Annotated in this window: 55 protein-coding genes (1 of these 55 running past the window's edge); 30 read left to right on the top strand and 25 right to left on the bottom strand. The window is 70.8% G+C overall.

Annotated features, from left to right (window positions below; genetic code table 11):
• Both HHX35_RS39710 and HHX35_RS45265 read left to right on the top strand, forming a co-directional pair.
• A protein-coding gene (locus HHX35_RS39710) for a PxKF domain-containing protein (protein WP_182903746.1) crosses the window boundary here: on the top strand, positions 1-3037 show its 3' portion. It extends 1913 nt beyond the left edge of the window; 3037 of the gene's 4950 nt are visible here — the last part of the coding sequence; its start codon lies beyond the left edge, outside the window; it ends in the stop codon at positions 3035-3037.
• On the top strand, positions 2959-3444 hold the full coding sequence (locus HHX35_RS45265; RefSeq protein WP_396781754.1) for a hypothetical protein: 486 nt from the start codon (positions 2959-2961) through the stop codon (positions 3442-3444). The genes HHX35_RS39710 and HHX35_RS45265 overlap by 79 nt, the downstream gene beginning before the upstream one ends.
• Positions 3445-3450: 6 nt before the next feature.
• Here the strand turns inward: HHX35_RS45265 and HHX35_RS39700 are convergent, their stop codons facing one another.
• Positions 3451-3999, bottom strand: coding sequence for a TetR/AcrR family transcriptional regulator (locus tag HHX35_RS39700; RefSeq protein WP_182903744.1), 549 nt, complete (start codon positions 3997-3999; stop codon positions 3451-3453).
• Positions 4000-4118: 119 nt separating this feature from the next.
• Here HHX35_RS39700 and HHX35_RS39695 point away from each other — a divergent pair, with 119 nt between their 5' ends.
• A complete protein-coding gene (locus tag HHX35_RS39695; protein ID WP_182903743.1) occupies positions 4119-5078 on the top strand; it encodes a cupin domain-containing protein in 960 nt (319 codons plus the stop codon).
• A gap of 90 nt (positions 5079-5168) precedes the next feature.
• Here HHX35_RS39695 and HHX35_RS39690 read toward each other — a convergent pair whose 3' ends face one another.
• Positions 5169-5342 (bottom strand): CGNR zinc finger domain-containing protein, encoded by a 174-nt coding sequence (locus HHX35_RS39690; RefSeq protein WP_220506420.1) that lies wholly within the window; start codon positions 5340-5342, stop codon positions 5169-5171.
• Between the two features lie 316 nt (positions 5343-5658).
• On the bottom strand, positions 5659-6558 hold the full coding sequence (locus tag HHX35_RS39685) for a hypothetical protein (protein ID WP_182903742.1): 900 nt from the start codon (positions 6556-6558) through the stop codon (positions 5659-5661).
• Between the two features lie 128 nt (positions 6559-6686).
• On the opposite strand from HHX35_RS39685, the gene HHX35_RS39680 reads away from it, so the two are divergent.
• The 6 genes from HHX35_RS39680 (at position 6687) to HHX35_RS39655 (ending at position 11525) form a co-directional block, all read left to right on the top strand.
• On the top strand, positions 6687-7124 hold the full coding sequence (locus HHX35_RS39680; protein ID WP_182903741.1) for a MarR family winged helix-turn-helix transcriptional regulator: 438 nt from the start codon (positions 6687-6689) through the stop codon (positions 7122-7124).
• 219 nt (positions 7125-7343) lie between these two features.
• Positions 7344-8276 carry an ABC transporter ATP-binding protein gene (locus HHX35_RS39675; RefSeq protein WP_182903740.1) on the top strand — a complete coding sequence of 311 codons (933 nt, stop codon included), beginning with the start codon at positions 7344-7346 and terminating at the stop codon, positions 8274-8276.
• The gene (locus HHX35_RS39670) at positions 8269-9021 is read left to right on the top strand and encodes an ABC transporter permease (protein WP_182903739.1); all 753 of its coding nucleotides are present in this window, start codon (positions 8269-8271) and stop codon (positions 9019-9021) included. The genes HHX35_RS39675 and HHX35_RS39670 overlap by 8 nt, the downstream gene beginning before the upstream one ends.
• Positions 9003-9776 (top strand): ABC transporter permease, encoded by a 774-nt coding sequence (locus tag HHX35_RS39665; RefSeq protein ID WP_182903738.1) that lies wholly within the window; start codon positions 9003-9005, stop codon positions 9774-9776. The genes HHX35_RS39670 and HHX35_RS39665 overlap by 19 nt, the downstream gene beginning before the upstream one ends.
• 10 nt (positions 9777-9786) lie before the next feature.
• Positions 9787-10923, top strand: coding sequence for a sensor histidine kinase (locus tag HHX35_RS39660; protein ID WP_182903737.1), 1137 nt, complete (start codon positions 9787-9789; stop codon positions 10921-10923).
• Complete coding sequence (locus tag HHX35_RS39655) at positions 10920-11525, top strand: DNA-binding response regulator (protein ID WP_182903736.1); 606 nt, start codon at positions 10920-10922, stop codon at positions 11523-11525. Before HHX35_RS39660 ends, HHX35_RS39655 begins: the two co-directional genes overlap by 4 nt.
• 274 nt (positions 11526-11799) lie before the next feature.
• On the opposite strand, the gene HHX35_RS39650 is transcribed toward HHX35_RS39655, so the two are convergent.
• Both HHX35_RS39650 and HHX35_RS39645 read right to left on the bottom strand, forming a co-directional pair.
• On the bottom strand, positions 11800-13290 hold the full coding sequence (locus HHX35_RS39650; RefSeq protein WP_182903735.1) for a non-reducing end alpha-L-arabinofuranosidase family hydrolase: 1491 nt from the start codon (positions 13288-13290) through the stop codon (positions 11800-11802).
• Positions 13291-14236: 946 nt separating this feature from the next.
• On the bottom strand, positions 14237-14692 hold the full coding sequence (locus HHX35_RS39645; RefSeq protein ID WP_182903734.1) for a MarR family winged helix-turn-helix transcriptional regulator: 456 nt from the start codon (positions 14690-14692) through the stop codon (positions 14237-14239).
• A gap of 241 nt (positions 14693-14933) precedes the next feature.
• Here HHX35_RS39645 and HHX35_RS39640 point away from each other — a divergent pair, with 241 nt between their 5' ends.
• From HHX35_RS39640 to HHX35_RS39630, 3 genes are all read left to right on the top strand, one after another.
• Positions 14934-16361, top strand: a complete 1428-nt coding sequence (locus HHX35_RS39640) for an MFS transporter (RefSeq protein WP_182903733.1) — start codon at positions 14934-14936, stop codon at positions 16359-16361.
• A 98-nt stretch (positions 16362-16459) separates the two neighbouring features.
• A complete protein-coding gene (locus HHX35_RS39635; protein ID WP_182903732.1) occupies positions 16460-17524 on the top strand; it encodes an alkene reductase in 1065 nt (354 codons plus the stop codon).
• A 57-nt stretch (positions 17525-17581) separates the two neighbouring features.
• Positions 17582-18235, top strand: a complete 654-nt coding sequence (locus HHX35_RS39630; RefSeq protein WP_182903731.1) for a class I SAM-dependent methyltransferase — start codon at positions 17582-17584, stop codon at positions 18233-18235.
• On the opposite strand, the gene HHX35_RS39625 is transcribed toward HHX35_RS39630, so the two are convergent.
• The gene (locus HHX35_RS39625) at positions 18188-19021 is read right to left on the bottom strand and encodes an AraC family transcriptional regulator (protein WP_182903730.1); all 834 of its coding nucleotides are present in this window, start codon (positions 19019-19021) and stop codon (positions 18188-18190) included. The genes HHX35_RS39630 and HHX35_RS39625 overlap by 48 nt on opposite strands.
• 21 nt (positions 19022-19042) lie before the next feature.
• Positions 19043-20017, bottom strand: a complete 975-nt coding sequence (locus HHX35_RS39620; RefSeq protein ID WP_182903729.1) for a helix-turn-helix domain-containing protein — start codon at positions 20015-20017, stop codon at positions 19043-19045.
• A gap of 142 nt (positions 20018-20159) precedes the next feature.
• Between HHX35_RS39620 and HHX35_RS39615 the strand changes: the two genes are divergently transcribed.
• Entirely contained in the window at positions 20160-20954 is a 795-nt protein-coding gene (locus HHX35_RS39615; protein ID WP_182903728.1) for an MBL fold metallo-hydrolase, read from the top strand.
• 24 nt (positions 20955-20978) lie between these two features.
• On the opposite strand, the gene HHX35_RS39610 is transcribed toward HHX35_RS39615, so the two are convergent.
• Both HHX35_RS39610 and HHX35_RS39605 read right to left on the bottom strand, forming a co-directional pair.
• On the bottom strand, positions 20979-21623 hold the full coding sequence (locus HHX35_RS39610) for a response regulator transcription factor (RefSeq protein ID WP_182903727.1): 645 nt from the start codon (positions 21621-21623) through the stop codon (positions 20979-20981).
• A 156-nt stretch (positions 21624-21779) separates the two neighbouring features.
• Entirely contained in the window at positions 21780-22397 is a 618-nt protein-coding gene (locus HHX35_RS39605) for a DedA family protein (RefSeq protein ID WP_139578894.1), read from the bottom strand.
• A 519-nt stretch (positions 22398-22916) separates the two neighbouring features.
• On the opposite strand from HHX35_RS39605, the gene HHX35_RS39600 reads away from it, so the two are divergent.
• Complete coding sequence (locus HHX35_RS39600) at positions 22917-24038, top strand: hypothetical protein (RefSeq protein WP_182903726.1); 1122 nt, start codon at positions 22917-22919, stop codon at positions 24036-24038.
• A 163-nt stretch (positions 24039-24201) separates the two neighbouring features.
• Positions 24202-25512, top strand: coding sequence for an MATE family efflux transporter (locus HHX35_RS39595; protein ID WP_182903725.1), 1311 nt, complete (start codon positions 24202-24204; stop codon positions 25510-25512).
• A gap of 36 nt (positions 25513-25548) precedes the next feature.
• Here HHX35_RS39595 and HHX35_RS39590 read toward each other — a convergent pair whose 3' ends face one another.
• Positions 25549-26178 (bottom strand): TetR/AcrR family transcriptional regulator, encoded by a 630-nt coding sequence (locus HHX35_RS39590; RefSeq protein WP_139578889.1) that lies wholly within the window; start codon positions 26176-26178, stop codon positions 25549-25551.
• A 74-nt stretch (positions 26179-26252) separates the two neighbouring features.
• Here HHX35_RS39590 and HHX35_RS39585 point away from each other — a divergent pair, with 74 nt between their 5' ends.
• The 5 genes from HHX35_RS39585 to HHX35_RS39565 are packed head-to-tail and all read left to right on the top strand — an operon-like array spanning position 26253 to position 33998.
• The gene (locus HHX35_RS39585) at positions 26253-27602 is read left to right on the top strand and encodes an MFS transporter (RefSeq protein ID WP_182903724.1); all 1350 of its coding nucleotides are present in this window, start codon (positions 26253-26255) and stop codon (positions 27600-27602) included.
• Positions 27592-29280 (top strand): glycoside hydrolase family 13 protein, encoded by a 1689-nt coding sequence (locus tag HHX35_RS39580; protein WP_182903723.1) that lies wholly within the window; start codon positions 27592-27594, stop codon positions 29278-29280. The genes HHX35_RS39585 and HHX35_RS39580 overlap by 11 nt, the downstream gene beginning before the upstream one ends.
• Entirely contained in the window at positions 29277-31316 is a 2040-nt protein-coding gene (locus HHX35_RS39575) for an alpha-galactosidase (protein ID WP_220506418.1), read from the top strand. Before HHX35_RS39580 ends, HHX35_RS39575 begins: the two co-directional genes overlap by 4 nt.
• Complete coding sequence (locus tag HHX35_RS39570; protein ID WP_182903721.1) at positions 31306-33018, top strand: glycoside hydrolase family 2 protein; 1713 nt, start codon at positions 31306-31308, stop codon at positions 33016-33018. Before HHX35_RS39575 ends, HHX35_RS39570 begins: the two co-directional genes overlap by 11 nt.
• Positions 33015-33998: a DUF2804 domain-containing protein gene (locus HHX35_RS39565; protein ID WP_182903720.1), complete on the top strand. Its 984-nt coding sequence runs from the start codon at positions 33015-33017 to the stop codon at positions 33996-33998. Before HHX35_RS39570 ends, HHX35_RS39565 begins: the two co-directional genes overlap by 4 nt.
• Before the next feature lie 285 nt (positions 33999-34283).
• On the opposite strand, the gene HHX35_RS39560 is transcribed toward HHX35_RS39565, so the two are convergent.
• The 10 genes from HHX35_RS39560 to HHX35_RS39515 all read right to left on the bottom strand — a co-directional run bounded on the left by HHX35_RS39560 (position 34284) and on the right by HHX35_RS39515 (position 44236).
• Positions 34284-34601 (bottom strand): hypothetical protein, encoded by a 318-nt coding sequence (locus HHX35_RS39560; protein ID WP_182903719.1) that lies wholly within the window; start codon positions 34599-34601, stop codon positions 34284-34286.
• Between the two features lie 196 nt (positions 34602-34797).
• On the bottom strand, positions 34798-36339 hold the full coding sequence (locus tag HHX35_RS39555; RefSeq protein ID WP_182903718.1) for an extracellular solute-binding protein: 1542 nt from the start codon (positions 36337-36339) through the stop codon (positions 34798-34800).
• Complete coding sequence (locus HHX35_RS39550) at positions 36339-38357, bottom strand: hypothetical protein (RefSeq protein ID WP_182903717.1); 2019 nt, start codon at positions 38355-38357, stop codon at positions 36339-36341. The genes HHX35_RS39555 and HHX35_RS39550 overlap by 1 nt, the downstream gene beginning before the upstream one ends.
• Positions 38358-38624: 267 nt before the next feature.
• Positions 38625-39542, bottom strand: coding sequence for a TIGR03619 family F420-dependent LLM class oxidoreductase (locus HHX35_RS39545; protein ID WP_182903716.1), 918 nt, complete (start codon positions 39540-39542; stop codon positions 38625-38627).
• 504 nt (positions 39543-40046) lie between these two features.
• Positions 40047-41228 carry a cellulose binding domain-containing protein gene (locus HHX35_RS39540; protein WP_182903715.1) on the bottom strand — a complete coding sequence of 394 codons (1182 nt, stop codon included), beginning with the start codon at positions 41226-41228 and terminating at the stop codon, positions 40047-40049.
• 550 nt (positions 41229-41778) lie between these two features.
• Positions 41779-42210 (bottom strand): Lsr2 family protein, encoded by a 432-nt coding sequence (locus HHX35_RS39535; protein WP_182903714.1) that lies wholly within the window; start codon positions 42208-42210, stop codon positions 41779-41781.
• A gap of 28 nt (positions 42211-42238) precedes the next feature.
• Positions 42239-42718, bottom strand: coding sequence for a hypothetical protein (locus tag HHX35_RS39530; RefSeq protein WP_182903713.1), 480 nt, complete (start codon positions 42716-42718; stop codon positions 42239-42241).
• Positions 42685-43050 carry a nuclear transport factor 2 family protein gene (locus tag HHX35_RS39525; RefSeq protein ID WP_182903712.1) on the bottom strand — a complete coding sequence of 122 codons (366 nt, stop codon included), beginning with the start codon at positions 43048-43050 and terminating at the stop codon, positions 42685-42687. Before HHX35_RS39525 ends, HHX35_RS39530 begins: the two co-directional genes overlap by 34 nt.
• 27 nt (positions 43051-43077) lie before the next feature.
• Positions 43078-43305, bottom strand: a complete 228-nt coding sequence (locus HHX35_RS39520) for a hypothetical protein (protein ID WP_182903711.1) — start codon at positions 43303-43305, stop codon at positions 43078-43080.
• Positions 43306-43747: 442 nt separating this feature from the next.
• The gene (locus HHX35_RS39515) at positions 43748-44236 is read right to left on the bottom strand and encodes a nucleoside deaminase (RefSeq protein ID WP_182903710.1); all 489 of its coding nucleotides are present in this window, start codon (positions 44234-44236) and stop codon (positions 43748-43750) included.
• A 43-nt stretch (positions 44237-44279) separates the two neighbouring features.
• Between HHX35_RS39515 and HHX35_RS39510 the strand changes: the two genes are divergently transcribed.
• Together HHX35_RS39510 and HHX35_RS39505 are read left to right on the top strand one after the other, a co-directional pair.
• Positions 44280-45059, top strand: coding sequence for a DNA-formamidopyrimidine glycosylase family protein (locus HHX35_RS39510; protein WP_182903709.1), 780 nt, complete (start codon positions 44280-44282; stop codon positions 45057-45059).
• A 38-nt stretch (positions 45060-45097) separates the two neighbouring features.
• Entirely contained in the window at positions 45098-46165 is a 1068-nt protein-coding gene (locus HHX35_RS39505; RefSeq protein ID WP_220506416.1) for a spore photoproduct lyase family protein, read from the top strand.
• Here HHX35_RS39505 and HHX35_RS39500 read toward each other — a convergent pair.
• A complete protein-coding gene (locus HHX35_RS39500) occupies positions 46153-46782 on the bottom strand; it encodes a TetR/AcrR family transcriptional regulator (protein ID WP_220506415.1) in 630 nt (209 codons plus the stop codon). The two genes, HHX35_RS39505 and HHX35_RS39500, sit on opposite strands and share 13 nt — an antisense overlap.
• Before the next feature lie 46 nt (positions 46783-46828).
• Between HHX35_RS39500 and HHX35_RS39495 the strand changes: the two genes are divergently transcribed.
• On the top strand, positions 46829-47722 hold the full coding sequence (locus tag HHX35_RS39495) for an oxidoreductase (RefSeq protein WP_310739627.1): 894 nt from the start codon (positions 46829-46831) through the stop codon (positions 47720-47722).
• Between the two features lie 9 nt (positions 47723-47731).
• Here HHX35_RS39495 and HHX35_RS39490 read toward each other — a convergent pair whose 3' ends face one another.
• A complete protein-coding gene (locus HHX35_RS39490) occupies positions 47732-48577 on the bottom strand; it encodes a glycerophosphodiester phosphodiesterase family protein (protein ID WP_182903706.1) in 846 nt (281 codons plus the stop codon).
• Positions 48578-48712: 135 nt separating this feature from the next.
• Positions 48713-49513: a class I SAM-dependent methyltransferase gene (locus HHX35_RS39485; RefSeq protein WP_259405825.1), complete on the bottom strand. Its 801-nt coding sequence runs from the start codon at positions 49511-49513 to the stop codon at positions 48713-48715.
• Between the two features lie 76 nt (positions 49514-49589).
• On the opposite strand from HHX35_RS39485, the gene HHX35_RS39480 reads away from it, so the two are divergent.
• The 3 genes from HHX35_RS39480 (at position 49590) to HHX35_RS39470 (ending at position 51822) form a co-directional block, all read left to right on the top strand.
• Complete coding sequence (locus HHX35_RS39480) at positions 49590-50216, top strand: TetR/AcrR family transcriptional regulator (protein WP_182903705.1); 627 nt, start codon at positions 49590-49592, stop codon at positions 50214-50216.
• A 99-nt stretch (positions 50217-50315) separates the two neighbouring features.
• Positions 50316-51095 carry a trans-aconitate 2-methyltransferase gene (locus tag HHX35_RS39475; protein WP_182903704.1) on the top strand — a complete coding sequence of 260 codons (780 nt, stop codon included), beginning with the start codon at positions 50316-50318 and terminating at the stop codon, positions 51093-51095.
• Positions 51096-51141: 46 nt separating this feature from the next.
• Positions 51142-51822 carry a hypothetical protein gene (locus HHX35_RS39470; RefSeq protein ID WP_182903703.1) on the top strand — a complete coding sequence of 227 codons (681 nt, stop codon included), beginning with the start codon at positions 51142-51144 and terminating at the stop codon, positions 51820-51822.
• Positions 51823-51856: 34 nt separating this feature from the next.
• On the opposite strand, the gene HHX35_RS39465 is transcribed toward HHX35_RS39470, so the two are convergent.
• Positions 51857-52810, bottom strand: a complete 954-nt coding sequence (locus HHX35_RS39465) for a Gfo/Idh/MocA family protein (protein WP_182903702.1) — start codon at positions 52808-52810, stop codon at positions 51857-51859.
• A gap of 185 nt (positions 52811-52995) precedes the next feature.
• On the opposite strand from HHX35_RS39465, the gene HHX35_RS39460 reads away from it, so the two are divergent.
• Positions 52996-53559, top strand: a complete 564-nt coding sequence (locus HHX35_RS39460) for an Ohr family peroxiredoxin (RefSeq protein ID WP_220506414.1) — start codon at positions 52996-52998, stop codon at positions 53557-53559.
• A gap of 180 nt (positions 53560-53739) precedes the next feature.
• On the opposite strand, the gene HHX35_RS44960 is transcribed toward HHX35_RS39460, so the two are convergent.
• Complete coding sequence (locus HHX35_RS44960) at positions 53740-54498, bottom strand: lytic polysaccharide monooxygenase (protein ID WP_182903701.1); 759 nt, start codon at positions 54496-54498, stop codon at positions 53740-53742.
• Between the two features lie 264 nt (positions 54499-54762).
• Between HHX35_RS44960 and HHX35_RS39450 the strand changes: the two genes are divergently transcribed.
• The 3 genes from HHX35_RS39450 to HHX35_RS39440 form a co-directional block, all read left to right on the top strand.
• Positions 54763-55860, top strand: coding sequence for a cell wall metabolism sensor histidine kinase WalK (locus HHX35_RS39450; RefSeq protein WP_182903700.1), 1098 nt, complete (start codon positions 54763-54765; stop codon positions 55858-55860).
• 137 nt (positions 55861-55997) lie between these two features.
• The gene (locus HHX35_RS39445) at positions 55998-56168 is read left to right on the top strand and encodes a hypothetical protein (RefSeq protein WP_259405824.1); all 171 of its coding nucleotides are present in this window, start codon (positions 55998-56000) and stop codon (positions 56166-56168) included.
• On the top strand, positions 56161-56597 hold a 437-nt coding region (locus HHX35_RS39440; protein WP_182903699.1), incomplete at its 3' end, for a cation diffusion facilitator family transporter. The genes HHX35_RS39445 and HHX35_RS39440, both read left to right, overlap by 8 nt.

Raw genomic sequence — 56597 nt, 5'->3', positions numbered from 1 at the left:
CGGCTTGACCGCGAAGCCGTACGGCTGGGGTCACAACACGCTGGGCCAGGTCGGCACCGGGACGCTGGGTGGCGAGTTCGACGCCCCGCAGCAGACCGTCCTGCCCGGCACCGCGGTCCAGGTCGCGTCGGGCTTCCGCGTCAGCTTCACCGTCCTGAGTGACGGCACGGTGCGCGCCTGGGGCATGAACGACCATGGTCAACTGGGAGACGGCTCGACCGTGTCGCAGCGGGCGACCCCGGTGTCGCCTCTCGGCGTCGGCGGGGCCGGCACGCTGGCCGGTGTCACCCGGATCTCCGCCCACGGCGACCAGGTCGCGGCGGTGCGAACCGATGGAACGGTCGCGACCTGGGGGTTCAACGGCAACGGGCAGCTCGGCGACGGCTCGACCGTCACCTCGCGCAACGTCCCGGGGCTGGTGCTCAGCGGGCCGGACACCCCGCTGCGCGGCGTCCGTGACGTCGAGGCGGGTGAGCAGTCCTTCTACGCGCTCATGGACGACGGAACCGTCACGTCCTGGGGTGTTCAGAAGTGCCTCGGCACCTCCTCCCAGAACAAGCCGTACGCGACGGCGATTCCGGGGCTGAGCGACATCCGCCAGATCGCCGCTGCCTCGGGCGTCGTGTTCTTCCTCAAGAAGGACGGCACCCTGCTCTCCTGCGGCGACACCGATCCGGCGCTGGGCCGGCCGTGGGCGCTCAACACGCCGACGTCGCCGTACCTGCCCAACACGGTGACCAACCTGGGTCGCGGCAGCGGGGTGGTCGACGTGTCCTCCTCGGGTGACTCAGCGGTCGCGTTGAAGGAGGACGGCTCGGTGTCCATGTGGGGCCAGAACACCAACCACGAGCTGGACGCCCTCGGCTTCGCCGGCGGCCAGAGCACCAGCGTGCCGACCTCGGTGGCCCTCCCCGAGGGCGCGCCGGTCGTCGCGGTGGATCACGACGACTCGATGAACACCCTCGCGATCCGCGCCGACGGCTCCATGCTGGCCTGGGGCGGAAACCTCTTCGGAGCCACCGGCACCGGCGGAAGCGCCCCGGTCGGCATGCCGGCGGTCGTCAACCTGCCCGGCCGGGTGTTCCTCCAGGTGTCGGCCTCGAAATGGAACGCCCTCGCGCTGACCCGGCCGGCGTCCGACCCGGACCTCGAGCTGCCGGCGTCGTGGGTGAACGCGACCGTCGAGGACGCCGCGTTGAGCGAGGCGGACGACGGGGCGTTCATCGTGAAGCTGGATCACGCCCTGGGTGACGACGTCGCGCTGACCTGGTCGCTGCGGCCCGGCAGCGCGGGCGAGGACGACGTGACGCTGGGCACCGGAACGGTGGTCGTATCGGCCGGTGAGACGCAGGCGTCGATTCCGGTCGACGTGGCCGACGACGCGATCGACGAGGACGACGAGACGGTGACGCTCGCGCTGACGGGGGCCCGGCTCGGGCTGACGATCACGCGCGCCCAGGCGACGGGCACCATCGCCGACAACGACGAGGGGCCCGTCGTCTCGGTCGAGCCGGCGACGGTGACCGAGGGGGGAACCAGCCTCACCGACACACCGATCACGTTCCATCTGTCCAAGCCAAGCGGCAAGGAGGTCGTGGCCGCGTACGCCACCGCCGACGGCTCGGCCAAGGCGAACGACGACTATGTGGCCTCGGACGCGACGATCCGCTTCGCCCCAGGCGAGACCGAGCACGTGGTTCACCTCGCGGTGAACGGCGACGCGATCCCGGAGGCGGACGAGACGTTCACCGTCTCGGTCGGCGAGGTCGCCAACGGCAGCGCCGGGCAACCCGCCACGATGACGATCCGGGACGACGAGGTGCTGGGTGTGTCGGTCTCCGCGCCCACGATCGCCGAGGGCACGTCCGGCGACTTCACGGTGACCGTGAACCCGGCGCCGCCGGCGGGTGAGAGCGTGTCCGTGCCGTGGTCGATCGTCGAGCCGGCTGCCGGCCCGGACGACGGCCCCGGCGACGTCGGGCCCGCCACCGGGACGCTGACGCTGACGAGCGAGCATCCCAGCGGCGTGGTCACCGCGACCGCGATCGACGACACCGCGGTGGAATCTCCTGAGCCGTTCCGGCTCAAAATCGGCGACGTGACCGCGTCCGACGGGCGGAAGGTGCTGCCCGGCGAGGTCGGCATGGCGTGGATCACCGACAACGACAAGGCCGACAGGCCGCCGGTGGTCGAGGCCGGAGACGGTCTGTCCGGCGTGGAGGGCGCGGCCGTCCCACTCTCCGGCACCGTCACCGATGACGCCGCCGGAGTCACATCATCGTGGACGGTCGACGGTCCGTGCGACGTCACGGGGGACGGCCCGCAGGCGTCGGTCACCTGCTCGGACGACGGCGTTTTCACCGCGACACTGACCGCTGTGGACGCCAAGGGCGCCTCGGCGTCCGACACCACCACCCTGACCGTCGGCAACGCCGCCCCGGTGCTCGTCACGGTGGCCGTGGACGGGTCCGGCGCGCGGATCGAGTTCTCCGACCCGGGCACCGCCGACCAGCACGTCTGCACCGTCAGGTGGGGGGACGGGACGGCGCCCGGCGTGCTCGACGGAGCCCTGTCGCCGTGCTTCCTGCCCCACACCTACGGTCCGGGCACGTTCACCGCCACAGTGACGGTGAGCGACGGCGACGGCGGGTCGGTCTCCACCTCGCGTACCGTCAAGGTGGCGTCGGCGCCGTGGCCCTTCCGTGGATTCCTGCCACCGGTGGACAACCCGCCTACGGTCAACGCCGTCCAGGCCGGCCAGGCGATCCCGGTGAAGTTCGGCCTCGGCGGTTACCGCGGGATGGACGTCTTCGCGGCGGGCTCTCCGGCGTCGGGGCAGGTTTCCTGCTCCCTGGGTCAGACGGACTCGGTCGAGCAGGCGGTCACCGCGGGTGGATCGCCGCTGTCGTACGACGCGGCGAAGGATCAGTACACGTACGTCTGGAAGACCGACAAGGCGTGGGCCGGCCAGTGCAGGCGGCTGAACGTCACATTGGCCGACGGCACCCGACGTTGGGCGCTGTTCCGGTTCCGCTGACACAGCCGGATCAACTGAGGGTCCCGCCGTCGCGAGCGTCACGGCGGGACCCTCTCCGTGTCGGTTCCAGTACTTCCTCAAGGGCGCAGACCCGAGCCGGCACAGCCGAAGTGATCTCGACGCGTCGCCGCAATCCTCGGCTCCCGCCCCAGCAGTCCAGTCGCCGATCGTGCGCGGCCTTGGCCGCTGCCGGGACGCCCTGCATCCGGCACTGCGCCGCGTCGACACGCCACCGGCGCCTCCTGGTCGGTTGGCAGCGATGGCCGCGCCTGGCGGTGCTGTTCGCGTGCACGGGCAACAGCGCCCGCTCACCGATCGCCGAAGTCCTGCTGCGCCAGGACACCGCCGGCGGCGTGACCGTGACCAGCGCCGGCAGCCGGCCTGATCGGAGAAGCCGACGGCGCTGAGTCGCCTCAGCGGGGTGCGATGCCGTCCAGGGTGATGTCGATGAACCGCCGCCAGTTTCCGACGTCGCCTCGGCTGATCATCGCCAGCGCGCCGACCAGCATGTAGAGATCGTCCACCGTGATGTCGGCGCGGACGGTGCCGTCGGCGTGTCCGCGTCTGATCAGCGTGTCCCCGATGGCCAGCAACTCCGTCGCCAGAGGCCCGCGCGGGGCGGTGGAGCCGAACGTCGCCTCGATCGCCCCGGAAAGGCCGCGGCCCGTCTGATGCATCTGAGCCACATGGGTCAGGAAGCAGGTCAGCGCCGCCCGGGTGTCGGGGTTGGGCAGGCACTCGCTCTCGGCGAAGGCGAGGATCGCGCTGAAGCGCTGCTCGGCGACCGCCTCGACCAGGGCCTGACGGGTCGGGAAGTGCCGGTAGAGGGTGCCGACGCCGACCTGCGCGGCCCTTGCCACCTCCCCCATCTGCACCTGGTCGCCGTGCTCGGCGAACAGGTCGACAGCGACATCCAGGAGGCGGGCGCGGTTGCGCTCGGCGTCGCTGCGGGGCCTGGACATGTGCTCCCCTTTCACGGAATCGGATTCCGGATCACACCCTAGTCCGCGTTGACAGGGCTTCCGACGCTGACCTAGCTTAAACGGAAACGGATTCCGAATCAGATTCCCGAGGATCTCTCATGGTCAAGGACCGCTTCTTCCTGCTGGACGCGGGCGCCTCCCGTCCCACCCGCGTGCCCCTTCCGCCGTCGATGAGCGTGAAGGCCGGGGCCGCCGATACCGAGGGGCGGTTCTCCCTGATTGAGAACCGCGGTGACGGCCACATCCCCGCTCACGTCCACGACACCTTCGACGAACTGGTGTATGTGCTGGACGGCGACCTGGGCATCGAGTTCGACGGAGCCGGCCACCACCTCACCGCCGGGATGTTCGCGCTGGTCCCGCGCGGCGTCACGCACGCCATGCGAAACCTCGGGCCGGACGGCTCCGCCGTGCACGCCCTGCAGTTGTCCGCGCCGGGCGGCTGGGAGCGCTACGTCGAGGACGTGTGCGAGGCGGGCGAGGCCGACGCGCTGATGCTCCCCGACGAACGGCGTGACTGGCAGAAGATCAACGAGCTGGGCAAGCCGTACGGCATGCGCTACCACCTCGGGCAGGACGACCCCGCCGAGTGGGGCGACAAGAGCCGGTTCTACCTGCTGCGACAGGGGCAGGTGAGGCCCGGGCGCATCGCGGTGCCGCCCGCGTTCGGCATCAAGGCGCGCAGCGAGGACACCGACAGCCTGATCTCCCTGCTGGAGGTGACCGTCGCCCAGCCCGTCCCGCGCCACACTCACCATGTCGCCGACGAGTGCATCTACGTGGTCGACGGTGTCCTGGAGATCGACTTCGACGGTGTGACGCACCGGGCCGGCAAGGGGCAGTTCGTCCTGCTGCCGCACGGTGTCCCGCACGCGATCCGCCCCGGTTCCACCCCGCCGCCCAAGGTCATCCAGGTCTCCTCGCCTGGCGGCTGGGAGTGCGTGGTGGAGGCCCTCATCGAGCATCGCACCGAGGTGAGCCAGGGCGGCCGCTTCAACCCGGCGGCACTCAACCGCTACACCCGCCGCTACCACGTCGTCTACGAGGAGAACGAATGACCCGCGCCGTCGTCCCGGCACAAGGGGCCCGAGGGGGCGCGGGTGCTCACGCAGACCGCAGGACCTCGGCCGGAGCCTGACCAGGCCAGATCACCCCACCGAGGATGTCCTGCTCTTCTTGCGAAAGCGGTAGTACGCCGCCTTGACGCGGTTGCCGCACTCCTCTAGTCCGCACCAGTGGCGGTTGCCGGAGCGGGAGCGGTCGACGAGGATGCGCGCGCACTCCTCGCGGCCGCACCCACGGATCCGCAGCTCGTCGGTCACCCCGAGCGGCCGCACCGCCGAGCGGGCCGCATCGGAGGCGATGGCCGCCGCGTCGCCGACATGTACGACACCTGAGAGTCAGGGGCATCGCGTGACGCGTGACTTCGGCACGGTACCGGACATGGTCTTCGAAGCGCCGAGCCGGCAGCCGGTCATGGGAAGGTTCATCTGCCGGCGTGCGGCCCGTTCGAGTAGGGCGCGTGGCACGAGAAGGGTTTCCCCAAGGAGGACGGCCTCGGGTGCACCCAGCGGGAAGACGCCTGTCGGGTGCGCCTTCAACCGAGGAAGCCGGCCGCCGCCATCCACATGGCGATCATCATGCGGGTGACAGGCCCGCGTTGAGGTAGAACTCACCGTCGTTGGCGTCCGTACCGGCGATTATGGTCGCCAGGTGGCGTCCGTCACTCGCGATGGACCAGTATCGGAGCGTCACGACGGCGGTCGCCGACGTCACGCAGGTCTGGACGGCGGGATCGAGGTGTGCGGTGTTGCCCCGGGTCAGCAGGGTCCAGGTGCAGCCATCGGCGGTACGAGCGGTGATCCGGTTGTCATACTCGCCGGTGATCGTGAGGAGTCCCTGTTCGGGGGTCTGCGTCACAACCGGTTTCCCGTCTGAGCCGGTGGATCGGGTGACGCGGATGTTCGCCCTGGTCGCCGGGTCCGCTGCGTCGTATCGCCACGTGCCGGGGAACCGTGCGGCGCTTCGCGGGTCGTATTCCTTGGCCTTCGTACGAGCGCCCCTGTCTAGCTGCCAGTCGTAGTTTCCGGCCGGGTTGGGACTTACGGCCTTGATCGTTTCCTTCTCGTGGTCGCCGTTCACCGTGACGGTCCACGTGCTGATCGTGTACCACGCGTTGCTGGTCGGGTTGTGGCAGGTCTGCGTCGCCGGATCCAGGTGAAGGCCGGCGGGCCCCGCCTTGAACGTCCACGTGCACCCGACGTCGGTGCGGCCCACCACGGTGTCATGGTCACGGGCGGTGAAAACGATGTCGCCGACCTGGGGTGCCTCCATCGTGCCCGGCCTTATCACAGCGATGTTCGTCATCGTCGTACGGTCAGGCTGGTCGTAGTTCCATTTACCCAGGTACTTCGCGATCCCGCCGGTCGGCTGGGCCGGCTTCGCGTGGGCCTGCGCCGGGCCGGGCACGGTTACGATCGCTGTGGCGGCAAGCACTGGTAGGGCCAGCAGTGCGCGTCGCCGTGTCGACTGGAACATGTCATTTCCTTCTGGTTATGGCCGGCGCCTTCGGCACGACGCCGGCAGACCGACAGCAGATTACTAGATTTTCGAGATATTAGAAAATCGAGACGAGGGGAGCCATGTCAAGCGCACGGGCTGAGCTCATGACGGAGATCACCAATCGGATCAGGCGCACCAACCAGCGCGGCGCAGAGATGGCGAACGCGGCCGCACGCGTGATCGGTGTCAACAGCACCGACATGGCCTGCATCCAGATGCTCCAATATGAGCCGCTGACCGCCGGAGAGCTGGCCCGGCGCACCGGCCTGACGACTGCCTCAGTGACCACAGTGATCGACCGGCTGGAAGCGGCGGGATTCGTCGCACGCACCCGCGACCCCGCCGACCGCCGCCGGGTCGTCGTCGAATTCCAGCCAGAAAAGGCCGGGCCCGGTATCGCGGGAGTGTTCCTGCCGCTGCTGCGCAGCTGGAGGGATCTGATGACCGACTACGACGAACGCGACCTCCGCGTCATCGCCGAGTTCCTCGGGCGAGTGGAGGATGCCCTCGACGACGAGATCCACAAACTGCGAGAACGCTGACGATCGCCGCGGAGTTGCCGAAGCCTACGCGGGCCGCGAAGCCGGCGATGAGCGTCCGCCCGGTCACGTGATCCCTGTGTCGGAGGGACGACCGCGCCGGGGGCACCATCTTCATCAGATCGAGAACGCAAAGGCGGCGACCGGCCGTCTACTCGGCCTGCTCGCGAAGTTGTGAATTGCTCACTGTTTCCGCCACCGCCCCTGGCGAAGGATCAAGGCGTGACAGCGATCCAGGTGAACCACGTCAGCAAGAGCTACGGCAGATTCCAGGCGGTCAACGACATTTCGTTCGAGGTCGAGGCGGGAACGGTCTTCGCCTTGCTCGGCCGCAACGGTGCGGGCAAAACCACGACGTTCGAGCTGCTCACCGGGTTCCAGAAGCCGGACACCGGTTCGGTCAGGGTGCTGGGCCTCGACCCGATCAGGGACCGCGCCCAGGTGCGTGGCAACGTCGGCATCATGCTGCAGGAGGCCGGATTCTTCCCCGACCTGACGGCCGGGCAGACGGTCGAGATCTGGCGTGACTTCACCCCCGCCGCGCGCCCCGCGAGCGAGGCGCTGGAGTTGGCGGGCCTGACGGCGAAGGCGAAGACGAAGGTGCGGCAGCTGTCCGGCGGTGAGAAACGCCGCCTGGACCTGGCGCTGGCCCTGCTGGGCCGGCCCGACGTGCTGTTCCTGGACGAGCCGACAACCGGCATGGACCCCGAGGCCCGCCGCAACATCTGGGAGGTCGTCCGCGACCTCGCCGCCCGGGGCACGACCGTGCTGCTGACCACCCACTACCTGGAGGAGGCCCAGCAACTGGCGACGAACCTGGCCATCATGGACAGAGGTGAGATCGCCGTCGGCGGCGACATGGCCGAGACGCTGGCCACGCGGGTGGGGCGGGTCTCGTTCGAGCTGCCGTCCGTGATCCATCCCGGGGAGCTGCCGCTGCCCGCGACCGTGCGGGGCAGGCTCGCCATGGTCCAGGCCGCCGATCCCGACCTGGCCGCCCAGACGCTGCTGGGCTGGGCGAGCGAACGCGGCCTGCGCCTGCGCGGCCTGGAGGTCCGGACGGCCTCACTGGAAGACCTGTTCCTGGAACTGGCCCACAACGGCACAACCGACCGAGGCGACCGCCCGGCCCGGAGTGGTGACGTCCGTGCGTGAGGTGCTGGCCGTGGCGCGGCTGGGCGGGCGGCTGTTCTGGGGCGACGGGCGGGTCGTCGGCGGCATCGCGGTGCTCAGCGTCTGCCTGGGCGCGGGCCTGCCGTTGCTGATCGCCGCCTCGCTCAGGAGCCGCGACGTGGAGGTGGTGCTCGGCATGCATCTCGGCATGCTCGCCATGGTCCTGACCATCGTCGCGACCACCCAGACGGCCGTGACGCTGTCGACCAGGCGAGAGCTGCTGGTTCTCAAGCGGCTACGCGCCTCGGGCCTGCGCGGGCGGGCCATCATCGGCGGCGAGCTGGTCAACATCGTGACGCAGGCAACTCTCCTGTCGGCCCTCGTCTCGGTGATCCTCTATACCCTCACCTACCTACGGCCGCCCGAACTGCCGCTGCTGTTCGCGGCGTGCGTCGTCGCGGTGGCTGGAGTGCTGGCGCTGGTCGGCGTCGTCTTCTCGACCGTGACCCGCCGCCCCGACCTGAACGCCCCCGCCACGATCCCGTTCATGCTGGCCAGCGCGCTCGGGGCCGGAGCATATGGGCCGTTCGTCACCGGCCTCCTCCCCGGCTGGGTTCGGTGGGCGCTCGACCTGCTGCCGACCGGAGCGATGGTCGAGATCGCCAGGCTCGCCTACAGGGGCGGCGAGCTTGCGACGCTGACCGGGCCCGTCCTGAACCTGACCGTCTGGGCCCTCCTCGGCCTGGTCGGCGTCCGCTTCCTCTTCCGATGGGACCCACGCCGATGAGCCTCACGGCCACCTACAAGCTGAGCGCCCGGCTGTTCTGGCGCGACAAGGGCATGCTGCCCGCCTCCGTGATCACCCCGCTGGGGCTGGCGATCGGGATGCCGACGCTGATGCGCAACGTCACAGCCGGCGGCGTCACGGCCGCGGCGCAGATGTTCGTGGGGACGCTCGCGCTCATCCTGTCGGGGACCGCGTTCCTGAACATCACCGTCGCCCTGACCATGCGCCGCGACCAGCTCCTGCTCAAACGGCTGCGCACCACCCGGCTCACCGACCGGCAGATCCTCCTCGGCGAGGTCGCGAACACCGTCACGCAGACGGTCATCCTCATGATCGTGTCAGCCGTGGCCGTACACCTCCTGGCCGATGTGCCGCTGCCGAGGAATCCGGTGCTCTTCGCGGTGTTCGCGGTCGCGGGTTCGGCGGTGATGGCGACGCTGGGGGTGGCGTGGACGGCCGCGATCCCGCGCGGGGAGCTCGCGGCGCCCATGACGCTGCCGTTCTTCTTCCTGGCCGGCCTCGCGTCCGGGGCGATGGGCTCGATCGTGGACCTGCTGCCCTCCTGGCTGCACCCGTTCTTCGCCGCCCTGCCCACCAGCGCGGTGGTGGACGCGGTACGCGCCTCCTACGGGCCGGGAACACTCGGCTCCGACCTGGCGGCGGCAGCCGTACCGGCTCTGGTTCTGGCGGTGTGGGCGGGGGTCGCGCTGCTCTCGATCAGGAGGTGGTTCCGCTGGGAGACCCGGAAGTCATAATGGGCCGGTCATGAACTCCACCTCCGCGCGACGGCTCGGAATCGCGCTGATCGTCCTGGTCTCCGTCGGTTACACGATCATCCCCCTCGTGGCCTCCCTCGCAACCGCCGCCGCGTCGGTCAACGCCCGGCTGCTCGTGCTGCTGGCCGCTTTCTACTGGCCGCACTTCCTTCACGTACGGCAGGCGTTCACGGGCGCCCGATCCCGATGGCTCCCCGCCACACTGGCGGTGCAGGCGGTCGCCGCCTACCTGCCGGAGGTCCTCGGGTTCACCGGCTGGTCGGCCGGGACCGCGCCGCTCCTGGCCGGGCCGGTGCTCCTGCTGCTCCCCCTGCGCTGGGGCGGCGTCCTGGTGACGACGATGGTGGCGGCGGAGTTCTGGTGGCTCCAGGGAATCTTCCACAACGTGACCGGCTCGTACTTCTACGCCCTCACCATCGTCATCACCGGCGCCATGATCTACGTCATCGTGCGGCTGGTCCGGGTCACCGCCGAACTGGAGCAGGCGCGGGCCGACCTGGCGGAGGCGGCGGTGCTGAAGGAGCGGTTGCGGATCTCCCGCGACCTGCACGACGGGCTGGGCCACAGCCTCACCGCGATCGTGTTGAAGGGCGACCTGGCCACCCGGCTCATGGACCGCGATCTGCCCGCCGCGAAGACCGAGGTCGGCACGCTGGTCCAGGTGGCGAGGGAGGCCGCGCAGGAGGTGCGTCAGGTGGCTCGCGGCTATCGGCGGATGTCGCTCGCCGGTGAGGTGCACCGGGCCGCGGCGCTGCTGGAATCGTCCGGAATCGGCTGCCAGGTCAACCTCGCCGAGATCGCCCCGTCCCGCGAGCCGGACGAGGCCCTCGCCTGGGCCGTGCGCGAGGGTGTCACGAACATCCTGCGGCACAGCCGCGCCACCACCTGTTCGATCACCACCTCGAGCCGGGCGGGACGCATCCGCCTGGAGATCGTCAACGACGGCCTCCCACCTGATGACGCGCAGACCGCTACCGACACGGTCGGTGATGGGCCTGTCGGTGCCCAGCCTTTCGGTGGCGGGCTGGTCGGGCTGGTTGAGCGTGCTGCGCAGGTGGAGGGCACGGTTGAGGCCGGGCACACGTCCGAGGGCGGATTCCGGTTGACGATGGAGGTGCCCACGTGATCCGCGTCCTCCTGGCCGAGGACATGCACATGATCCGGGCCGCGCTCATCGCCCTGCTGCGCCTGGAGTCCGACCTGGAGGTGGTGGCCGAGGTGACGCGCGGGGACGAGATCGTCCCCGCAGCGCTGCGGATGCGACCGGACGTGGCGATCGTCGACATCGACCTGCCCGTGCTGGACGGCATCACCGCCGCCGCGCAGCTGCGGGAGGTGCTCCCCTCCTGCCGCATCCTGGTGCTGACCGCGATGGGCCAGCCGGGTCAGGTACGGCGGGCATTGTCGGTGGGCATCGAGGCCTTCCTGGTCAAGGACGCGCCCGGCGACCGCCTGGCCGACGCGATCAGGCGCACGGCGGCCGGGCTGCGGGTGCTGGACGCGGAGCTGGTGGCCTCGGCGATGGAGCACGGAGAGAGCCCTCTCACCCCACGCGAGACCACAGTCCTGCGCGAAGCCGCCCGTGGGGCCTCCGCCGAGGAGATCGCCGCCCGGTTGCACCTGTCGGCGGGCACCGTGCGCAACTACCTCACCGGCGCGATCACCAAGACCGGCGCCCGCAACAAGATCGACGCCGTCCGCATCGCCGAGGACGCGGGCTGGCTGTGACCCCGGGGACAACACCACACAAAGCCCAGCCAACCTCGTCGGCCGTGCGGGCGTGATGGGCGATCAGGCGGCACAGTCGCTCGTCGGCGGTTCGACTCGGACAGCGGGATGATCTGGGCTCTATACATGACTGTGGCGGGCTCGGCCTTGCGCCGAGCCCGCCGGTCCAGGTCCATCCGGTCCTGATCGTGTGCCGTGATGGCGCTCACCCGATTCGGCATGCGCCTTCAACGCGAGCGTCAGGACCACCCCGAGGTGGACCCGTGTGATGCCGTCAGTGCTGCAGGGTCAGCAGGCCCGGCCGGTAGGGCAGGAGGCCGTAGTCGCCGCCGGAGCTGGGGCTGCGGCCCTGGTAGAGCAGCTGCAGGTTGCAGGGGTCGACGGTCTTGGTCTGGTCGGGGTTGTTGCGGACCAGGTCGCCGTGGCTGATGTCGTTGGTCCAGGTGGCGCCGCTGTTGGCCTTGCCGGCGAAGGGGTTGCTCTCGGTCGCGGCGTTCGGCGTCCACGACCCGCTCAGGCTGTCGGCCGTGAACGAGCGGAAGTAGCGGCCCTGCGAGCCGATCGCCTCGACGAGCATGAGGTACTTGTTCTGGCCCTGGAGCTTGTAGACCTCGACCGCCTCGAACAGGTTGTTGGTCGAGTCGCTCATGACCGTCGTGTAGTTGGAGCCGAAGCTGCCCGGGAAGTTGCCGATGGGCATGCTCTGCCGGTAGATCTTGCCGTTGTCGCCGGCGAAGAACAGGTACATGTTCTGGCCGTCACCGATCAGCGTCTGGTCGATCGGCCCGGTGCCCGAGCCGGAGATGCTCGCGGTGGACAAGGTCTGCTGCGCCCCCCAGCCGTTGGGGTTGGTGGGGTCGCTGGAGGTGCGGTAGGAGAAGGCGGTCCCGCCCCACTGGTAGGCCAGCACCCAGATGTTCTTGGGCGCGAAGTAGAACAGCGTCGGCGCCACGGTGCCCGAGTTCATCTTGGTCTGGGTGGCCGAGGCCATGTCGGACCAGTTGGTGAACGTGCTGAAGCCCATCGAACCCCAGCCCGACCCGGTGTCGTGCGTCGTCGCGTAGACCAGGTGCTTGCCGTTGTAGACGACGTTGGTGAAGTCCTTGAGCGAGACCCACCCCGACTTCGGAGTCGCCAGCGCGCCCGTCGAGGTCCAGCGGTACGTCGACGGAAGAGCGCACGTGCCGGTCGGCGTCACCGACGGAGACGGGGACGGGGACGAACTCGGGCCGCCTCCGGAGATGCTCCACTTCTGGTTGGTCTGCCCGTTGCAGGACCACAGCTGGACGGCGGTCCCGTTGGCCGTGCCGAGCCCGGTCACGTCCAGGCACAGCCCCGACTGCACGCCCTTGATGGAGCCGTCGGCATTCTGCTGCCACTTCTGGTTGTTCTGCCCGTTGCAGGACCAGATCACGACCTTCGTGCCGTTCGAGGTCCCCTGGCCGTACGCGTCCACGCACCGCGTGCCGTTGAACGTCCGCAGCTCACCCGCCGAGGTGAACTCGAACGCCTGGTTCGCCTGACCGCTGCAGTCCCAGATCTGCAGGCCCGTGCCCAGCGCGTCGGTGTTGCCCGCCACGTCCAGACACCGCCCCGACGCCGCACTCACCAACGGCGCCACCGCCGCCGACGCCGGCGCCGACCACGTCACGGCGACCGCCAGCACCGTCGTCAGCACCGTGGCCAGGACCGCCACGAGGCGCAGGCCGTCACCGGCCGGCGAACGATGCCGGCCGCTCGTCACACGAATGGGGGGTGAATCCATTGTTCCGTTCTCCTTGGGGGTGAAGGCGTGGCGAAGCGGGCCACGCTTGGGCAAACCGCAGTGGTCTTATGGGACCGGGCATGGACAGTCAGCCGATCGGGACGGATCCTCGAGCTTTGCCGCCAGGAGGTCGGCGGGCTCGCGAATCGTTTCCGTACGGCCCGGTTGGCCGTCGTTCGCGTGCGGAGCTCGAGACCCGCCGTGTCCTTTGAGATCTCGCTCCGGCAGGGGCGATGGAAAGGTCGATGATGGCCGCGGCGACACGTCCACCCCCGTCAACGCGCCACCGGTACACATCACGCCGTTCGAGGGCGAGAGCGCGGTCGCGCGGATCGTCGGCTGGACCGCGGTCGATCGCGGATTTGTTAGCGCTAACATCACGAGCAAATCCGGGGCTCCTCTCCCTCGACTCCGTTGAGGTGCTGGTGCGACGGAAGCGAATACGACCGGGCAAGGCCCGTCAGGAAAGCGCTCCCTCCCGATGCCGGGCACGCCCGGACGCCTCTGGGGTGGTGGCGCGCGGCTGCCGACCGTCTCCGATCATGGAGACCCTCCTTCCCGGGGCCGAGGCGTGTTAGCGCTCACACAGGTCCGCGGCGCGGGGTGCCGCGCCTATGAGTGTCGATTCCGGTGGTAATGGCGGAGCAAACTAGGAATCACCAGGTTGCGCAAGAGGAAGATCGAGAGCCCGGGTGCACTTCGGGCTTCCGGAACGCATCCCACCTGGTGTGACCGGCCCGGCCCGCACCGTTTGCGCAACGGCTTGTGATGAAACTTTCAACCGAAGCGCGCGCTGACGCCGACGGCAACCTTGCCCAGTTATCGGTCGTCCCAATCCCGGACGAGCAGGGACGGCGGAGGGGCATCGCGTCACCTCGCCGTCCAGAGGCGCGACGACCCGCTCGGCGACATACCCGGCCCGTCGCGATTCCGCGACCAGAGGGTGTCAGCTGCCGTGCGGCCGGCGGGGGCGCCTGGTGTCCACATTGCCGGTCAACGCCGTGAGGATGCCGGGGAGCTCTGCCACAGTCTCGGCGGGCAGGCCGGCCACGGTCTCCTCCGCCAGAGCGCACCACAGCTGCTTGATCTGCTCGACCAGAGCGTTGCCGCTGTCGGTGAGCTCGACGATGCTGGCGCGCCTGTCGGAGGGGGCGGGTGCGCGGCGGATGTGGCCGGAGGCTTCGAGCTTGCGGGTCATGAGCGTGACGCTGGGCGGCTCACAGCCGAGCGCCTCGCCGAGCTGGGCCTGGATCATCGGGCCGGTCCTGGCGAGTTCGAGCAGGAGCGCCTCCTGCCCGGGGTGCAGGCCGAGCGGAGCCAGTAGCGCCGCGGCCCTGGCCCGGTGGCGCAGGCTCAGCAGGCGGATGGCCTGGTTGAGAGCGTCGGCGTGCTCGAAGTCCATGGGGCTCCTTGACAAGTTAGTTATGCGCATAATAGTTATTCGCATAACTTATTCTACACGACATCGAGGCTCCGGACATGACCGTGAAGATCGCCGACATCTACGACAGCGGGACAGGCACTCCGCACGCATTCGCGCAGGTCGTCGTCGGGGCACCACCTCGGCCGGGACCAGGACGCGGCCGCGTCGCCGAACCGCCCCCCGACCGCGTGAGCGGCGGGTCGGCAAGGAAGAAGAACTCATGACGAGCACCGGCACCGGAACGCCACGGGTCAGGCCGCAGGCCGGCCTCGCCTGGCTGGTCCTGTCTCTGGCGTGCGCCTGCCAGTTCATGGTCATCCTGGACGCGTCCATCGTCAACGTCGCCCTGCCCTCGGTCCGCGAGGACCTCGGCTTCACGCCGACCGGCCTGGCCTGGGTGGTGAACGGCTACCTGCTTACCTTCGCCGGCTTCATGCTGCTGGGTGGCCGCACCGCCGATCTGTTCGGCCCGCGCCGGATTCTGGCCGCCGGACTGTTGTTGTTCTCCGCCGCGAGTCTGGCCGGTGGCCTGGCGACCACTCCTGAGGTCCTGGTGGCGGCCCGCGTCGCGCAGGGCATCGGAGCCGCCATGATGGCCCCGGCGACGCTGGCCGTGATCAACACCTCGTTCACCGAGCCGAACGCGCGTGCCAGGGCGTTCGGCGCATGGTCTGCCTCGGGCGGCGTGGGCGGGATGGTCGGCGCGGTCGCCGGCGGTGCCATCACGACCGGCCTGTCGTGGCGCTGGGTCTTCCTCATCAACGTGCCGATCGGCGCCGTGCTGGTCGTCGCGGCCATGATGTCGCCGGCCGGCGCGCGCACCGGCCGGCGGGAGTCGCTCGATCTCATCGGCGCGGTCACCGGGACGGCGGGGCTGGCCGCGCTGGTCTACGGGGTCATGCGGAGCGCCGATCACGGCTGGACGTCCGTGCCGGTCGTCGGGCCGGTAGTGGCGGGTCTGCTGCTGCTCGGCGTCTTCGTCGTGGTGGAGTCGCGTTTCGCCGGACGGCCGATGGTGCCCCTGCGGCTGTTCAGGATCCGGGGAGTGGCCGTCGGCAACGGCATGCTGCTGCTGTTCGGCGGGATTTCCATCGCGATGTGGTACTTCACGTCGCTCTTCCTGCAGAACGTACTCGGCTACAGTGCGCTGCAAGCCGGGCTCGGGCAGACACCCGCGGCGGTGGTGTTCATGCTGATCGCCCGGTTGGCCGCCGCCCTGTTGCCCCGAACCGGTGTGCGCCCCCTGGTGCCGGCGGGCAGCGCCTGTTTCCTGGCCGGTTTCGGCTGGCTCGCCCAGGCCCACACCGACAGCGGCTACGTCACCGGCGTGCTCGGGCCCATGCTGCTCATCGCGGCCGGCATCGGGCTGACCTTCCCCACCCTCATGGCCGCGGCGACCGCCGACGTTCCCGAAGGCGACGCGGGGGCCGTCGGCGGCCTGGCCCAGACCGCCGGTCAGGTAGGCGGGTCGATCGGCCTGGCGGTGCTCGCGACCGCCGCCGGCACCAGAGCCGCCTCGGAAATCGGCGCGAGTTCCCCGGCCGCCGCCCTCGCCGCCGGATACGACCTTGTCTTTCTCATCGCGGCCGGGCTCGGCCTGGCCATCGCGGTCGTCAGCGTGCTCCTGCCGCGGCGCCGGCTCGGCTGACGGCCGGCGACGCCGCGTCCTCACTCGCCGCACCCCCTGTACGTACGACCCCGCGCCACACCGTGCTCGGCAAACCAACCGATGACGAGGAAACAGCTATGACCAGCGCATTCGACCCGATCACCGTCGGCGGCACGCAACTCGCGAACCGGATAGCCATGGCACCGATGACCCGCAGCCGCGCCTACGGCGGGCTGGTGACGGAACTGACGGCGGAGTACTACGCTCAGCGCGCCTCCGCCGGACTGATCATCACGGAGGGCATCCAGCCGTCGGTGACGGGTCAGGGGTATCCGTTCACGCCCGGCCTGCACTCCGCCGAGCAGGTCGCCGCCTGGCGCAAGGTGACCGACGCGGTGCATGCCGAGGGCGGAAAGATCTTCGCTCAGCTGTTGCACACCGGCCGGATCGGCCACCCCGTCCTGCTGCCCGACGGCCTGATCCCGGTGGCGCCGTCGCCGGTCGCCGCGCGGGGCCAGGTGTTCACTCCCGACGGCGTGAAGGACTTCGTCCTCCCACGCGAACTGGAGGCCGCCGAGATCGAGCAGACCATCGCCGACTTCGCGAGCGCCGCGCGCAACGCCATCGAAGCGGGCTTCGACGGGGTGGAACTGCACGGCGCCAACGGCTACCTGATCCACCAGTTCCTCGCCCCCAACACCAACCGGCGCACCGACGGCTGGGGCGGGTCGGCCTCGGGCCGCGTCCGGTTCGCCGTGGAGGTGGTCTCCGCGGTCGTCTCCGCGATCGGCGGTGCCCGCACCGGCCTGCGCCTGTCGCCCGGAACGACCAACAACGACATCCACGAACCCGACCCGCACCCCGTCTACGAGGCGCTCGTACAGCGGACAGCCGCCCTGGGCCTGGCGTATCTGCACGTCATGGAGGCCGGGCACCGGGAACTGACGCACGCCATGCGACGGCGGTTCCCCGGCGCCTTCATCCTCAACCCCCACACCGGCGCCCGCCCGACCGGTCCTGAGGAACTCGCACTGATCGACGACGGGACCGCCGACCTGATCGCCTTCGGGCGGCTCTTCCTCGCCAACCCCGACCTGCCCCGGCGCCTGGCGACCGGCTCCCCTCTCAACGCCGCGGACCCGGCCACCTTCTACGGCGGCGACGCGGCCGGCTACACCGATTATCCGGCTCTGCCCGCCTGACCGAGGGTGAGCGGTTCGTTCAAGACCGCACGGTCTCCCGATGCGAGTCTGCTGGGCATGACCGAACGAGCTTTCACTCCGGCGCTGGGCCGCTTCGCGTCCACGCGTTTCTACGACCCCGTCATCACGCTGACCCGGGAGCGGCTGTGGCGGGCGCTGACCGTCATGCACGTCGCGCCGCGCCCGGAGGATGTGATCGTCGACGTGGGATGCGGCACCGGGTCCACGGCGCTGTTGCTGAACCGCACCGAGCCGCGGGCGCGGGTGGTGGCGATAGACCCGGATCAGGGGGTGCTGGCTCTCGCCCGGCGCAAGGCCGATGCCGTCGGCGCGACGGTGCGGTGGGAGACCGGCATGGGCGACGCGCTGCCGGAGATCGTGGGCGCCGGCGCGGCGGACACGGTGGTGTCCACCTTGGTGCTGCACCAGTGCCCGATGGCGACGAAGCGGGCAGTACTCTCCTCGATGCGCGCGGTGCTGCGGCCCGGCGGCAAGCTCGTCGTCGCCGATTACGGGTTGCAGCGCACGCGGATGATGCGGCTGGGGTTCCGGATGGTGCAGTTCGCCGACGGCATCGAGGACACCCGCCCGAACGCCGAGGGTGTGCTGCCGGAGCTGATGGCCGAGGCCGGTTTCGGCGAGGTGCGGGAGGCCGAGGTGGTGTCAACGGTCACCGGTTCGATCTCGGTCTACGTCGCCTTCCGCGAGTGACGGGCGGAGCACCGGCAGCACGGCCGCCGGGGTCAGCCCCATCATCTCCCGCATCCATCGCGTCAGATGCGCCTGGTCGGCGAAGCCGCTCACGGCCGCCGCCTCCGCCAGCGACCGCCCCGCCCGCAGCGCGTCCACCGTCCGGCGCAGCTGGCCCCACACGCGCCAGCGCGTCAGCGGCATGCCCAACTGGCTGCGGGCCAGGCCGCGCAGCCGTTGGGGGGACATGTCCACCCGCGCGGCCAGATCCGGCATCGAGACCGGCCCGTCCGCCAGCGCGTCCATCGCCGCGAGCAGCCGGGGGTCGAGCTCACCGGACGGCCGCGCGCCGGCGAGGCGGACATCCTCCTCGCTGAGCTCGCGCAGTTCGGGAGCCGCGCTGATCCCGGAGCCCCAGCGCCCGGAGACACAGCGCCCGGAGACGCAGCGCTCGCGCAACCGGTCGGCGAAGGCGCACTGCGGTTCCACGAAGAAGACACGCAGGTCCGTCGTCGCCAGCATCCGATGCCGCACCATGGGCGGCACCACAAGCGCCACGGCGCGGTGACAGACGCCGGAGGCGTCCACCATGGCGGCTTCACCCGCGACGGCGACGACGATCTGGAAAGCGGCGTGGCGGTGAAAGCCGCTGTCCCACGACGGCCCTTGATAGAGCGCGTAGCCGTGGCCGACATCGAAACGCGACGTCGTTTCCGTCCGGGCGAGGGCGCCCGCTGCGGGGTTCACGAGACCGCCCTGCACTCGTCCGCCTTCGCGCCTGCCGCCACCGGCTGTGTCGTTCGTCATCGACGGTCGTCCGTCCCCTGATCAGGCGGTGCGGGCGTGGAAGGTGTCGCGGTAGGTCTGCGGAGCGACACCGAGGATGCGGCGGAAGTGAGGGCGCAGGGCGATGCCGTTGGTGAAGCCGACGTTGCGGGCGATGGCGTCGACGCCGAGGTCGGTGGTCTCCAGCAGCCGTTGGGCTCGCATGATCCGTTGAGTGAGCAGCCATTGGAGTGGGGAGGTGCCGGTGAGTTCGCGGAATCGGCGGTCGAAGCTCCGGCGGCTCATCAGGGCGTGTCTGGCCAGGGCGTCGACGTCCAGGCCGGGGTCGTCGAGGTGATGGATGGCGTGGCTGAGGATCTCCCCCAGCGGGTCGTCGGTGTCGGGGTCGGGCAGCGGGCGTTCGATGTACTGCGCCTGGCCGCCGCTGCGTTGCGGAGGCACAACCATGCGGCGGGCGATGGTGTTGGCGACCTGGGCACCGAACCTGCGCCGCACCAGGTGCAGGCAGGCGTCGATGCCGGCGGCGGTCCCGGCCGAGGTGATCAGGTCGCCGTCGTCGACGAACAGCACTGAGGCGTCCACCTGTACGTCGGGGTAGGCGGCGGCGAGGGCGGGTGCGTAAAGCCAGTGGGTGGCCGCGCGGCGGCCGTTCAGCAGCCCGGCGGCGGCGAGCACGAACGCGCCACGGCACAACCCGACGACGGTGGCGCCGTCGGCGTGCGCGTCGCGCAGGGCGGCGAGTGCCGGTTCCGGAGGGCGCTGGGCCGGGCCGCGCCAGCTCGGCACGACGACGGTGGCGGCGTCGGCCAGCGCGTCCAGCCCGTACGGCGCGGTCAGTCGGATCCCGCCCGTGGTGGTGAGCGGGCCGGGGTCACCGCCTACGGCACGCAGGTCGAAGCGGGGGACGCCCATGTCGCTGCGATCGGCGCCGAACACGCTGATCGGGACGCTGGTCTCGAACAGCGGCGCCTGGTCGAACATCAGCACCGCGATGGTCAGCGGGTCACGTCGGCTCATCGCTCCTCCCGGGTTGGCTTGAATCTATCGCACGACGGCTTTCACGCCACTCACTCTCCGGCGGCCGTACGTTCGACGATCGTCCGCAGAGCGCTCCTCACCGCAGCGCACATCTCAGCCCGTCAAGCCGCAAAGGACCGTCATGACCGTCACATCGCAGATCAGCGTCCACGCCTTGGGCGGACCGACCGCGATCCTGGAGATCGGCGGGCTGCGCCTGCTCACCGACCCCACCTTCGACCCTCCCCGCGAGTACGTGACGGGCCCGGGACGGGTCCTGGTCAAGACCGCGCCCACCGCGCTGGCACCCGCGGAAATCGGCCCCGTCGACGCCGTGCTGCTCTCCCACGACCAGCACAGGGACAACCTCGACGTCAGCGGTCGCGACTACCTCGGCCGGGTCCCGCTCGTGCTCACCACCGCGAGCGCGGCCGGCCGGCTGGGCGGTGCCACCCGCGCCGTACCCGTCTGGGAGCACGTGGACCTGCCACGGCCCGGCGGCTCGACGCTGCGCGTCACCCGGGTGCCCGCTCTGCACGGCCCCGAGGGCAGCGAGCCCGTCGTCGGGGAGGTCGCCGGATTCGTGCTGTCCGGCCCCGGAACACCGACCGTGTACGTCAGCGGCGACAACGCCTCGCTCGACCTCGTCCCGCAGATCGCCGAACGGTTCGCCGTCGACGTCGCCATCCTGTTCGCCGGAGCGGCCAAGACCGCTCTCCTCGGCGACGCCTACCTCACCCTCACCAGCGCGCAGACGGCCGAGGCCGCCCGGATCCTCGGCGCGTCGCACGTCGTCCCGCTGCACTTCGACAGCTGGCGCCACTTCACCGAAGGGGCCGACGCACTCGCCAAGGCCTTCGCGCAGGCCGGACTCACCGACCGGCTCACCCTCCTGCACCCGGGCCGGCACACCGTGCTCACGGTCGCCACCACCTGACCGGCAGCGGCGAACCGCGGCGGCTCAGGAGCCGAGGTAGCGCAGGACGGCCAGGACGCGGCGGCTGTACCCGGTCGTGTGCGACAGCGCGAGCTTGTCGAACAGGGCGTTGACGTGCTTTTCCACCGCGCTCTGCGACACGTGCAGGGATTGGGCGATCGAGGCGTTGGTCAGGCCCTGGGCCATGAGCTCCAGCACCTGGCGCTCGCGGGCGGTGAGCTGGGCCAGCGGATCGGCGTGGCTGGTGCGCGCGAGCAACTGACGCACCACCTCCGGGTCGAACGCCGTCCCGCCCGCGCCCACCCGCTCCAGCGCGTCCAGGAAGTCGCCGACCTGGGCCACGCGGTCCTTGAGCAGATAGCCGACCCCGTCGATGCTGCCGCTCATCAGCTCGGTGGCGTACTTCTTCTCGACGTACTGCGACAGCACCAGCACCTTGACCTCCGGCCGGCGCCGCCGGATCTCCAGCGCGGCGCGCAGGCCCTCGTCGGTGTGGGTGGGAGGCATCCGCACGTCGACCACCACCGCGTCGGGGCTGTCGCCGTCCACCGCCTGCAGGAGCGCGTCGGCGTCGCCCACGGCTGCCAGGACGTCGTGGCCTTCCTCCTTGAGCAGCCGCACCAGGCCCTCGCGCAACAGTGCCGAGTCCTCGGCCAGCATCACGCGCACGGCGGCTCCGCCTCGATCACGGTCGGCCCGCCGCCGGTGGCATCGGCTCCGCCCATGCCGTCGTCCTCCACTCGCACGATGCCCATGCTGCCTTCCTGACGTACCTTGATGGTGACCAGGGTGGCCCCGAGAGCCAGGCCGACGGGCCGCGTCCCCCTAACCGCGCACCGCATGCCGCCCCTTGCGCCGCTCACTCAGCCGTACGCCCACGAAGACCAGAACGGCCAGCAGCACCGCCGCGATGACCGCATTGGTGCCCACGTTGACGTACTTCTCCACCAGCGACCAGTTCTCGCCGAGCGTCCAGCCGGCCAGCACGAAGAGGGTGTTCCAGAGCAGGCTCCCGGCCGTGGTCAGGAGCGTGAAGACGCCCAGCGGCATGCGTTCCACGCCGGCGGGAACGGAGATCAGGCTGCGAAAGATCGGGATCATCCGGCCGAAGAACACCGTCTTGCGCCCGTGCTTGAGGAACCACGCCTCGGTCTTGGCGACGTCGGAGACCTTCAGCAGCGGGATCCGGGCGGCCAGGGCCAGCGTGCGCTCGCGGCCGAGCAGCGCGCCCACCCAGTACAGCGCCAGCGCCCCGATCACCGAACCGGCGGTGGTCCACAGCAGCACGGCGAACAGGTCCATCTCTCCCCGGGAGGCGGTGAAACCGGCCAGTGGCAGGATCACCTCGCTGGGGAGGGGCGGGAAGAGGTTCTCCAGCGCGATCGCGATCCCGGCTCCCGGCGCGCCGAGCAGCTCCATCAGGTGAATCAGCCAATCCGTCATGCGCCTGAGACTAGGAATGATCAGGGTGGAGCCACCATGAGGCCGATGGCCGTTCGGGGGTGCGGGAAACCACACCCGCCACGGCCCTGAAGAAGCACCTTCACCAACAACCGTGAAGCGAATGTGCCGGGGGCGGGCCTGTCCGTCCCGGCCTCGGCACGCCGGTGTGCCGTGGTTCGGCGCTCACCTTCCGTTCCGGTGGAACCGCTCCAGTCGTGAGAGAACGCGTCGTTCTCGGGGGCCGTCGTGCCATCCGTCGCGTGGCCGTCTCAGATGACGTCCGAATCTCAAATCGGTTCATCCCCTGCGACCTGCCGAAAGCAGCCGAGCCGCCTCACGGCCGCGGATTCACCCGCATGGATGCGGCGGATATGGGGAAGGTCTCCACAATCCATCGGAAGTGACACGGTTTGGCAACAAATTAGCCGGTCACTTCAGTCGGGTATCGGGGCAAAGCGCTCCGGTACGACCGCCGCCCCGTTCGGCGGAGACCATCGAATCGAACGATACGGAGGAACGGTGAAGCCGACCAACCCCCACCGCCTGGAGAAAGGACGGTTGTCCGGACCGGGCGGGCCGCGCCGGCGCATCTCCCAACCCATGATCCTCGCGACCGCGTTCGTACTGACGGCGTCCGTCGGCGCCGGAGCGACGGCGGCCTCCGCCGCCACCCCCGTCACCCCGCCGGCCGAGACGTCGGATCCTGTCGTGACGGCCACCGTGACGATCACGCCGACGGCCACCCCGGCCGAGACCGTCACCGACTCCCCCACGGCGACTCCCACCACCGAGGTGCCCCTGGTGGGCCCGTTCCTCGGCGCGCTGCACGGCGAGGTGGTCGTGCCGGCCAAGGACGGATGCGGCACCGTCACGGTGTTCACCCAGACCGGACAGGTCGTCGCCGTGGCCGATGACTCGATCACTGTACGCAGCCAGGACGGCTTCGAGCGGTCGTACACGATCGGCGACTCCACGCGGGTGTTCACCTCCCGCCGGGGCGGCGACATCCGGCAGGACGCCTGGATCTCGGTGATCGCGGCCGTCCAGCCCGGCACGCCGATCCCCGCCCCGCCGAGCCCGACTCCGGTTCCGTCCGCCCCGCCGACGGCTCCCGAAACCACACCGACGGCTCCTGAAACCCCACCCACAGCTCCCGAGGCCACGCCGACGCTCTCGGATAGCACGCCGGCCCCCTCCGCGGGCACGCCGGCACCTGCGGAAAGCACCCCCACTCCTCTTCCGAGTGAGACCGCGACGGCTCCCGCAGCTCCCCCTGGCGAGACGAGCTCCGCTCCCCCTGGTCAGACGGGCTCCACTCCCCCGCAGACCGAGGAGACGACGCCCGCCGCCCCTCAGGGGGAGACGGCGGCGGCCGCCTACGTCTTCGACCTCTCGCGGCCGAGCAAGCGTCTGTGGTACTTCAGCAAGAGCTCTCCGTACTCGCTGAAGTGGCACTCGGGGAAGCCCGCCTGGCGCACCCCTGAGCCCTGTCCGACGCCGACGGCCATCCCCACGGAACCGCCGGCCGCGACACCGGACCCGGCCATGTCCCCCACGGAATCCGCTACTCCCACCGAGACCGCGCCACCCACCCCCGAGCCCACGCTCACGGACACGCCGACCCCGACTCCCACGTCCTGATCGACCCTGACGCTGGCCCTCGCCTCCCCGGTGAGGGCCGGCCTGCCACCTTGTTGCGAATTATTTGCAATAGCAAGATGATTGCGTTCCTGTCGCCCGATGGCGCGGCGAGCCGATCCGGCTCGCCGCGACGTCCGGCCGGTCGGCCTGCCTGGAGGAACGCATGGATGAGCACGTGGGCCGGGCCCCGCTGCGTCAGATACTCGCGCTCGCCGTGCCCGCGCTCGGAGTCCTGGCCGCCGAGCCGCTCTACCTGCTCGTCAACACGGCCGTGGTCGGCCATCTCGGCGCGGTGCCGCTCGCGGGGCTGTCGGTCGGCGGGATCGTGCTGGCGCAGATCGCCTCGCAGATGACGTTCCTGTCCTTCGGCACGACCGCCCGCGCGGCCCGGCTGCACGGCGCCGGCCGCCGGGCCGACGCCGTGGCCGAGGGGGTGCAGGCGACCTGGCTCGCCGCGGTCGCAGGGCTGGTGATCACCGTGGCGGGACAGCTGCTCGCCGCGCCGGTCGCCGGCCTGCTCACCGGTGACGGCCGGGTCGCCGCCGCCGCGGTGAGCTGGCTGAGGATCGCCCTGCTCGGCGCTCCGCTGATCCTGGTCACCATGGCCGGGAACGGCTGGATGCGGGGCGTGCAGGACATGCGGCGCCCGCTGCGCTACGTGCTCGCGGGCAACGTGATCTCCGCCGCGCTGTGCCCGGCGCTGGTGTACGGGCTCGGCTGGGGGATCGACGGCTCGGCGGTCGCCAACGTGGCCGGGCAGTTGATCTCCGCGAGCCTGTTCGTGCGGGCGCTGCGGGCCGAGGGCGTGCCGCTCGCTCCGGTTCCGGCCGCGATGCGCGCCCAACTCGGCCTGGCTCGCGACCTGGTGCTGCTCGGCCTGGCCTTCCAGGCGTGCTGGGTGTCGGCGACCGCGGTCGCCGCCCACACCTCCGCCGCCGCGGCCGGCGCCCACCAGGTGGTGTTCCAGCTGTGGATGTTCCTGGCCTTCGTCCTCGACGCGCTGGCCATCGCCGCCCAGGCGCTGGTCGGGGCCGCGCTCGGCGCGGACGACGCGGAACGGGCACGCCGCCTGGCCTGGCAGGTGACCGGCTGCGGGCTGGTCTTCGGGACCCTGCTCGGCGTGCTGTTCGCGGCGCTGGCCGGTCCCCTCCCCCACGTGTTCACCGCCGACGCGACGGTGCTGTCCGAGATGCCCCGCGCCTGGTGGTTCTTCGTCGCGCTGCAGCCGATCGGCGGTGTCGTGTTCACGTTGGACGGAGTGCTGCTCGGCGCCGGGGACGCCGCATACCTGCGTACGGCGACGGCGAGTGGGGCGGTGCTGGGGTTCCTGCCGGTGGTGTGGGCCTCGCTGCGATTCGACTGGGGGCTGGTGGGGATCTGGTCGGGGTTGTCGGCCTTCCTGCTCATTCGAATGATCACCGTGCTGGCCAGGCTGCGGTCCGGCCGCTGGGCGGTGCTCGGCGCCGTACGGTGATCCGAGCCCGGTCTCCCGATCGGCGTGCCAGGGTCGTCAGCCGAGCGAGGACAGGTCGGCGAAGTAGGCCCTCAGGAGCCTGCGCCCCTGCTCGATCATCGCGGGGTCACCCTGCGGCGAGGCCGTGAAGGCGAGCTGGAGTGCGGCCGCCGTGGCCTGGATGGCCAGCCGCATCACGCGGTAGGGATCGGGCAGCGGCGGCAGCCCGGCCTCGTTCAGGGCGAAGTGGTAGAGCCGCTCGGCCAGCACGTCTCCGCCCTCCTTCGCCTCACCGGGGGGCAGGAACGTCGGCCCGCCGGGCCGGGTGTCGGCGAAATCGACCACCGTGTAGCCGGGGACGGTCCTGCGCATCTCGACCGTCTCGGTCAGGACGAGCTCCGCCGCGCGCGGCCAGGTGAGCGCGCCCTCCGCGGCCACCCTGCGGCGCAGCCGCACCAGCAGCAGCTCCAGGTTGCGCAGTGCCAGCTCGCGCAGCATGCCGGGCTTGCCGTCGAAGAACTGGTAGATGGTGCCGCTCGGCACTTCGGCCCGCCTGGCGACGTCGACGATCGTCAGCGCGTCGAGGCCCACCTCGTCGAGGAGGCGGGCACAGGCGTCGAGGATGCGCTCGACCCTGTCGATGCTGCGCTTTTGGACCGGCCGCCGCCGGACGCCGGGGTTGTCCACCGATCTGTCTTAACATAACGCCCTGTCATGTTCTAACGTGGCACCCTCTCATGTTTTGAACCTCAAGGACTCACATGGACGAGGTGCGCGTCACGCCCGTCGAACGGGTGACCACCGGCTGGATGACCCTGCTGGCGCTCGCCCAGATGGGCGTCATCATGGCGATGACCGTCGGCAACCAGATCCTGCTCCCCTCCCATGTGGCGCACATCGACCCCGTGCACAAGGAGGCGTCGCTGGCGACCGTGTTCGCCGTCGGCGCCGTCTGCACGATCATCGCCAACCCGCTGTTCGGCGCCATGTCCGACCGGACCCGTTCCCGGTTCGGCCGGCGCCGCCCCTGGATCGTGGGGGGAGCGCTGGTCTGCGCCGCGTCCCTGGCGTTCCTCGCCTGGCAGGAGTCGCTGGCCGGGCTGGTCGCCGGCTGGGCGGTGGCCCAGCTGGCGTTCACCGCCGCCCTGGCCGCGGCCATCGCCACCGTGCCCGACCAGGTGCCCGTCCGCCAGCGGGGTAAGGTGTCCGCGCTGGCGGGCGTGGGCCAGCTGACGGGGCCGCTGCTGGGCGGGGTCGTGGCGACCGTCCTGCTGACCGGCTCGAAGGCCGGGTTTCTCTCGATGGCGGCCCTGATCCTGCTGCTCGTGCTGCCGTTCGGCCTGTTCACCCGTGAACCCGCGGAAACGCCTTCCGCCGCCACCGCCGCGGCCACCGTCGGAACCACGGCAGAAACCACGGCCGGAACCGCGTCTGGAATCAGCGTGCCCGCCGTCACCGCCGCGGCCACGGCGGGGGCGCCGCCGTTCGACGTGCGGTCCTTCCTGCGCGGTCTGTGGGTGAGCCCGCGAAGGCACCCCGACTTCGCCTGGTCCTGGTCGAGCCGGCTTCTGATCACCCTCACGCTCGCGATGGCGATCGGGTATCTGCAGTACTACCTGCGGGACGCCGTCCACTACGAGCGGCTCTTCCCCGGTTCGACCGTCGAGCAGGGTGTCGTGGTCCTCGTGGCGGTGTTCACGCTGAGCAGCGTCGCGCCGACCCTGCTCGCGGGCTGGCTGTCCGACCGGTACGGCAGCCGCAGGCCCGCGGTCTTCGTCGGCGGCCTCACGATGGCCGCGTCGGGACTGGTGCTGACGATCCTGACGAGCTGGACCGCCGCGATCGCGGCGTCCGTCCTGCTCGGCGCGGGCTACGGCATGTTCGCCGCCGTCGACCAGGCGATGGTCACCCAGTTGCTGCCCGCCGACGCCGACCGGGCCAAGGACCTCGGCATCGTGAGCCTGGCCAACTCCGCGTCCAACACGCTCGGCCCGGTGATCGCCGCACCCCTGGTGACCTCGGCCGGCGGTTACCCGCTCATGTACGGCGTGGCGGCGGGCTTCGCCACGCTCGGGGCCTGTCTGATCTGGAGGATCCGCGGTGTCCGCTGAAGACAAGTCCGTTGAAGACAAGTCCGCTCGGCTTCCGTACGACCAGGGTGCCTGGTGGCGCGACGCGGTGGTCTACCAGGTGTATCCGCGCAGCTTCGCCGACGCGAACGGCGACGGCGAAGGGGACCTGCCCGGCGTGCTGTCCCGCCTCGGCCACCTGGCCGACCTGGGTGTGGACGCGATCTGGCTGAGCCCGTTCTACCCCTCGCCGCTGGCCGACGGCGGCTACGACGTGGCCGACTACTGCGACGTCGATCCCCGGTACGGCACGCTCGCGGACTTCGACGCGCTCGTGGCCGCGGCCGCGGCGAAGAACATCAAGGTGATCGTCGACATCGTCCCCAACCATTGCTCGGCCGAGCATCCGTGGTTCCGTGCCGCGCTGGCCGCCGGTCCCGGCAGTCCCGAGCGCGAGCGGTTCGTCTTCCGCGACGAGCCGAACAACTGGCAGTCCGTCTTCGGCGGCCCGGCCTGGACCCGGGTGCCCGACGGGCAGTGGTACCTGCACTTGTTCGACTCCGGGCAGCCCGACTGGAACTGGCGGCACCCGGACGTGGTCGCCATGTTCGAGCGGGTGCTGCGGTTCTGGCTGGACCGAGGCGTGGCCGGCTTCCGGATCGACGTGGCCAACATGCTGTTCAAACAGGACGGCCTGCCCGACGTCGTCCCGGGGAGCCAGGGCGGCCCGCTCACCCCGGGGCACACATCCATGCCCTACGAACACCAGCCGGAGCTGCTGGACCTCTACCGGTCCTGGCGGAAGATCCTCGACTCCTGTCCCGGCGACCGTGGCGCCGCGCCCGCCTGCACCACGCCCGTCTGCACGGTGGCGGAGATGTGGTTCGGCCATCCCGACCAGGCCAGGCCCTATATGACGGGAGACGGGCTGGCCCAGCTGTTCGGCTTCGGGCTGATGCCCACGCCGTGGTCCGCCGAGGAGTTCCGTACGGTCATCGACGCGTCACACCGGCTCGCGCGCGAGACGGGCGGGTCGATCCCGTGGGTGCTGGGCAACCACGACGTGCCGCGCATGGTGACCAGGTTCGGCGTCGACCAGGACCTGGTCCGCGCGCCGACCCCGGAGGTGCTGCTCGGCCGGATGGACGTCGACGTCGAGCTGGGCACCAGGCGCGCACGCGCGGCGGCGCTGCTGCTGCTCGCCCTGCCCGGCGGGGCCTACATCTACCAAGGGGACGAACTGGGCCTACCGGAACATCTCGCCATTCCGGACGAGGCCCGGCAGGATCCCATGTTCGAGCGGACGCTGCGCACGTTCATCGGCAGGGACGGCTGCCGGGCGCCCCTCCCCTGGTCGGGCACGACTCCGCCGTACGCGTTCGGAGCCGGCGACACCTGGCTGCCGCAGCCGGAGGACTGGGCGGCGCTGACCGTGGCCGCGCAGCACGGCGACCCCGGCTCGACGCTGAACCTCTACCGCGCCGCGCTCGCCATCCGGCGTGACCACCCCGCGCTCGGCGACGGCGACCTGACCTGGCTGGACGCGCCCCCCGGCGTGCTGGCCTTCGCCCGCGACCCCGGCTTCACGCTCATGGTGAACTTCGGCGCCGAGCCGGTGCCGCTCGCCTGGCACCACGACGTGCTGCTCGCCAGCGGGCCGCTCGGCTGTGACTTCGAGCCGGACTTGCTGCCGCCCGACACCGGAGTGTGGCTGTCGTGACCATCGAAGCCGAACCGGGGTTGTGGCTGCTCACCACCCCGTCCAGCGCGTACGCCGTGCGGCTCGGGCCGGACGGCGGGCCGCGCTGCGCGCACTGGGGGCCGCGGATCACGCTCGACCAGGCCCGCGCGCTGCCCGCCGGACCCGAGGAACTGCCCGTCGAGGGCGGCGACCGGTTCGGCGTGGCGGGCCTGCAGGTCAGGTATGGCGACGCCGTACGCGGGGTCGAGTGGCGTCACCTCGGTCACGACATCGAAGGCGACGACGTCGACGGCGGCCACCTGACGATCAGGATGGCCGACCGGCACTACCCGCTGGAGATCGACCTGCACTACCTGGTCAGGCCGGACAGCGACGCCGTCGACCGCTGGACGACCCTGCGCAACACCGGTGACGGACCGATCACGGTCCTGCGCTGCGACTCGGCGGCCTGGGCGGTGCCGCGGCGTGAGGACTACCGGCTTACCCACGTCACCGGTGGCTGGGGCGCGGAGTTCCAGGTCCGGCGTACGGCACTGCCCGTGGCCGAGACCGTGCTGACCAGCAGGCGCGGGCACAGCGGCCACCACGCCAACCCGTGGGTGATGCTCGACGCGGGCGACGCGACCGAGGACCGCGGCGAGGTGTGGAGCGCGGCGCTGGCCTGGAGCGGAAGCTGGCGCATCACCGTCGAACGCGACCACGACGGCCGCGCGGGCTGGAGCGGCGGGTTCGGGCACGAGGGGGTGACCTGGCGGCTCGGACCCGGCGAATCCCTGGAGACGCCCGTGTTCACCGGGGTCTATTCGGCGGAGGGGTTCGGCGGGGCCGGTCACCGGTGGCACGACCACATCCGCCGCCATGTGCTGCCCGCGCCCGGCCGGGTCAGGCCGGTGGTCTACAACTCGTGGGAGGCGACCGGGTTCGACATCTCCCAGGCCCGGCAGATGGAGCTGGCCGAGCTCGCCGCGGGCATCGGCGTGGAGCTGTTCGTGATGGACGACGGCTGGTTCGGCGGGCGTACGGGCGTGTTCGCGGGCCGTACGGGCGAGACGGCCGGTCTGGGTGACTGGTGGCCGAACCCCGACCGGTTCCCCGACGGCCTCACCCCGCTGATCGACCACGTGAAGCGGCTCGGCATGAGGTTCGGCCTGTGGGTGGAGCCGGAGTCGGTCAATCCCGACAGCGAGCTCTACCGCACGCGCCCGGAGTGGGTGCTGCGCCAGCCGAACCGGCACGCGACCGAGGTGCGTGACCAGCTCCTGCTCGACTTCTCCCGGGACGACGTCGCCGGATGGGCGTACGCCCGGCTGGACGAGCTGGTGACCCACAACGACATCGCGTTCCTGAAGTGGGACATGAACCGGCCGATCACCGAGGCCGGCGACGAGGTGTGGGTGGCGTACATCAGGAACGTGTACGCCGTGATCGACCGGCTGCGGGCCGCCCACCCACACCTGACGATCGAGGGCTGCGCGAGCGGCGGGGGCCGCGCCGACCTCGGGATGCTCGCCCGCACCGAGCAGATCTGGACCTCGGACAACACCGACGCCGCCCAGCGGATCGCGATCCAGCACGGCTACGGCCAGGTCTACCCGGCCTGCACGATGGGCGCCTGGGTGACCGACAGCCCCAACGCGCTCACCGGCAGGGTGACGCCGCTCGCCTTCCGCTTCCACGTCGCCATGTCCGGGGCGCTCGGCATCGGCGGCGACCTGCACCGTTGGGACCCGGCCGACCTGGAGCAGGCGAAGCTCCTCGTCGAGCAGTACAAGCGGATCCGCCCGGTCGTCCACGAGGGCCGGATGGACCGCCTCGGCGACTGGGCCGTGCAGTACACCCTCGATCCGCACGTCGTGGTGCTCTCCTGGCGGCCGACCACGCTGGTCCGCGTGACGGCCCCCGTACGGCTGAAGGGCCTGGATCCGGACGGCCGCTACCGCGACGAGGACACCGGGGAGACGCACCACGGCGCGCTGCTGATGAGCCACGGGCTGCCCCGGCCGTGGCCGTTCGACGCCACCAGCGAACTGAAGAGGCTCACCCGTGCCGGATAACCCGCTCCCGGAGTACCCCCGGCCCCAGCTCGTCCGCGACAGCTACCTCAACCTCAACGGCCGGTGGGAGTACGCGATCAGGGACTACGCCCCCGAGACGTACGACGGCGAGATCCTCGTGCCGTACTCGCCTGAGGCGCCGCTGTCCGGGGTGAACCGGCAGCTGCTTCCCGGGGAGACCCTCTGGTATCGGCGCTGGTTCGACCGCCCGGACGACTTCGCCGACGGCCGGGTGATCCTGCACTTCGGCGCGGTCGACCAGACCTGCCGGGTGTGGGTCAACGACGACGAGGTCGGCGGGCACGAGGGCGGCTATCTGCCGTTCTCGTTCGACGTCACGGACGCGCTCCACGACAGCGGCAACGTCCTCGTCGTGGCCGTCCGGGACGACACCGGGAACGGCTCGCGGGGCAAGCAGCGGCTGCGGCGGGGCGGCATCTGGTACACCGCGCAGTCGGGCATCTGGCAGACGGTCTGGGCCGAGTGCGTGCCCGAGGTCCACGTCGAACGGCTCACGCTGACCCCGCTGCTCGACGACTCGTGCGTGGAGGTGACGGTCCACGCGTCCGGCGGGGAGGCCGGGAAGCCTGGGGAGGCCGGGGAGGCGGACGTCGAGATCTCGGCCGGAGACGGGACGGTCGCGCGGGTCACGGTGCCGGCCGGGCGGCCCGTGCGCGTCCCCCTGCCCGAGGTGCGCGCCTGGAGCCCCGAAGATCCTCATCTGTACGACGTCACCGTGTCGCTCGGCGCGGACCGCGTGCGGAGCTACTTCGGCATGCGCTCCTTCTCCGTCGGGCCCGACGCCGACGGCATCCCCCGGTTGCTGCTGAACGGCCGGCCCTACTTCCACGCCGGGGTGCTCGACCAGGGCTACTGGCCGGACGGCCTCTACACGCCGCCGTCGGACGAGGCGATGATCCACGACATCGCCACCATGAAAGGGCTCGGCTTCACGATGCTGCGCAAGCACATCAAGATCGAGCCGCTGCGCTGGTATCACCACTGCGACCGGCTCGGCATCCTCGTCTGGCAGGACATGGTCAACGGCGGCGAGCCGTACCGTCCGTGGGTCATCACCACGCCGGCGTTCCTGCCCGTCGTCCGGCTGGACGACCGCCGCCACCGCCGGTTCGGCCGGGCCGGCGCGGCGGGCCGTACGGCGTTCGAGGCCGAGACGCGCGCCACGGTCGAGCACCTGCGCAACGTGGTGAGCCTGGCGGTGTGGGTGCCGTTCAACGAGGGCTGGGGCCAGTTCGACGCAGCGCGGATCGCCGCGGAGCTCGCCCGGCTCGACCCCACGCGTACGGTCGACCACGCCAGCGGCTGGCACGACCAGCGCGCGGGCGACCTGCGCAGCCTGCACGTCTACTTCCGCCGGTTCCGCCCGCCGCGGCCCGACGGCCGGGTGCTCGTGTTGTCCGAATACGGCGGGTACAGCCTGCGGGTCGAGGGCCACGTCTGGGGTGACAAGGAGTTCGGCTACCGGCGGTACCGTTCGGCGGACGCGCTCGGTGAGGCGTTCGCCCGGCTGCACGAGGAGCAGATCATCCCGGCCGTCGCGCGCGGCCTGAGCGCGACCGTCTACACCCAGGTGTCCGACGTCGAGGACGAGATCAACGGCCTGCTCACCTACGACAGGGCGGTGCTCAAGCTCCCCGAGGACCTCGTACGCTCGATCACGGAAAGGCTCAGGTTCGCATGACCACGCACGAGCGGGAGATCACCGAGCCGGTCGACCTGTGCCTGCCGGACGGGTGGCTCAACCCCGGCGCGGTGGGCTGGACCCGCCGTCCTCTGCACCGGGGCAACCTACGCGGCTGGGGCCGGCGCAAGCGCTGGGAATACTGGGGGATCGTCACCCCCCGCCACATCATCGGGCTGGTCGCGTCGTCGCTGGACTACGCCGCGGTGAACGGCGTGTACGTGCTCGACCGGGACACCCGCGTGGAGACCGCCAGGGACGTCGTGGTGCCGCTGGCCCGCGGCGCCGTCTTCCCCGACCGCAGCGGCGCCGGGACGGCGTCCGTACGGGGCGGCGGTGTGACGATCGACATCGAGCAGAGTGCTTCCGGCAGCGCGATCCGGGCCGTGGCGGCCGGCGTCGAGCTCGATGTGGAGGTGCCGCTGCCGGAGGGCCACGAGTCGCTCGGCGTGGTGGTGCCCTGGGGGCCGAACCGGTTCCAGTACACGGTGAAGGACGTCGGCCGTCCGGTGCGCGGGCGCCTGCGGCTGGCATCGGCCGAGTTCACCATTGACGAAGCGGAATCGTTCGCCGTGCTCGACCACGGCCGCGGGAAGTGGCCGTATTCGATCACATGGAACTGGGCGGCGGGCAGCGGGCCCGGCCGGGCGATCCAGCTCGGCGGCAAGTGGACCGACGGCACCGGTTCGACGGAGAACGCCCTGTTCGTCGGGGGCCGCCTGCACAAGATCGGCGACGAGCTGGAGTGGTCGTACGACCGCGCCGACTGGCTGCGCCCGTGGCGGATCACCGGCCCGCGGGTGGAGGTGGAGTTCCACCCGTTCCACGAGAAGGCGGCCCGCACCGAGCTCGGCCTGGTGGGCAACGAGACGCACCAGTGCTTCGGCCACTTCTCCGGACGGGCCAGGGCCGACGACGGCGCCTGGGTGGACCTCGACGGCCTCACCGGCTGGGCCGAGGAGGCCCGCAACCGCTGGTGATCCTCGCGGTCCGCCGGGCCGGGGACGGCCTTCGTGCCCCTCCACGGCACTTCGCGTACGCGTAGTCGTGGAGGGGCGGACGAACAGATCCCGGTCGACCGCGATCGGCACCATTCATGAGTGGGAAGCCTGGGCTCCGGCGGTTCGGTCGCCGGAGCCCTTGTCCCTGCTCTGCGGAACGAACGCTTCCGAGCGTGCGAGCGCTCGTGCCCCGAGCATCTCTCACATCGGCCGACGCCACGTTGCTCATGGACATCGTCATTCCGCAGGCGTCAGACCGGCCTTCTAACCGAAACAGCCAAACGATCCGGGGAACGCGTTGGAGCAGTGGCCCGCGACGCAGACGTCCCAGAGGATGTCGTCGAGGTCCGAGCGGGAGCAGTCGTTCTGGAAGCAGTCGTTCAGGAAGGGTCCGTTCTGGAAGGAGGTGTTTTCGAAGGTGTTGTTGAACCCGTTGTCGAGCTCGTTGGTACACGGGTTGGTACAACCCCAGCCAGTTGGGGCCGTCGAGGCGCTCGCGGCTGTGGCGCCCGCGGCGAGGGCACCACCGCCGAGCGCGGTGGAAAGCGCGAGTCCGGCGATGACCTTCTTGAGCTTGGGCATTTCGTCCCCCTCTAAAGGATCAACTGCCTAATATGTGCGCCATTCCTAAATGAAGAGGAATGTCGCCTAATGACCGTTAAGTGGTCATTGCCCCGCGACGTCATTGTTTCCCGACAGAACGGGCGATAAACAGCGATCTACGGTGTTTAATGCCTATTGTCTCATTAAGAGCATTCATAGAGCACTTGTGTCGCCTTTATCCCCTAATGTCCGATTTCGGCTCGGCCTGCGTTGGAGGGTGACAGGGGTCGTCCGACCGTAGCCTGCCGTTCAGAGCGTCCCTGAGCGCGTCGGAGAAGTAGCGGAAGTCGGGAGCCACGCCGGACGTGGTCGTCGCCACGGGAAGCAGGCATGACCGGAACACCTGGCTGAACGTGGCGTAGTAGGCGGACATGGGACGCGGCCTCGCGTGGTCCACCGCCTGGTGAACCTCGCCGGCGAACCTCGCGAGTTGCTCACCCGTGATCTCGGTGTCCCGCTCGGCGGGGCGGGCCCCACCGTCCGCAGGGTCGGGCGCGAGATCTCCGCACGTTCGCGCGGTGCCCGATCTCTCGTACCGCTCGTACAGCGCCGCGACCACCGGCGGATAGCCGGCGCAGGCGAACAGTCTCTCCTGGACGTCCTCGGAGACCAGGTAGTAGATGAGGTCCCTGGCCTCCTCCTTGTGCGGCGAGTCCTTGGCGATGGCGAGGTCGACGCCTCCCAGCACCCCGGTCCCCGGGAACGAGAGCACCTGGAATCTCAGGGATCCGTCGTCGTCGCGCATCAGCGGGTCGGCGGCCAGCCGGTTGAAGGCGAACGGCCAGTTGCGCATGTAGCCCACGCGGCCCGTACGGAAGGCCTGGAGGCTGCTCTCCTCCCGAAGCACGCTCTCGTCCCGCAGCGTGCGCTTGTCGTCCTTGACCGTGAACAGGGCCTCGCGCCAGGCACCGAGCGCGTCCATCACCCTCTTGCCGTTGTCCCCCTCGTCGAGGACGACGTTTCCCTTGTCGTCGAAGACGACGGGGCCGTGCGGGGTCTCCTTGTCCTTAGCCTCCTGGTCCTGGGCTGAGAAGATCGCTTCGAGCAGGTTGACGGTGCCGCCCTCGTAATCGTCGAACTGCGCCGCATAGCCGTGCTCCTTGGCCAGTTCGAGGAACTTCTTCGTGTCCTGAGGCGGCGGAGCCGGTGTGTCGGTTCGCCGGTACAGGAGCGGAGCGTCGGCGGCGAACGGCACCGCGAACCGCTCTCCGTCGACCTGACCGGTCCCCAGCGACTTCCGCAGGAAGTATCGCTCCGGGGTGCCGCCCAGCTTCTTGGGGTCCAGCTCGAACGTCTCGAGATAGTGGTTCCTGGCGAACTCGGTCATGTAGGCGACGTCGAGGAGGAGCACGTCATAGGCACATCGCTTCGACTGCGCCGCGGCGGCCAGTTCAGAACGCTGCTCGTCGGAGGACTCGGAGATCTCGACCAGCGTCGCCTTCAGCGGTTTCTTCTTCAGCTTGCGCTGCTCGTCGTTCCACGCCTTGATCACGTCGTGGCGTACGCCGCCCGCACCGATTTCCGCCCCCGTCCCTATGACCAGGTCGTCCGGGCGGCCGGGGCAGGCGTTCTGCGAGGGCGAGGACCCTGAGTGCTGGCTCACCCCGATCACGAACACCGCGCCCGCCAGGAAGCAGGCCGCGGCGAGCCTGAGGTGGAACCTCGTGAAGCGTTCGTACCAGCGGTTCCAGAACGCTCCGAGGGGCCCCGCCGCCATCACGACCACACCCTGAACTGGAAGATCATCCGTCCGAGCGCTCCGGCGACATCCGTACCGGCCGTGTCGTCGCACACGACGTGTTTGGCGGCCGGCTCGAGTGAGCCGGGCGGCCCGTCGGACGGCGACGCGGACGCCGACGGCCGCACCGCACGAGGGGCCTCAAGACCGTCAGGGCACTTCCCCCCGAAGGTGAGGATGTAGAGGTTCGATACGTCCGCGGCTCTTTCCAGTGCGCGCCTGATGGACCGTCCGGCGTTCCCGGGGTCGGGTTCGTCGTTGAAGGGGCCCCCGTCGGTGATGACGGCGAGCGAGTTCGCCGGGCTCCTCAATCCGCTGATCACTGTGGAGATCGGCTCGTCGAAACCCGACTGCTTGTCGGCCGCGATCCATTGGAGGATCTCGCCATACCCCCTCGGGCCTTCTCCGCCGCCCGCATCGCCCTCCCGCGCCATGGGCGCCTTCGCGGTCCCGCTGTCGTCGGCGAAGAACTTGCCCGCCGAGACCTGGTCGGTGTCGGTGAGGATCTGCCTGACCTCGGCCAGGGCGTCGTGCAGGTCGGAGGCGGACGCGGTGGGAGACCGTGCCATTGATCCGGATCCGTCGATCATCATCTGGAGATCCACCCGGTGACCCGGCCTGGCGGCGTCCGCGGATATCCGGGCCGGCGACGACGGCTGTGGTCCCTCCCCGGCGGGCTCGAACAGTTTGTTGTGCGCGAGCCACGTGGCGAAGGCGTCGAGCGCCTCCCGGCGAGCCGGATCCTCCGACCAGTTGATCTCCACGAACGGATAGTCGAGCGTGGGCAGGTCCACGGAGGAGACCGCGGTCAGTGCCGCTCTTCCCGCGAGCGGATTGTGCGCGCACGCCTCAATGCCCATGTCGCTGCCGCGGTTGTACTCGTCGGCGCTGTGCGACGGAACCAACGCCACCAGCTTCGCCCAGTCCTCGCCCGTCCTCTTCTGGTCGGCGCCTCTCAGATGGCACAGCAAGGCGTTGGCGCTGTTGTCGAAGGTCGCGTGTAGTGCGGTGTCGCCGGACTGCGGTCCGGCCCGGCTCAGGGTCGTGGCCACGATCGCACCGGACGTGGAGAACGCGGGCTGTGGGTAGACGAGCGACATGTCCTTGCTCCGGGCCCGCCGCACGATCTCGGCAAGCGGGTAACCCGCGCTCTCCAGCTCGCTGGTGAGGAGATCGTTCTTCGCGGCGCCGAACACCGCGATCGACATGCGGTCCGTCCCCACCTGCTCGTTCCTCTTGCGCAGGAGGGAATGCAGGCTGCCCGTTTTCTCCGGCACGGCCCCGTTTTTCGTCTTCTCACCACTCTTCTCCGACACGTCCTGAACGACGAGATCGAACTCCGCGGAACCGGTGGGAATCCATGCGTCGGGAGTCAGGCCGAGCATCCGGCGATAGGGCTCGTCATTTTGCAGCGCGTCGTCCCGGAGCCACTCATTGCGGAAGCCGTAGCGCATTTCCTCGATCGTCGGCGCGACGCCAACCGCTATCCGAACCGGTGCGCACCCGTCTGTCCGCTGCTCCTTCGTATAAGCCTCGGCCCTTTCACGCAGCGCCGTCACGTTCTCGAGAGCGGTGATGACACGCAACTCTCGCGGGGGCTCGCACGCGCCGGACGGCGCGACCACCCTGACGACCACCAACCCCACCAGGCCGGTGAACGCCCCCAGGCACGCGGCGATGTAGCCGACCGCGAGGGGCACCAGCATCCGGCCCGCCCAGCTGCGAAGTCCCTGGGGCCACTGGATCCGGCGGAAAGGCCACAGGACCACTCCGGCGACGGCCGCCGCCCATCGGCCGGACGTCCTGACCTTGCCCCGCCACAACGGGTAGCAGCAGATGCTCACGAGCGCCCCGACAGACGCGGGAACGGTGATGAGCGGAGTGACCGGCGCCTGCTCGATGAGACTCTGCAGCCTGTTGGAGAAGGGCGTCGCCACCGCTGTCGCCACCAGCGTCGCCACAGAAGTGACCGCCGCGGTCAGCGCCGTGGTGACCAATCCGGATCGGCTGTTGGAGTGCTGCTCCTGTTTGTTTCGGCTTTTTCCGTGTATATCCGGACTTTCTCCTGAAGATCGATCCGGGCTTTCTCCTGGTGAGGGCACGGGGGCGGACATGAGGAAGAGCCTGTTCGACGGGCTGGATGATCCGGCCGACGCCGGATCACGAAAGATCGACCCCTATTGTGCGCGGCGCTGTCAGGAAATGTAACCCCTTTCTTACAAACAGCCACCGCACCGCCGCTCAGCGTTGTGCGGATCGCGCTCTCAGCCCGCGTGCAGCATGGTGACGAGCTCATGCGCGACGTCGAGGAACTGCTCACGCGAAGAGGTCGCCGTCTGAAGGTCGACGAACGCCTCGTGGGCCCCGGCCTCGGCGAGGGTCAGCAGATAGTCGGCGACCTGCCGTACGGTTCCCGCGTGCGGCACCCGGTCGGCGGGCGCCGGCGAATCGGTGATCTCCGGATTGACCCGCACCACCATGCGCAGCGCGGACGGGTCACGGCCCGCGCGGGACGCGGCCTCAAGCGCCAGGCCCCACAGGGAGGTCAGATAGGCCATCAGCATGGCCGCGCTCAGCCAGCCGTCGGCCCGCCGGCCGACTCGCTCCAGCGCCGGAGGCGTGTAACCGGCGAGCAGGATCGGAGGGCGCGGCCGCTGGCAGGGCTTGAGGTCGATGTGCGACGGCGGCACCGTCCACAGCGCGCCCTTGTGCTCGACCACCTCACCGGTCCAGACGGCCTCCATCACATCGAGCGTCTCCTCCAGCCGGTCTCCCCTCCCCCGCCACGGCACCCCGGTCGCGGTGTACTCGTCACGAAGCCAGCCGAGACCGATGCCGACGTCCAGCCGTCCGTGACTGAGCAGGTCGAGCGAGGTCAGCGTACGGGCGAGCAGGACGGGCGGCTGCCACAGCGCGTTGAGCGTGCTGGTCCCCAGCCGGATCTCGCGCGTGCCGACCGCGGCCAGCGTCAGTGCGGTGAGCGGGTCGAAGAAGGTCCCGAAGGCCGGAGGGACCGTCCCGTCTCCTCCGGGGTACGGATCGCTGGGCGTCAGCGGGAGCAAGATGCGGTCGCCCGCCCACAGGCTGTCGTAACCCATCGCTTCGAGATCCGTGCTCGCCTGCCGGATGAACTCCGGGTCGGCGAACGCGCCGTACTGGGGGACCGTGTATCCGAGCCGCATGAGTGTTTCCTTCGCACCGCGCCGATAGAAGACCGCCCTGATCGGGCGTCGGCGGAGACGCTAGGAAAGCCCGCTTGCGGAAAACTTGGACAAGCCGGGATTCAGGTCCAAGAGCGTCCCAAGGCTGGGATTGCCCGTGGACCGTGGTCGAAACCGGCACTACGCCGGTTCCTGTGTGACCATGTGCCGGGCGGCCGCCCTGGCCGTGACGAAGTCGACGGTGAGCGCGGTCACGACCTGGCGCTCTTGCGGGTCCGCCCCGCGAGGAAGACGCGGGCGCCTCCCGGGCGAACGCTCGCCCGACGGCGTCGCCGATCGCGCCGCCCGCCGTGTAGATGATGATGTTCTTGTTCTCGAGCAGCATCGCCCTCTCCTTGCTGTCGCCGTCCGGGCGTCCACCCGGCCCTCACCCGCGCGTCGATCGGGAGAGGGACCGGGAGGACATCGCCGTCGGAGGAACATTCCGGGCGGGTCGAGGGCTCGTTCGCCGGGCGGTCCGGCGGGTCAGCCGGTGGCGCAGACGCTTCCGTTGAGTGTGAAGGCCGAGGGAGACGGGTTGGTGCTCCCGGAGTACGCGCCGTTGAAGCCGATCCGGACGGTCTGGCCGGGGTTGATGGTCTTGTCCCAGTTGAGGTTGGTGGCGGTGACGCTCGTGCCCGACTGGGCCCAGGTGGCCGACCAGCCCGTGGTCACGCGCTGGGAGTCGAGCGGGAACGCGAACTGCAGCCGCCATCCGCTGATCGGCGTGCTGCCCGTGTTCTTGATGACGACGTCGGTGGTGAAGCCGCCCGGCCAGCTTTTCGCCGTGTAGGTGACCGCGCAGGTGGACGGCGGCGGCGTCTCGGACGGTGTCACCGAGGCCGACGGCGACGGCGACGTCCCCGGATAGCCGGGGACGGTCACCGCGTTGGACGGCCCGCTGATGTTGCCGGCCGCGTCGATCGCCACCACCTGGAACGCGAAGGACCCGCCGCCGAGGATCGACGCCATGGTGCGCGGAAGAGAGCTGTAGCCCGCGTACTCCCATGCGGTCGAGGAGCGGCGGAACACATACCAGGTGGCTGTTCCGAGCGGATCGTCGGACGCCCAGATCAGCGCGGTGTACTCCGGCGCCGGCCCGGTGCCGGAGCGCAGGTCGTAGGGTGCGGAGGGCGGTGTCGTGTCCACGCCGGGGGACGGGCTGGGGGAGGGCGGCTCGGTCATTGCCCGGGCGCGGGCCAGGAGGCTGGGCACGCTCCTGTTGCCGACGGCGTCCATGGCGACGACGTAGAACAGGTAGTCGCGCCCGGCTGTGAGGCCGCTGACGAGGGCGGTGACCTGGGTCGCGGAGGAGGTGTTCACGGACGCGGTGACACGGGTGAAGGCGTCACTCGTCGCGCCCTTCGTCCAGGCGTACACCTCGTATCCGGTGACGGCCACGTCATCGGTGGACGGCGTCCAGGCGAGGCTCACCGTGCCGTTGACGTAGGCGGTGGGCCCGAGGGTTAGCCCGCCGGGTGTGCTGGGCGGGGTGGTGTCGGCGGTGGTGTCGGCGGTGGCGACGGCGGCGGTCCGCGACGTGCCGGAGACGGCGCCGGAGGCGGGGGTGAGTCCCGCGCCGAGCACGGCCGCCGTGGCGGTGGCGGCGCAGCACGCGAGCAGGGTGCCGCCGCGGACGGCGGGCCCGAGGGGACGGGAAACGGGCATGGGCAACCTTTCTCATCGGGGCGGCCGGGCCTTCGGTGGCCGAACCGTGCGCGCCGAATCCAGGAGCAGGTCGTGCGGCCGGCCTGCCGGGGCGACGATCGGAGTCCGCCTGCCGGGATCAGAGAACCGTCCCGGGCCGTACCGGTCGTCTCCTCGGCCCCCTGCTCGGTGGGAACGACGGATCGTGCGGGATTGCTCTTCCACGATCTTGCGGTAGCGAGAGGGCGCGGTCCAGGCCCGGTGCCGCCGGACGCCCTCCGACCAGGTGAACGCGGCACGGCCGTCCCGTGGAGATGAACGTTTCATCCGGGCCGCGGCGTGTTCGCCAGGCGACCCGGCGGGTGTGAGGGGTTGGAAACCGGAAGTCAACGGGTGGTGGCCGCGGAAACCACAGGACAGCGGTATGTCGAGCGGACGCCCGGCCCGGCCGCCCTGTCACGGCGACCGGCCGGGCCGGGCGAAACCCGAGTTGAAACGTCGGGCTGAAACGTCGGCTCTAGAGCGTCCGCTCCGGGACGTCAACTCCGAGACGTCCGCTCAGAGTGTCCGCTCAGGCGCCGATGGCCGCCTCCGCGCGCGGGGCGGCCGTCTCCGCGGCTTCCGCCGGGGATTCTTCAGTGGAGTCCTCGGGGGCGGCGTCGGGGTGCGCCGCGACGAACTGCTCGATGACCTCGTCGGCCATCTTCCCGCGCGCGGGCACGTCCAGCCCCTGCTCGCGGGCCCATTCGCGCACGTCCGTCAGGGTGTAGCCGCGCAGCCGCGGGGTGGTGTCCGCGGCCTTCTTGGACCGCGACGCCTGCTTCACCTCACGGGCGTTCTCCAGCACTTCCTCGATGAACGCGAGAGCCTCGCTCAGCCGCTGCTGGTTCGCGTCGGACAGGTCGATGGCGAAGGTCCGGTTCAGCAGCGGGAACTCCCGTCTCGCCACATCGTCGCCCTCGGAGTGGTCGAGGTCGTCAACCAGTATCACCTTCTGCGCCACGTGCAGCCCTTCCAGGGTGGATCTCCGTCTATCTGGACCGTGGCATCCTACTGGTGCTTCCATCTCCGGCCCGCCTTCCCGGGCTTCTCGACCCGAGCACGAGCGCCACGGCGGCGACGCCGTACGCGGCGGTCGTGAGCAGGGCGGGCAGGAGATTCCCGGGAGACACGTAGTCGGGCTGGCTGCCTGCGCCGATGTCCGCCACGATCACCGAGCGCGGGAACTCGTCGATCGCGACCACCAGGTTGACGATCGCCATGACGCCGAGCAGCGCCACGACGAGCATCGGCAGATACCACGCGATCATGATGTCCAGCCCGAAGAACCGGCGCGCGACGACCCCGATGAAGAGCGACAGGAAGGAGAGGACCGGCTGGTAACCGGGGTCACCGCTCTGCGTCGCGACGGGGAAAACCACGGGCGCCGCCGCGGCGAGCATCGCCAGGACCAGCCACGGCCATGCGCGGCGCCCGCTCACCTCACGCAACGGATCTCGCTCGTGCCCCACCCGGAGACGATCAGGTCGTCGTCGAAGACCAGCACCTCATTGGCGAGCGCCCCCGTCTGCTTCCGGAAGTTGATGACGACACAGTCGACGCCCGCGTAGACGCCGACGACCTCGAACCGCAGATCCGGGTTGTGCCGCAGCCCCTCGGCCCAGTAGGCCCGCAGCGCGTCCTTGCCGCGGATCGTGCCGTTCGAGCCCTCGACGAGCCGCGCCGCGATCGGGGACCGGAACACCACGTCGTCGGCGTAGTGCCGCATGATGCGGTCGAGGTCGTGGGCGTTCCATTCGGCCACCCAGGTCTCGGCGAACGCCTGTGCCCGGTCAAGATCCATGACTTCATCCAAGCACGACGCGACGCCTCACCGTCTGCGCTTCCGTCCGCCGGTGCGGCCCCGGGCACCGGGGCGCGGGCGGGGCACGAACCTGAACGGATGGGACCGCGCGCGGATGGTGTCGACGACCAGCCTGCGCAGCTCCTCCATGCTCTCCTCGGCGGGGTGGCCGGAGGCGGCCATCGCCTCGAGGGCGAGCGCGTTCGGCCCCGCCATGGCGCGCAGCTGCTCCAGCCACCTTCTCCGGGCCCGCAAGCTCCAGCAGGCCGAGCACGCCCTCCGTCGTCACCAGCAGATGCTCGTCGGCCCCGAGTGTGTCCGGGCCCATTTCGCCGCTCTCGGCAAGCTCCATCAGGACCATGGGGCCCAGCACCGGGTCCGTACGCAGGGCAGGCAGCATCGACCGCAGGCTCGGATGGATCTCGGCCAAGAGGGAGAGCATGGCGGCCGCCCGGGTGCGGAAGGAACAGGCGCGGACCGCGTCCAGCAGCGGCCCCGGGTCACCCACACCTCCTCCGGCACGCGGTCATACGGGGAGGTAGTCCTGGCAGACCAGCCAGACCGTCTCCTCCAACCGTGCCACCGGCATCGGGCTCGCCATGCCGTACACGCTGTTGAGCACGTCGGGCATCAGCTCGTCGAAGACCCAACCGCAGCAGCGACGGTGAAACGGCCGCCCCTGCTTGGAGGACAGGGCTCAGGAGCCGGTGTGAAGGCGGCGGTGCAGCGCGCGGACCTCGTCCACCAGTGCGGGCACCGGCCCGGCCACCCGCACCCCGGGCGCGACCTCGTTGACCGGGAGCGTCCGCACCGGCGGGGGCGGCACGTCCCACTCGGCCAGCCACCGCGCGAGCTGCGCCGACGACGCCACGTAGACGATCCGCCCCAGCCCCACCCACCCGTGCGCCGCCGCGCACATCGGGCAGTGCTCGCCGGAGGTGTAGACCGTGGCCTTCGCGCGCTCCTCCGGCGTCATGTTCCCCGCGGCCCAGCGCGCCAGCTCGAATTCGGGGTGCCGCGTGTGGTCGCCGCCCGCCACCCGGTTGCGGTCCTCGGCCAGCACCTTCCCGTCCCCGGAGACCAGGACCGAGCCGAACGGTTCGTCGTCCGCCTCCAGCGCTTCCGTCGCCAGCTCCACACAGCGACGCAGGTGCCGCAGTTCCTCAGATGTCGGCTCATAACTCATGATCGGAACGGTAACTCCCCACGGCACGGGTAGGGCGAGGGGCATGCCGGAAGGGCATCTGGTCCATCGCTACGCGGACGAGCAGCACGAGGCGCTCGCCGGGCGGGCGGTCAGGGCCACGAGCCCGCAGGGCAGGTTCGACGCGCGGCCGTACGACGGCAGGGTCGTCGAGGGCGTGGAGGCACTCGGCAAGCACCTGCTCTATTGGGTGGAGGACGCTCCGCCCATCCACGTGCACCTCGGCATGCAGGGCCTCTTCCTGCGGTACGACGACCCGGCGGCCGAACCACGCAAGGGCACCCGGCTGCGGCTGGCGACCGGCGAGGCGGCGTTCGACCTGATCGCGCCCGCCCGCTGCGAGCCGATGGACGAGCGGGCGCTGGCGACGCTGCGGGCCGCGACCGGCCCCGACCCGCTGCGCGGTGACACAAACCGTGACACCGACCGGGACGCCATTCGCGCGGAGGCCGTGCGGCGCCTGCTCGCCGCCCGCACCGCGGTCGGCGCGGCCGTGCTCGACCAGAGCGTGTGGTCGGGGGTCGGCAACGCCTGGCGGGCGGAACTGCTCTTCCTCACCGGCCTCGACCCCGGCGCCCGCGACATCGGCGCCGAGGCCGCCGGGCGGCTGTGGGACACCGCGGTGCGCTACCTCGCGCTGGGCCGGGACGCCGGACAGGTGGTCAGCGACCCGGACGCGCCGGACGAGCGGTGGGTCTACAAACGTGAGCGCTGCCGCCGCTGCGGAGCCGCCGTCCGGACCTGGACGCTGGCCTCGAGGACGGCGTACGCGTGCCCGGCCGATCAGCACCTGCACGCCCTCTGACCTGGGAAGTCATGCCTCTATCGAGGTGTTATACCCAGGTGAACGAAGGCCGGAGACTACTGGACATCCGCCGCATCTACGTCGAGCCCGCCGCGGCCGAGCTGCCGCGCGGCAAGGAGATCCTGGAGCGGTTCCCCGAGGCCGAGCGAATCGAGATCGAGGCCCACCATCGCATCCCCGAACTGTACGGGGACGAGGCGAACGTGGCCCGGTGGGTCAGGATCAAGACCGAGGCGCTGGTCCTCGGCGTCAAGAAGTCGCTCACCGCGCGGCCGAACGGCCGGTCGAGCGACTTCATCGCGCCCTCGACCGCCAACGGCTGCGCGATGGCCTGCGCGTACTGTTACGTGCCGCGCCGCAAGGGCTACAGCAACCCGATCACGGTGTTCGCCAACATCGACAAGATCACGGGCTATCTCGGGAGGCACGCCGGGCGGCAGGGCGTCAAGCCCGAGCCCAACCAGGTGGACCCGCACGCCTGGGTCTACGACATCGGCGAGAACTCCGACTGCTCGGTGGACGCGACCGTCTCCGACAACGTGCGCGACCTCGTCGATCTCTTCCGCGACCTGCCGAACGCCAAGGCGAGCTTCGCCACCAAGTACGTCAACCGCGACCTGCTCGACTGGGACCCGCAAGGCCGTACGCGTGTTCGCTTCAGCCTGATGCCGGCCGCCGACGCCAAGCTGCTGGACATCCGCACCACGCCGGTCGCCGAACGGATCGCGGCCATTGACGACTTCGTCGAGGCGGGATACGAGGTGCACGTCAACTTCAGCCCGGTGGTCGTCCGCGACGGCTGGCTGGAGGACTGGGCGGAGCTGCTCGGGCAGCTCGACGACGCGCTGCGCCCGGCGGCCCGCGCCCAGCTCGCCGCCGAGGTCATCTTCCTCACGCACAACGACCGGCTGCACGAGGTCAACCTCGGCTGGCATCCCAAGGCCGAGGAGGTGCTGTGGCGTCCCGACCTCCAGCAGCCGAAACGCTCCCAGACGGGCGGCTGGAACGTCCGCTACAAGACCGGCCACAAGGGCCGCTACGTCACCGCGCTCACCGACCTGATCGCCGAGAAGATCCCGTACTGCCGGGTCCGCTACGCCTTCTGACCGCCGTCCGGCAGTGCGAGAGCGCGTACGGCGAGTTCCACCCATCGCACCCGGGCGGGCTTCGGCGTCCCGGCGCCCGGTGAGGTGGTCAGGAGCAGGGCGACGTCGTCGACCGTGACGTCGGGCCGCAGCGTACGGTCCCGATGGGCGGCGGCGACCAGGGCCTCCAGTGAGTGGGTGGCGCGTTCCTGGATCTCGCGCAGCGATTCGCCCGCCAGGCCCGCCACCGCCTCACGGAGCAGGCGTTCCTGCCCCATGTCCACCACCACCCGGTGCAGCAGCCCGGCGATCTCGTCCAGGGCCGCACTCCGGCCGTCGCCGACCCTGCCCACGGCGGCGTCGAGGGTCTCGGCAACGGTCGCGCCCAGCTCGGTCACGATGGCGTCGACCAGGTCGTTCTTGGTGGGAAAGTGCCGGTAGAGCGTGCCCACGGCCACCCCGGCCGCCGCCGCGATCTCGTCCATCCCGATCTCCGGCCCGTGCGTCGTGATGAGCTCGCGCGCCGCGCGGACGATGGCGGCCCGGTTGCGCACCGCGTCCGCGCGCGGCTGCGTCCGCTTGGTCACTCGCTCCATGTCCTCGTGCTCCGCTGTCCTCTTGCCTCGAACCTGAACCACTGGTTCATAATAAAACATGAACGACTGGTTCAGGTTAGGAGCGATCGTGAAGGCATGGACCGAAGTGGACATCCCCGGCCAGCGGGGCCGTACGGCCGTGGTGACCGGCGCCAACACCGGCATCGGGTTCGAGACGGCCAGGGCGCTGGCCCTGCGCGGCGCGACGGTCGTGCTCGCCTGCCGCGACCTCGCCAAGGCCGAGGCGGCGGCAATCCGCATCCGCCACGCCGCGCCGCAGGCCACCCTCGACGTGGTCCATTTGGACCTGGCCTCGCTCGCGTCGGTGCGGGCGGCGGCCGGCGAGATCCGCGCCCGTCACAATCGGCTCGACCTGCTCGTCAACAACGCGGGCGTGACCGGGCTCTCCGGCCGTACGGAGGACGGCTTCGAGATCCAGTTCGGCGTCAACCATCTGGGCCACTTCGCCCTCACCGGGCTGGCGCTGGACCTGCTGCTGGCCGCGCCCGGGTCCCGCGTGGTGACGGTCAGCAGCATCGGCCACCGGTTCGGCCGGATCGACACCGACGACCCCGGCTCGGGCACAGGCGCCTACGCCCGGTCGAAACTCGCCAACCTGCTGTTCACCTACGAACTGCAGCGGCGGCTGCAGACGGCCGGGGCGTCCACCGCGGCGCTGGCCGCACACCCCGGCGGCGCCGCGACGGAGGTGTTCCGATACTCCTCGCCATGGTTCCGGGTGCCGAACCTGCTGATCGCCCGGCTGTTCGGGCGAACTCCGGTCATGGGCGCGCTGCCGACTCTGCGCGCGGCGACCGATCCCGAGGCCGCCGGCGGCGACTACTACGGCCCGGGCGGCCTGTTCGAGATCCGCGGATATCCCGAGCGGGTCAGGGCGGCCGCCCGCGCCCACGACCGCGACCTGGGGCGGCGCCTGTGGCAGGTCTCCCAGCGGCTCACCGCCGTGAGCTATCCCGTCTGAGCGCCGCCGTCATCCCAGGAGTTCGCGTACGACGTCCGGCCTGTCGGTGATGACGCCGTCCACACCCGCGCCGATCAGGCGGCGTACGGCGGCGGGGTCGTCCACGGTCCACGCGAGGACCTTCATGCGGAGCCGGTGGACGCGCCGGACGTAATCCGCCGTGACGTCGGCGTACGGCGGGTTGATCTGGTCGGCGAACCGGGCCAGGCCGGGCAGCTCCGCGATCCGCGGCGTGCCGAGCAGGCCGATCGGCACCCCGGGCATGAGGCCGTGGAAGCGGCGCATCGAGTCCCAGTCGAACGACTGCACGACGATTCGGCCGCGCCAGGCGGGGTCGTGCCCGATCTCCTCGGCCACCCGGGCCTCGATCCCGGGATAGAGCCGGGGCTCCTTGATCTCCAGCAGCAGTCCGAGCCCGCTGCCGCGCATCGCGTGCAGCGCCTCACCGAGCGTGGGCACCGCCTCCCCCGCGTATACGCCGGAGAACCGCGCCTTCCGAGAGAACCAGGAGCCGGCGTCCAGCCTGCGGATCTCGGCCAGCGTGAGGTCGCCGACCCGCCACGGCGCCCGGCCGGGGAAGACCTTCTCCGCGTCGGTCGTACGGCTGAGCGTCGTGTCGTGCATCAGGACCAGGTGATGGTCCCTGGTCTCCTGGACGTCGAGCTCGAACATGTCCGCGCCCTGGTCGCGGGCCAGTTCGAAGGCCGCGAGGGTGTTCTCCGGCGCGTACGCGGACGCGCCGCGATGGGCCACGACCAGGGGCGCCGACGCCGCCGTGGCGGAGACGACCGGGGTAAGGCTCGAGGTGAGGGCGATCAGGACGATCGCGGCGATGAGGCCGAGTCGCCGGCGCATGGTTCTCCTCGGAGTCGGGAGCGACTACGAGGAGAACTTGACGACACAGCATTACACGGAGTTGATTTTCCGGTGGCGTCCGGGTGCCGGCTCGGTGAGCATCGTCCCGTCTCCGGGCATCCCCGCCCGTAGCGGTCAGACGCGGGCGGCGGTGACCACCACCGTGACGTAGGACATCGTGAAGCCGCCGCCCATCGCGTCGATCACGTCACCCATACCCGCCAGCACCTCTTCGATCTTGTCCGGCGGCAGCCGCGTGAGGACGCCGGACGTGGGCATCTGGTCGAGCCACTCGTCGCGGGTGTAGAACCGCTGCCATTCGTACCGCCACTCCTCCGGGTCGCCGAACGCGCCCGCATCCCTGATGCCGTCGGCGGCCTTGGTGAACAGCGGCCGGTAGCCGTCGAGGGCCGACCCCACGGGCCGGTCCTGTGACGGGAGGCCGGGAATGACGCGCCGGTAGACCGCGGCGTGGGCCTCCGCCATGGCGGGCGGCGGCTCGAACACGTGCCAGAACGCCGCCAGCCGGCCGCCGGGGCGCAGCACCTCGGCCGCCTTGGCCGCGCCGGCGACCGGATCGACCCAGTGCCAGGCCGTCCCGGCGACGACCGCGTCGAACGTGCGTCCGGCGGGGTCCCACGCTTCGAAGGTCGCCACCTCGACCTCGAGTCCGTCACGGCGCGCGAAGTCCGCCATCCGCGCGTCGGGCTCGACGCCGAGCACCGTGCAGCCCGCCGCCCGGAACTGGCGGGCCGCGATGCCGGTGCCGCAGCCGACGTCGAGGACGTCGGGCCCGGGGCTCGCGGCGACGATCCGCTCCACCATGGTGTCGGGATAGGGGGGCCGGGTCCGGTCGTAACGCTCGGCGTCCACGCCGAACGACTCCGCCATCCCCCTGGCCTTGTGTGGTTCGTTCTCGGAAACTGAAGTGGGCATGCGCCCACTATGAGTGGGCAGATGCCCACTCGTCAATTCGGATAAAGTCGACGGACGGACAGGAGGGGATGGAACGGTGCCGACGGGGGTTGCCCTCCGCGACGCGCGGGAGCAGTTGTTCGCCGCCGCCGAGCGGGTCCTGCTCAGGGACGGGCCGAGCGCGCTCACCAGCCGGGCGGTCACCACCGAGGCGGGCTGTGCCAAGGGCGTCCTCCACCGGCACTTCGCCGACTTCGACGCCTTCCTCGCCGAACTCGTGCTCGACGGCATCGCGAGGATCGACGCGCAGACGGCCGCCCTGCGTCGGTCCGCAGGGACCGGCACCGTCATCGGCAACCTCACCGGGGTGCTGACGGACCTGTTCGGGTCGGTCGCCGTGGCGGTCGTCGGCCTGATCATCTCCCGCGACGCCCTGCGCGCCCGGCTGCGCCAGGCCAGGCCGGGCCCTGGTCTTCCGCTCCTGACGGAGGCCGCGGCCATGCTCGCCTCCTACCTCACCGCCGAGCGCGACCTGGGCCGCATCGCGGCGGACGCCGACGTCGACACGCTCGCTCCCACGCTGCTCGGAGCCTCACACCTGCTGTTCGCCGACAGGGACGGCGGCCCGCCGCAGGCCGACGCCGTCCACAAGATGGTGACCACGGTCATCGCCGGCGTCGTACGGACCGAGCCTCGATCGCCGGGAGTGGCGCGGGTAACGTGATCGAGCGTGACGATGCCGGCGCTCTTCTATCTGGACAACACATTGGTCGACCATGACGAGGCCTTCCGCAGGTGGGCCGACGCGGAACGGCGGTAGCCGGTGGACGACGACGACCGCCTCATGCTGCGCCGCACCTTCACCGAGGACGCCGCCCTCTACGACCGGATGCGGCCCGGCTATCCCGCCGCGATGTTCGAGCACGTCCCCCGAGGCAGCCGGGTGCTGGAGATCGGCTGCGGCACCGGCCAGGCCACGGCCTCCCTCGCCGGGCGCGGCTGCGTGGTCACGGCGGTGGAGCTGGGGGCCGCGATGGCGGCGCTCGCCCGCCGCAAGCTCGCCCGATTTCCCGACGTGGACGTCGTCAACGCGGCCTTCGAGGAATGGCCGCTGCCGCCGGAGCCGTTCGACGTCGTCTTCGCCGCCACCAGCTTCCATTGGATCGACCCCGCCACGCGGGTGGGCAAGTCGGCCGACGCGCTGCGGCCGGGCGGCCTGCTGGCCGTCGTCTCCACCGAGCACGTCGCCGGGGGCAGCACGGAGTTCTTCGCGGAGGTCCAGCGCTGTTACGAGCGGTGGGACCCCGCCACGCCGCCCGGCCTGCGGTTGAAGCCGGGGAGCGACATCCCGTACGACAGCGAGGAGATCGACGCCTCCGGCCGCTTCGGGCCGGTGCGGTTCCACCGCTACGAGTGGGACCACGCCTACACGACGCGCGAGTATCTCGACCTGCTCACCACGTATTCCAACCACCGGGCCCTGCCGGCCGGGGATCTCGCGGGGCTGCTCGGCTGCATCGCGGCGCTGATCGACGGCCGGTACGGCGGCCGCATCGTCAAGCGCTACCTCACCCAGCTCGCATTGGCGGAAAGGCTCGGCTGACGGGTCAGAACCGGGGGGCCGCCCCCCGAAATGACGTGATCGACGGGTGACGGTCAGACGGCTGCCTCTCCTCGCCCTGTGCGCGGTGCTGTGCGGGGTCCTGCTCACGGCGCTGTCCGCCTGCGGCCGCGTCCTCGCCGGAGCAGGGGGCGGGAGCGAGGGCATGCTGGGCGCGGCGGACCTGTACGGCGGGCGGCCCACCGAGGTGTCGGGCGCGCATCCGCCGCTCGCGCCCGCGCCCTGCGCGACCGAACCGTTCCGCAGCGACGCCGGCCGCATCGACACGCGGGCGATCACGGCGAACGTGATGCCCGAGCCGCTCGGCGAGCGCGACGTGGTCGTCAACCTCGACCGGCTCTACACCCTCGACCGGCCGGGCCTGCTACGCCGCTGCGGCGAGCTCGGCTGTCACCGGGCGCCTACGGGCTGCACCTCCGACTCCTACTTCCAGGCCGCCAGGGACGCGGACGCGCCGGAGCACAGCTATCACCGTGAGCGGGGATGCGACGGGAAGTGGCTCGTCATGGACATCTCGATCAGCAGCGGGCCGGTGTGCGAGAGGCCGGGCGACTGCGCGGGCGCGTCCGGGACGACCCGATACTTCTACCGCGCGACGCCCACCGGCTGGCGGGTGATCGCGGCCACGACCACGCCCGGATGTGACGACGTGCGCTCCGCCGAGCCGCGCTTCCCGCGCACGCTCTGCGCGAAGCTCACCGCACCCTGACCGGACGGCCGGGGGGACGGCGCGGTGCGGCGGGTCAGCGCAGCATGTCGAGGGACCGGGCGGTGCCGAGGGAGTCGTCGGCCGCCGTGTGCCGGGGCGCGGCCTCGCCGCGCAGCACCTCGTGGATGTGCCGGATGCCCCAGGAGAACGCGGTGCCCTCGCCCGGCTCGTGCCGGGCGACCAGGCGTCCCTCAAGCCACACTTCGAGCCCGTCGTGCGGCTCGGGATGGAACGGGTTGGTCAGCCGGATCTCCCCGCCGGTGCCGACCAGGCGGGTGTACGTCGTGAACGGCAGGGCGAAGCCGCAGCTCAGCATCAGGCGGCCGGAGTCGAACTCCAGGACCCCGGCGGTCTCGATGTCCACCCCCGCCTCGCCCTTGACCGCGACGGCGTGGCCGGCGACGGCGTCGCCGCCGAACAGCAGGTGCGCGAGCCGAACGGGGTAGCAGCCCACGTCGTAGAGCGCGCCGCCGCCGAGGGCCGCCTCGAGCCGGATGTTCTCGGTGCCCTGCATCGTGAAGTGGAAGGACGACCAGATCTCCCGCAGTTCGCCGATCGCGCCTTCGGCGAGCAGGCCGCGCAGCCGGGCCGTCTGCGGGTGGAACGGGAAGACGAACGCCTCCCAGAGCGGCCGGGCCGACCGGCGCGCCACCTCGATGACGTTCCCGGCCTCCGCGGCGGTGAGGCACAGCGGCTTCTCGCACAGGACCGCCTTGCCCGCTTCCAGGGCGGCGATCGTCCACTGCGCGTGCAGGGCGTTCGGCAGCGGGATGTAGACCGCGTCGATCGACGGGTCCTCGATGACGGCCTCGTAACCGCGCACGGCCCGGGCGACGCCGTTCCGCGCGGCGAACTCCTCGGCACGGGACAGGTCACGGCCCGCCACCACGGCGGCCGTACCCCCACCGGCCTCGCGCAACGCGGGCAGGAACGCCCGCGCGGCGATGCCCGCCGTGCCGAGGACCCCCCACCGGACAGCCCCACTCATCCCGCACCCACTCCTCGCCGCCGTTGCCGACATTTCACGACTTACCTGGGAATACCTGCCGGGACCGTAGCACAGCGCCGTTGATAGGAACTTTTGCCCCCAGAGTCCGATATCGAGGAGCCCACAGGGGTACGTGACCCGCCGATCCCGACCGGGACGCGACCCGAGCGGACGAGGGATAGGCGATGAGCGAGGAAATACGGCGATTCACCCATTTTCCGAGCGACCGGGCACCCGGGCCCGACTACTCGGGGCCCGGAGTCGAAGCGGAGCTCACCGGGCGGATGCCCGAGGGCCGCCCCGCCGAGCGGCCCGAGAGGCCCGAGCGCGGTGGTGGATCGTATGACGACCTCTACACGGCCCGAGCCTCGTCCGCACTCGGCAAGGTGGCGTCGGACGACGGCATGCTCGACGTCCGCATCAAGGCGCCGGGGGAACTCGGCGGCCCCGGCGGGGCGACCAACCCCGAGCAACTGCTCGCCGCGGCGTACGCCTCCTGCTTCCACAACTCGCTCACGCTGGTCGCCGGGCGGCAGGGCGTCCGCACCTCCGACGCCACCGTGGACACCGCCGTCACGCTCCGCAAACGCGGCACCGCCGACGACTACACGATCACCACCGACCTGACCGTACGCCTGCCGGGGGTCGAGCCCGAGGCGGCCCGCAGGCTGGTGGAGCAGGCCCACGGGGAGTGCCCGTATTCGCGGGCCTTCATGCAGGGCGCCGAGGTGCACGTCCACCTCGCCTGACCGCCGGCACCCGCCCCGGACCAGGCCGGGACGGGCGCTTCGAGCGGGACGCGGCGCCCTTCGCGCGCCGGCGCGAAGAGCTGAGACGACCGGGGGTCGGGCCCGCGTTCGCGCACCTCGACGAGCCCGCCCGGTCGTCTGAGCTCTTCTGCTCAGACCCTTTGCCTGAGACCTTCTGCCTCAGACCTTCTGCCACAGCGCGGGGACGTTCGGCGGCTCCCAGCCCACGATCGCCGTGTGGGCCTGGATGCACCGATACGTCGCCCCGCCGTAGGTGACCTGGTCGCCCACCTTGTACGCCGTGCCGGCGGCCCAGGTGCCACCGGGAACGGTCGGAGTGGGCGTGGGGGTACGCGTCGGCGTGGGAGACGGGCTCGGGGTACGCGTCGGCGTCGGGCTGGGAGTGGGCGTGGGGCTGGGCGTCCCGCCCCCGCCGACCTGGAGGTCGACGCAGGCGTAGAACGCGTTGGCGGTGTCGGCCACGTTCCAGATCGCCAGCACCTTCTGCCGGCCCGTCCGTCCGCCCAGGTTCACGGTGTGGCTGACGGTGGCGGGCGGCTGCGCCCCGTGATCGTCGAAGACGGCGATCCGGGTGCCTCCGATGTAGTACTCCCACGTGCTGGTCGAGTGGCGGGCGGTCAGCGACCACGTGAAGGTGACGGTGCCGCCGACGCTGGTGGCCGGCCAGGGCTTGCTCTCGTCGTCGAGCTGGGCGAAGCGGGCGTTGCCGCCACTGCAGCTGCGCAGCCCTTTCGGTCCTTCCACGCTCTGGGGCTCGTAGATGATGTCGCCGCAATTGGGGACGCGGCCCTGGGCGCACATCGCCTGGCGGCTCGCGGGCGACGAGATGTACCCGTGCGCCTGAGCCGGCGAGGCGATGAACACCGTGGCGCCGATACCGATCGTCGCCGTCGCGAGGAAGGTCAGCGTTCTTCGCATGTGTGCTCCTCACTGCTGGGGGGTGGCCGTAAATATAAAAGAAAGTTTCCTAACAGTGAAGACCCAATGACTGCTGCGGTCAGGGGCTACGAGGCGGGCTCTGTCCACTACGGCAGCGGTGGGCCGCAGCGGGACCAGCGCCCGGACCGGGGTCCGGGCGCGACGCCGGCTCGCGGAAGCGGCGCGCGTACGCGGGGCCTTGGCGGGGCCCCGGAGCGGCTACCCGCACGCCCTCGTGGTGCACTGAATCCAGGGGGATGCGCCATGCCGCAGCGTTGGTCGATCACGGCCCGGCCGGCACCGGCCCACGGCGTCGCCGTCGTGCTGCTGTCCCTGGCCGCGACGTCGTTCGAGCCGCTCACCGGTCACCCACCGGCCGCCGCGCCGGTTTCGCACGACGAGCGGGCGCTGTACGCGCTCGAACCCGTGCCGGCGACCCCGGCGTACGCGCACCCGGCATTGCTTCTGCTGCTGTTCTGCGGGGCACTCCTGCTGGCCGGGGCGATCACGTACCTCGGCTTCCGCCTGACCTGCGGCGCGGTCCAGCCGGCGCCCGCGCCCCCGGCCGAGCCGGAGGAGATCGAGGTGGCCGGCCCGCACCGGCCGGCCCCGGCGCACGACGAGATCGACGGCCTGGCCCCCGGTGTGAACCGTACGCTCGGGCGGCTGGAGGAGGCGCTGGAGCGCCAGCGCCGTTTCAGCTCCGACGCCTCCCACGAACTGCGCACCCCGCTGACCGCCATGCGGGCCCAGATCGAGGACGCGCTCCAGGCGCCGCAGGAGACCGACGTGGTCACCCTGGCCAGGGCGCTGATGCCGAGCCTCGACCGGCTGCAGCGGATCGCGACGGACCTGCTGGCGCTCTCACGGCTGGAGAACGAGGCGCTCCCCATCCGGCGGCAGCGGGTGGATCTCGGGAAGCTGGCCGAAGGCGAACTGCAGATGTTGCCGATCACCAAGCGGATGGTCCCCCGGCTGGGCCCGGACGTCGTCGTGCTGGGAGACCCCCACTCCCTCGGCAGCCTCATCAGCAACCTTCTCGGCAACGCGCAGCGGCACGCCGCCAGCACCGTCACGGTCACGGTGCGGCGTGAACCGCGACGACCCGGCGGGCCACCCGATGGAACGGCCGTGCTCGAAGTGGCCGACGACGGCCCCGGGATCCCCCGCGAGCAGCGGGAGAAGATCTTCCAGCGGTTCACGCGGCTCGACTCGGCCCGCAGCAGGGACGCGGGAGGAGCCGGGCTCGGACTGCCCATCGCCCGCCAGATCGCCGAGAACCACGGCGGCCGGCTGACCATCGAAGACAGCACCGCGGGAGCGCGTTTCGTGCTGCGACTGCCGCTCGCCCCCGCGCCCTGACCGCCGGCCGTTGAGCCCTGATCCCTGAGGCGGGTTCGGCAGAAGGAGCAGGAACGCGTTGACATGAGCCGTCCGCGGCCTACACTCACACACGTGAACGATCGTTCAAGTGTTGTGGAGCGGCGACCGGCCACAGCATGTCGGCCGCGTCCCACGCCCTGCGCCTGCTCCGCGCCCACAACGTGGTGAAGGTGCGGCGCGCGGGAAGGATGGCCTACTACCGCCTCGCGGACTCGCACGTGCGGCTGCTGTTCGACCTGGCGATAACGCACATCGGACATGAGGAGAAGGACCGGAACGATGGGTGAGACCGGCAAGGGGCACGGGCACCGCACCGGGACGGGTGACGACCGCGAGCACGGGCACGAGCGCGAGCGCGGCCATGCGCGCGGTCACGGTCACGGGCACGGGCACGGTCACGGGCACGCGGTCAGCGCCGGGGCCGATCGGCGTCTGCTGACCGGCGCGCTGGCGCTCATCCTCGGCTTCATGGCGGTCGAGGTCGTCATCGGCGTCATCGCGCACTCCCTCGCCCTGGTCTCCGACGCCGGGCACATGCTCACCGGCGCCATCGCCATCGCCTTCGCGATCATCGCGATGCGGATCGCCACCCGCCCGCCGCAGGGCGGCTTCACCTACGGCCTCAAACGCGCCGAGATCATCAGCGCCCAGATCAACGGCATCACCCTGCTGCTGCTCAGCGTCTACTTCGTCTACGAGGGCCTACGCCGCCTGAT

The sequence above is a fragment of the Microbispora sp. H10830 genome (genome assembly GCF_014161375.1).
GTDB classification, from domain to species: Bacteria; Actinomycetota; Actinomycetes; order Streptosporangiales; family Streptosporangiaceae; genus Microbispora; species Microbispora catharanthi.
The sequence above is the reverse complement of the archived record's forward strand: the minus strand, read 5'-3'. Positions and strand labels throughout refer to the sequence as shown.

Excerpts from the sequence above, each read along its gene's own strand:
- HHX35_RS39545 (WP_182903716.1), bottom strand. The coding sequence starts at position 39,542 with ATGCGGCTCGGATACACGGTCCCCCAGTACGGCGCGTTCGCCGACCCG.
- HHX35_RS39630 (WP_182903731.1), top strand. The coding sequence starts at position 17,582 with ATGACCGAACGAGCTTTCACTCCGGCGCTGGGCCGCTTCGCGTCCACG.
- HHX35_RS44960 (WP_182903701.1), bottom strand. The coding sequence starts at position 54,498 with ATGCGAAGAACGCTGACCTTCCTCGCGACGGCGACGATCGGTATCGGC.
- HHX35_RS39620 (WP_182903729.1), bottom strand. The coding sequence starts at position 20,017 with ATGAGCCGACGTGACCCGCTGACCATCGCGGTGCTGATGTTCGACCAG.
- HHX35_RS39560 (WP_182903719.1), bottom strand. The coding sequence starts at position 34,601 with ATGCCCAAGCTCAAGAAGGTCATCGCCGGACTCGCGCTTTCCACCGCG.
- HHX35_RS39485 (WP_259405825.1), bottom strand. The coding sequence starts at position 49,513 with ATGCCCACTTCAGTTTCCGAGAACGAACCACACAAGGCCAGGGGGATG.
- HHX35_RS39700 (WP_182903744.1), bottom strand. The coding sequence starts at position 3,999 with ATGTCCAGGCCCCGCAGCGACGCCGAGCGCAACCGCGCCCGCCTCCTG.
- HHX35_RS39685 (WP_182903742.1), bottom strand. The coding sequence starts at position 6,558 with ATGTTCCAGTCGACACGGCGACGCGCACTGCTGGCCCTACCAGTGCTT.
- HHX35_RS39445 (WP_259405824.1), top strand. The coding sequence starts at position 55,998 with ATGTCGGCCGCGTCCCACGCCCTGCGCCTGCTCCGCGCCCACAACGTG.
- HHX35_RS39525 (WP_182903712.1), bottom strand. The coding sequence starts at position 43,050 with ATGGATCTTGACCGGGCACAGGCGTTCGCCGAGACCTGGGTGGCCGAA.
- HHX35_RS39510 (WP_182903709.1), top strand. The coding sequence starts at position 44,280 with ATGCCGGAAGGGCATCTGGTCCATCGCTACGCGGACGAGCAGCACGAG.
- HHX35_RS39460 (WP_220506414.1), top strand. The coding sequence starts at position 52,996 with ATGAGCGAGGAAATACGGCGATTCACCCATTTTCCGAGCGACCGGGCA.
- HHX35_RS39625 (WP_182903730.1), bottom strand. The coding sequence starts at position 19,021 with ATGACGAACGACACAGCCGGTGGCGGCAGGCGCGAAGGCGGACGAGTG.
- HHX35_RS39695 (WP_182903743.1), top strand. The coding sequence starts at position 4,119 with ATGGTCAAGGACCGCTTCTTCCTGCTGGACGCGGGCGCCTCCCGTCCC.
- HHX35_RS39515 (WP_182903710.1), bottom strand. The coding sequence starts at position 44,236 with ATGAGTTATGAGCCGACATCTGAGGAACTGCGGCACCTGCGTCGCTGT.
- HHX35_RS39640 (WP_182903733.1), top strand. The coding sequence starts at position 14,934 with ATGACGAGCACCGGCACCGGAACGCCACGGGTCAGGCCGCAGGCCGGC.
- HHX35_RS39465 (WP_182903702.1), bottom strand. The coding sequence starts at position 52,810 with ATGAGTGGGGCTGTCCGGTGGGGGGTCCTCGGCACGGCGGGCATCGCC.
- HHX35_RS39555 (WP_182903718.1), bottom strand. The coding sequence starts at position 36,339 with ATGGCGGCGGGGCCCCTCGGAGCGTTCTGGAACCGCTGGTACGAACGC.
- HHX35_RS39650 (WP_182903735.1), bottom strand. The coding sequence starts at position 13,290 with ATGGATTCACCCCCCATTCGTGTGACGAGCGGCCGGCATCGTTCGCCG.
- HHX35_RS39615 (WP_182903728.1), top strand. The coding sequence starts at position 20,160 with ATGACCGTCACATCGCAGATCAGCGTCCACGCCTTGGGCGGACCGACC.
- HHX35_RS39490 (WP_182903706.1), bottom strand. The coding sequence starts at position 48,577 with ATGCGCCGGCGACTCGGCCTCATCGCCGCGATCGTCCTGATCGCCCTC.
- HHX35_RS39450 (WP_182903700.1), top strand. The coding sequence starts at position 54,763 with ATGCCGCAGCGTTGGTCGATCACGGCCCGGCCGGCACCGGCCCACGGC.
- HHX35_RS39665 (WP_182903738.1), top strand. The coding sequence starts at position 9,003 with ATGGGACCCACGCCGATGAGCCTCACGGCCACCTACAAGCTGAGCGCC.
- HHX35_RS39540 (WP_182903715.1), bottom strand. The coding sequence starts at position 41,228 with ATGCCCGTTTCCCGTCCCCTCGGGCCCGCCGTCCGCGGCGGCACCCTG.
- HHX35_RS39635 (WP_182903732.1), top strand. The coding sequence starts at position 16,460 with ATGACCAGCGCATTCGACCCGATCACCGTCGGCGGCACGCAACTCGCG.
- HHX35_RS39660 (WP_182903737.1), top strand. The coding sequence starts at position 9,787 with ATGAACTCCACCTCCGCGCGACGGCTCGGAATCGCGCTGATCGTCCTG.
- HHX35_RS39605 (WP_139578894.1), bottom strand. The coding sequence starts at position 22,397 with ATGACGGATTGGCTGATTCACCTGATGGAGCTGCTCGGCGCGCCGGGA.
- HHX35_RS39680 (WP_182903741.1), top strand. The coding sequence starts at position 6,687 with ATGACGGAGATCACCAATCGGATCAGGCGCACCAACCAGCGCGGCGCA.
- HHX35_RS39585 (WP_182903724.1), top strand. The coding sequence starts at position 26,253 with ATGGACGAGGTGCGCGTCACGCCCGTCGAACGGGTGACCACCGGCTGG.
- HHX35_RS39595 (WP_182903725.1), top strand. The coding sequence starts at position 24,202 with ATGGATGAGCACGTGGGCCGGGCCCCGCTGCGTCAGATACTCGCGCTC.
- HHX35_RS39565 (WP_182903720.1), top strand. The coding sequence starts at position 33,015 with ATGACCACGCACGAGCGGGAGATCACCGAGCCGGTCGACCTGTGCCTG.
- HHX35_RS39645 (WP_182903734.1), bottom strand. The coding sequence starts at position 14,692 with ATGGACTTCGAGCACGCCGACGCTCTCAACCAGGCCATCCGCCTGCTG.